The sequence below is a fragment of the Kitasatospora sp. NBC_01287 genome (assembly GCF_026340565.1).
Lineage (GTDB): Bacteria > Actinomycetota > Actinomycetes > Streptomycetales > Streptomycetaceae > Kitasatospora.
Genome location: NZ_JAPEPB010000001.1, coordinates 5,554,764 through 5,612,434, shown reverse-complemented (window position 1 = coordinate 5,612,434; position 57,671 = coordinate 5,554,764). Strand labels below are relative to the sequence as shown.

44 protein-coding genes (1 of these 44 only partly in view) are annotated in these 57,671 nt (G+C 72.8%); 15 read left to right on the top strand and 29 right to left on the bottom strand.

Going from position 1 to position 57,671, the window contains the following annotated elements; all coding sequences use genetic code 11:
• Window positions 1–101 precede the first annotated feature (101 nt).
• Both OG455_RS24285 and OG455_RS24280 read right to left on the bottom strand, forming a co-directional pair.
• On the bottom strand, window positions 102–1,169 hold the full coding sequence (locus OG455_RS24285; RefSeq protein WP_266297013.1) for a BMP family protein: 1,068 nt from the start codon (window positions 1,167–1,169) through the stop codon (window positions 102–104).
• A 236-nt stretch (window positions 1,170–1,405) separates the two neighbouring features.
• Window positions 1,406–2,563 (bottom strand): amidohydrolase, encoded by a 1,158-nt coding sequence (locus OG455_RS24280; RefSeq protein WP_266300934.1) that lies wholly within the window; start codon window positions 2,561–2,563, stop codon window positions 1,406–1,408.
• Window positions 2,564–3,192: 629 nt separating this feature from the next.
• Between OG455_RS24280 and OG455_RS24275 the strand changes: the two genes are divergently transcribed.
• Window positions 3,193–5,250, top strand: a complete 2,058-nt coding sequence (locus OG455_RS24275; RefSeq protein ID WP_266297012.1) for a protease pro-enzyme activation domain-containing protein — start codon at window positions 3,193–3,195, stop codon at window positions 5,248–5,250.
• A 114-nt stretch (window positions 5,251–5,364) separates the two neighbouring features.
• Here OG455_RS24275 and OG455_RS24270 read toward each other — a convergent pair whose 3' ends face one another.
• Window positions 5,365–6,939, bottom strand: a complete 1,575-nt coding sequence (locus OG455_RS24270) for a methylmalonyl-CoA mutase (RefSeq protein WP_266297011.1) — start codon at window positions 6,937–6,939, stop codon at window positions 5,365–5,367.
• A gap of 108 nt (window positions 6,940–7,047) precedes the next feature.
• Here OG455_RS24270 and OG455_RS24265 point away from each other — a divergent pair, with 108 nt between their 5' ends.
• A complete protein-coding gene (locus tag OG455_RS24265; RefSeq protein ID WP_266297009.1) occupies window positions 7,048–7,809 on the top strand; it encodes an SDR family oxidoreductase in 762 nt (253 codons plus the stop codon).
• A 299-nt stretch (window positions 7,810–8,108) separates the two neighbouring features.
• Window positions 8,109–8,585: a 2-oxo-4-hydroxy-4-carboxy-5-ureidoimidazoline decarboxylase gene (locus OG455_RS24260; RefSeq protein WP_266300933.1), complete on the top strand. Its 477-nt coding sequence runs from the start codon at window positions 8,109–8,111 to the stop codon at window positions 8,583–8,585.
• An 82-nt stretch (window positions 8,586–8,667) separates the two neighbouring features.
• Here the strand turns inward: OG455_RS24260 and OG455_RS24255 are convergent, their stop codons facing one another.
• On the bottom strand, window positions 8,668–9,381 hold the full coding sequence (locus OG455_RS24255; RefSeq protein WP_266297007.1) for a hypothetical protein: 714 nt from the start codon (window positions 9,379–9,381) through the stop codon (window positions 8,668–8,670).
• Window positions 9,382–9,633: 252 nt separating this feature from the next.
• Here OG455_RS24255 and sdhC point away from each other — a divergent pair, with 252 nt between their 5' ends.
• From sdhC to OG455_RS24235, 4 genes are read left to right on the top strand one after another with little or no spacing between them, the layout of a single operon-like run.
• Complete coding sequence (gene sdhC, locus OG455_RS24250; RefSeq protein WP_266297005.1) at window positions 9,634–10,014, top strand: succinate dehydrogenase, cytochrome b556 subunit; 381 nt, start codon at window positions 9,634–9,636, stop codon at window positions 10,012–10,014.
• Window positions 10,015–10,020: 6 nt separating this feature from the next.
• Window positions 10,021–10,512 carry a succinate dehydrogenase, hydrophobic membrane anchor protein gene (gene sdhD / locus OG455_RS24245; RefSeq protein ID WP_266297003.1) on the top strand — a complete coding sequence of 164 codons (492 nt, stop codon included), beginning with the start codon at window positions 10,021–10,023 and terminating at the stop codon, window positions 10,510–10,512.
• A 45-nt stretch (window positions 10,513–10,557) separates the two neighbouring features.
• The gene (sdhA, locus tag OG455_RS24240) at window positions 10,558–12,300 is read left to right on the top strand and encodes a succinate dehydrogenase flavoprotein subunit (RefSeq protein WP_266297001.1); all 1,743 of its coding nucleotides are present in this window, start codon (window positions 10,558–10,560) and stop codon (window positions 12,298–12,300) included.
• Window positions 12,300–13,094, top strand: coding sequence for a succinate dehydrogenase iron-sulfur subunit (locus tag OG455_RS24235; protein WP_266296999.1), 795 nt, complete (start codon window positions 12,300–12,302; stop codon window positions 13,092–13,094). Before sdhA ends, OG455_RS24235 begins: the two co-directional genes overlap by 1 nt.
• An 84-nt stretch (window positions 13,095–13,178) precedes the next feature.
• Here the strand turns inward: OG455_RS24235 and OG455_RS24230 are convergent, their stop codons facing one another.
• Together OG455_RS24230 and OG455_RS24225 are read right to left on the bottom strand one after the other, a co-directional pair.
• Complete coding sequence (locus tag OG455_RS24230) at window positions 13,179–14,858, bottom strand: hypothetical protein (RefSeq protein ID WP_266296997.1); 1,680 nt, start codon at window positions 14,856–14,858, stop codon at window positions 13,179–13,181.
• Between the two features lie 68 nt (window positions 14,859–14,926).
• Entirely contained in the window at window positions 14,927–15,175 is a 249-nt protein-coding gene (locus OG455_RS24225; RefSeq protein ID WP_266296995.1) for an SCO4848 family membrane protein, read from the bottom strand.
• Between the two features lie 164 nt (window positions 15,176–15,339).
• On the opposite strand from OG455_RS24225, the gene OG455_RS24220 reads away from it, so the two are divergent.
• The gene (locus OG455_RS24220) at window positions 15,340–16,674 is read left to right on the top strand and encodes a D-alanyl-D-alanine carboxypeptidase family protein (RefSeq protein ID WP_266296993.1); all 1,335 of its coding nucleotides are present in this window, start codon (window positions 15,340–15,342) and stop codon (window positions 16,672–16,674) included.
• Window positions 16,675–16,680: 6 nt separating this feature from the next.
• Here OG455_RS24220 and OG455_RS24215 read toward each other — a convergent pair whose 3' ends face one another.
• A complete protein-coding gene (locus OG455_RS24215) occupies window positions 16,681–17,622 on the bottom strand; it encodes a YihY/virulence factor BrkB family protein (RefSeq protein WP_266296991.1) in 942 nt (313 codons plus the stop codon).
• A gap of 181 nt (window positions 17,623–17,803) precedes the next feature.
• Between OG455_RS24215 and OG455_RS24210 the strand changes: the two genes are divergently transcribed.
• Window positions 17,804–21,367 (top strand): CDP-glycerol glycerophosphotransferase family protein, encoded by a 3,564-nt coding sequence (locus tag OG455_RS24210; protein ID WP_266296989.1) that lies wholly within the window; start codon window positions 17,804–17,806, stop codon window positions 21,365–21,367.
• 79 nt (window positions 21,368–21,446) lie between these two features.
• On the opposite strand, the gene OG455_RS24205 is transcribed toward OG455_RS24210, so the two are convergent.
• The 7 genes from OG455_RS24205 to OG455_RS24175 all read right to left on the bottom strand — a co-directional run bounded on the left by OG455_RS24205 (window position 21,447) and on the right by OG455_RS24175 (window position 29,327).
• On the bottom strand, window positions 21,447–23,417 hold the full coding sequence (locus OG455_RS24205; RefSeq protein ID WP_266296987.1) for a stealth family protein: 1,971 nt from the start codon (window positions 23,415–23,417) through the stop codon (window positions 21,447–21,449).
• A 184-nt stretch (window positions 23,418–23,601) separates the two neighbouring features.
• Window positions 23,602–24,177, bottom strand: a complete 576-nt coding sequence (locus OG455_RS24200; RefSeq protein WP_266296985.1) for a 2'-5' RNA ligase family protein — start codon at window positions 24,175–24,177, stop codon at window positions 23,602–23,604.
• Window positions 24,177–25,217: a tryptophan--tRNA ligase gene (trpS, locus tag OG455_RS24195; protein WP_266296983.1), complete on the bottom strand. Its 1,041-nt coding sequence runs from the start codon at window positions 25,215–25,217 to the stop codon at window positions 24,177–24,179. Before trpS ends, OG455_RS24200 begins: the two co-directional genes overlap by 1 nt.
• Before the next feature lie 30 nt (window positions 25,218–25,247).
• Complete coding sequence (locus OG455_RS24190) at window positions 25,248–26,582, bottom strand: hemolysin family protein (protein ID WP_266296980.1); 1,335 nt, start codon at window positions 26,580–26,582, stop codon at window positions 25,248–25,250.
• Between the two features lie 137 nt (window positions 26,583–26,719).
• Window positions 26,720–27,712: a malate dehydrogenase gene (locus tag OG455_RS24185; RefSeq protein WP_266296978.1), complete on the bottom strand. Its 993-nt coding sequence runs from the start codon at window positions 27,710–27,712 to the stop codon at window positions 26,720–26,722.
• Between the two features lie 261 nt (window positions 27,713–27,973).
• Window positions 27,974–28,276, bottom strand: a complete 303-nt coding sequence (locus OG455_RS24180; protein WP_266296976.1) for a DUF3017 domain-containing protein — start codon at window positions 28,274–28,276, stop codon at window positions 27,974–27,976.
• A gap of 196 nt (window positions 28,277–28,472) precedes the next feature.
• Complete coding sequence (locus OG455_RS24175; RefSeq protein WP_266296974.1) at window positions 28,473–29,327, bottom strand: bifunctional methylenetetrahydrofolate dehydrogenase/methenyltetrahydrofolate cyclohydrolase; 855 nt, start codon at window positions 29,325–29,327, stop codon at window positions 28,473–28,475.
• 801 nt (window positions 29,328–30,128) lie between these two features.
• Between OG455_RS24175 and OG455_RS24170 the strand changes: the two genes are divergently transcribed.
• A complete protein-coding gene (locus OG455_RS24170) occupies window positions 30,129–30,875 on the top strand; it encodes an RDD family protein (protein ID WP_266296972.1) in 747 nt (248 codons plus the stop codon).
• Window positions 30,876–30,963: 88 nt separating this feature from the next.
• On the opposite strand, the gene purH is transcribed toward OG455_RS24170, so the two are convergent.
• A complete protein-coding gene (gene purH / locus OG455_RS24165) occupies window positions 30,964–32,562 on the bottom strand; it encodes a bifunctional phosphoribosylaminoimidazolecarboxamide formyltransferase/IMP cyclohydrolase (protein ID WP_266296970.1) in 1,599 nt (532 codons plus the stop codon).
• Window positions 32,559–33,218, bottom strand: coding sequence for a phosphoribosylglycinamide formyltransferase (gene purN / locus OG455_RS24160; RefSeq protein ID WP_266296968.1), 660 nt, complete (start codon window positions 33,216–33,218; stop codon window positions 32,559–32,561). Before purN ends, purH begins: the two co-directional genes overlap by 4 nt.
• A 371-nt stretch (window positions 33,219–33,589) precedes the next feature.
• Here purN and OG455_RS24155 point away from each other — a divergent pair, with 371 nt between their 5' ends.
• Window positions 33,590–34,312, top strand: coding sequence for a hypothetical protein (locus OG455_RS24155; protein WP_266296967.1), 723 nt, complete (start codon window positions 33,590–33,592; stop codon window positions 34,310–34,312).
• An 85-nt stretch (window positions 34,313–34,397) separates the two neighbouring features.
• Here OG455_RS24155 and OG455_RS24150 read toward each other — a convergent pair whose 3' ends face one another.
• Both OG455_RS24150 and OG455_RS24145 read right to left on the bottom strand, forming a co-directional pair.
• Window positions 34,398–35,378, bottom strand: coding sequence for a glycosyltransferase family 2 protein (locus tag OG455_RS24150; RefSeq protein WP_266296966.1), 981 nt, complete (start codon window positions 35,376–35,378; stop codon window positions 34,398–34,400).
• Between the two features lie 274 nt (window positions 35,379–35,652).
• A complete protein-coding gene (locus OG455_RS24145; RefSeq protein ID WP_266296965.1) occupies window positions 35,653–37,107 on the bottom strand; it encodes a DUF6350 family protein in 1,455 nt (484 codons plus the stop codon).
• A gap of 118 nt (window positions 37,108–37,225) precedes the next feature.
• On the opposite strand from OG455_RS24145, the gene OG455_RS24140 reads away from it, so the two are divergent.
• Window positions 37,226–38,248, top strand: a complete 1,023-nt coding sequence (locus tag OG455_RS24140; RefSeq protein WP_266296964.1) for an RNA polymerase sigma factor — start codon at window positions 37,226–37,228, stop codon at window positions 38,246–38,248.
• Here OG455_RS24140 and sucD read toward each other — a convergent pair.
• From sucD to OG455_RS24115, 5 genes are all read right to left on the bottom strand, one after another.
• Complete coding sequence (sucD, locus tag OG455_RS24135; protein WP_266296963.1) at window positions 38,152–39,036, bottom strand: succinate--CoA ligase subunit alpha; 885 nt, start codon at window positions 39,034–39,036, stop codon at window positions 38,152–38,154. The two genes, OG455_RS24140 and sucD, sit on opposite strands and share 97 nt — an antisense overlap.
• 17 nt (window positions 39,037–39,053) lie before the next feature.
• Window positions 39,054–40,229: an ADP-forming succinate--CoA ligase subunit beta gene (sucC, locus tag OG455_RS24130; RefSeq protein ID WP_266296962.1), complete on the bottom strand. Its 1,176-nt coding sequence runs from the start codon at window positions 40,227–40,229 to the stop codon at window positions 39,054–39,056.
• Between the two features lie 268 nt (window positions 40,230–40,497).
• Window positions 40,498–41,802: a VWA domain-containing protein gene (locus OG455_RS24125; RefSeq protein ID WP_266296961.1), complete on the bottom strand. Its 1,305-nt coding sequence runs from the start codon at window positions 41,800–41,802 to the stop codon at window positions 40,498–40,500.
• On the bottom strand, window positions 41,799–44,270 hold the full coding sequence (locus tag OG455_RS24120) for a DUF5682 family protein (RefSeq protein ID WP_266296959.1): 2,472 nt from the start codon (window positions 44,268–44,270) through the stop codon (window positions 41,799–41,801). Before OG455_RS24120 ends, OG455_RS24125 begins: the two co-directional genes overlap by 4 nt.
• A 91-nt stretch (window positions 44,271–44,361) precedes the next feature.
• A complete protein-coding gene (locus tag OG455_RS24115; RefSeq protein ID WP_266296957.1) occupies window positions 44,362–45,528 on the bottom strand; it encodes an AAA family ATPase in 1,167 nt (388 codons plus the stop codon).
• 200 nt (window positions 45,529–45,728) lie between these two features.
• On the opposite strand from OG455_RS24115, the gene OG455_RS24110 reads away from it, so the two are divergent.
• Genes OG455_RS24110 through OG455_RS24100 form a run of 3 tightly spaced genes read left to right on the top strand, consistent with a single transcriptional unit; the run spans window position 45,729 to window position 48,998 of the window.
• A complete protein-coding gene (locus OG455_RS24110) occupies window positions 45,729–46,289 on the top strand; it encodes a Uma2 family endonuclease (RefSeq protein WP_266296955.1) in 561 nt (186 codons plus the stop codon).
• 40 nt (window positions 46,290–46,329) lie between these two features.
• Complete coding sequence (locus tag OG455_RS24105; RefSeq protein ID WP_266296953.1) at window positions 46,330–47,352, top strand: SWIM zinc finger family protein; 1,023 nt, start codon at window positions 46,330–46,332, stop codon at window positions 47,350–47,352.
• Window positions 47,349–48,998: a DUF5691 domain-containing protein gene (locus OG455_RS24100; RefSeq protein ID WP_266296951.1), complete on the top strand. Its 1,650-nt coding sequence runs from the start codon at window positions 47,349–47,351 to the stop codon at window positions 48,996–48,998. The genes OG455_RS24105 and OG455_RS24100 overlap by 4 nt, the downstream gene beginning before the upstream one ends.
• A gap of 10 nt (window positions 48,999–49,008) precedes the next feature.
• On the opposite strand, the gene OG455_RS24095 is transcribed toward OG455_RS24100, so the two are convergent.
• The 6 genes from OG455_RS24095 to OG455_RS24070 form a co-directional block, all read right to left on the bottom strand.
• Complete coding sequence (locus tag OG455_RS24095) at window positions 49,009–49,416, bottom strand: cobalamin B12-binding domain-containing protein (protein WP_266296949.1); 408 nt, start codon at window positions 49,414–49,416, stop codon at window positions 49,009–49,011.
• Window positions 49,417–49,526: 110 nt separating this feature from the next.
• The gene (gene pcrA, locus OG455_RS24090; RefSeq protein WP_266296947.1) at window positions 49,527–52,151 is read right to left on the bottom strand and encodes a DNA helicase PcrA; all 2,625 of its coding nucleotides are present in this window, start codon (window positions 52,149–52,151) and stop codon (window positions 49,527–49,529) included.
• Window positions 52,152–52,232: 81 nt separating this feature from the next.
• Complete coding sequence (locus OG455_RS24085) at window positions 52,233–53,480, bottom strand: hypothetical protein (RefSeq protein WP_266296945.1); 1,248 nt, start codon at window positions 53,478–53,480, stop codon at window positions 52,233–52,235.
• Window positions 53,477–54,805 (bottom strand): acyltransferase, encoded by a 1,329-nt coding sequence (locus OG455_RS24080; protein ID WP_266296943.1) that lies wholly within the window; start codon window positions 54,803–54,805, stop codon window positions 53,477–53,479. The genes OG455_RS24085 and OG455_RS24080 overlap by 4 nt, the downstream gene beginning before the upstream one ends.
• 77 nt (window positions 54,806–54,882) lie before the next feature.
• The gene (locus tag OG455_RS24075; protein ID WP_266296941.1) at window positions 54,883–56,514 is read right to left on the bottom strand and encodes a hypothetical protein; all 1,632 of its coding nucleotides are present in this window, start codon (window positions 56,512–56,514) and stop codon (window positions 54,883–54,885) included.
• Window positions 56,515–56,543: 29 nt separating this feature from the next.
• Window positions 56,544–57,671, bottom strand: the 3' portion of a protein-coding gene (locus OG455_RS24070) for a glycosyltransferase family 87 protein (protein WP_266296939.1). Its footprint extends 219 nt past the window's final position; only the last 1,128 of its 1,347 coding nucleotides appear in the window; the start codon falls outside the window, past its right edge — the gene reads right to left on this strand; the stop codon is at window positions 56,544–56,546.

The following is a 57,671-nucleotide window of genomic DNA, read 5'->3' as shown; positions in this document are numbered from 1 at the left end:
AGGGGCCCGGCGGAGTGCGCTCTCGCGCGACCCACCGGGCCCCTCCCTGTCTCAGACGTACTGGATGACGTACTGCGGCACTACCTGGCGGTGCTGGCGGTTCAGCCGGCCGGCGGCGCGGTCGGCGGGGTGACCGCACCCGAGATGATGTCCTGGGTCGCCTGCTTGATCTTCGGCGCGATGTCGTCGATGTGGCCACCGGTGGTGGCGAGGCCGACACCGCCCGACTTCAGGTCGAAGCGCTGGACACCGGTCAGCGGCTGACCGTTCTTGACGCTCTGGATGTAGTTGTAGACCGCGGTGTTCACGTTCTTCAGCGCCGAGGTCAGGATGTGGTCCTTGTACTGCGCCAGCGCGCTCTGGGCGGCCTGGTCACTGTCCACGCCGATGGCCCAGAGCTGGCCCTTGCCGGTGGTGGTGGCGACGGCCTGGATCGCACCGGTGCCGGAGGCGCCGGCGGCGGCGTAGATGACGTCGTCACCCTTGTCGATCATGCCCTGCGCGGCGGCCTTGCCCTTGGCCGGGTCGCTGAAGCCGCTGAAGTCCGGCGGGGTGGTCAGGTAGGTCACGTCGACCTTGATGTTCGGGTTGACCGAGGCGACGCCAGCGCGGTAACCGGCCTCGAACTTCTTGATCAGCTCGGACTGCACGCCACCGATGAAGCCGACCTCGTTGGACCGGGTCTTGCTCGCGGCGGCGATACCGGCCAGGTAGGAGCTCTGCTGCTCGGTGAACTCCAGCGAGGTGACGTTGCTGGGCTGGGTCGCCGAGTCGGAGTCGATGATCGCGAACTTGACGTTCGGGTGCTCCTTGGCGACCTTCTCGACGGTCGCCTGGTACACGAAGCCGACCGCGATGATCGGGTTGTAACCGGCCGAGACCAGGTTCTCCAGGCGGGTCTGCTTGTCGGAGTCCGCCTCACCGGTCTTGGCCTCGGCCTCGGTGGCCTGGATGCCGAAGTCGGCCTTGGCCTTGTCCAGACCCGCGGCGGCCATGTCGTTGAAGCCCTGGTCACCACGGCCGCCGACGTCGTAGGCCATGCCGACCTTGAGACCCGAGCCGCCGGAGGAGGACGAGGTGGTGGTGCTCTTTGCGCCGCAAGCGGCGAGCGAGGCGATGCCCAGGGAACCCGAGAGCACAACCGCGGCGAGCTTTACTGAACGGCGCAAGGGAGTATCTCCTTCTCACACACCCGTTTGGCGTGGTCGAGCGCCACCGTAACGCGCGTAGAACACGGTTGTGTTACGGGTCGCCCGGCCATTCGGGTTGTTATCAAACCGTGGCACTGAGGCACATCGGGTCATTTAAACCTCGATGAGTACCCCAGTGTCCCATGGTCGCGCCGAAGGACCGCAACCATGTTCGATCTTGGTCGATCCGGCGCGGTCCCTGCTCCCGGCGGCCCTCAGACCCGGCCGTGCTCCAGCGCCAGCGAGCTGAAGAGCTCGACGCCGACCGCGATCGCCCGCTCGTCCACGTCGAACCGGCCCTGGTGCAGGTCCCGCACCGCGGTCTCGTGCGGCGCGCGCACACCGAGTCGGGCCAGCGCCCCCGGCGCGTGCTCCAGGTACCAGGAGAAGTCCTCGCCTCCCAGGGACTGTTCCGTCGGCTCCACGACCTCTTCACCTTCGGCACCGAAGAAGCTCGTCATCGCCATCTCGAACTGGGCGATCGACTCCGCCTCGTTCACCACCGGCGGGACCCCCCGCTTGTAGTCCAGGCTCCACTTGGCCCGATGAGTCTCGGCCATCGAGTCGATCAGCTCGTGCAGCGCGTCCGGCGCCTCGCGCCAGCCGGCCAGCTCCAGGCAGCGGACGGTGCCCTCCAGCTCGGCGTGCTGCGGGATCACGTTCGGTGCCGAGCCCGCCTCGATCCGGCCCCAGACCAGGCTGACGCCCCAGCGCGGGTCCATCCGCCGGGCGAGCGCCCCCGGCAGGTCGGCCGCCAGCCGCCCGATCGCGGTGACCAGATCCGTGGTCAGGTGCGGGCGGGCGGTGTGCCCGCCGGGGCCGTCCAGACTGAGCGTCAGGGCGTCGCAGGCCGAGGTGATCGCGCCGGTGCGCAGGCCGATCCGGCCCACCACCACCTTGGGATCGCAGTGCACCGCGAAGATCCGGCCCACCCCGTCCATCCCGCCGGCCGCGATCACGTCCAGCGCACCACCGGGCATCACCTCCTCGGCGGGCTGGAAGAGCAGCCGGACCGGCTGCCGCAGCCGCCCCTCGCGCAGCGCGTCGGCCAGCACCAGCGCGGTGCCGAGCACGACCGAGGTGTGCACGTCGTGGCCGCAGGCGTGGGCGCAGCCGGGCACCGTGGAGCGGTACGGCGCCTCGGTCTTGGCATCCGCGATGGGCAGCGCGTCGATGTCCGCGCGGAACGCGAGCAGCGGGGTGCCGGACTTGGTGCCGGACGGGACCAGGTCGACGATCAGGCCGGTGCCGCCGGGCAGCACCCGCGGCGCCAGGCCCGCCGCGGTGAGCCGCTCGCGCAGCAGCGAGGTGGTGCGGAACTCCTGGCGGCCCAGCTCGGGGTGACGGTGCAGATCGCGGCGGAAGGCGATCAGCTCGGCCTCGTACCGCCGGACCTCCGCGCGCGGCGGCCGCGGCCCCCTTCCGGCGGCGGAGGGCTGCTGGGCGGCGGCGGGCGCCGTGACCTGCGGGCTTGGCTGCTTGGCGGTCTGAGGACGGTTCACCCCAACAAGAATATCGGGGCGGGCGGAGTTTGGCTTGACTTCGGCCGAATAACTCCCCGGTTTGGCGCATGCACGGCCCGCGGGTGGGTATGACATCTCGTTTCAGCCGCCTTCCCCGGTGGCACCGCCCTGAGCGATGAACCTGTGCAACGACCAGGCACCCCAGGGGGTCACGACCGGACGTGACGTTCTGTCGGCCGCTGCGACCAGCGCGGACAGGCGAAGACGGGCGAAGAGCGGGGCCGACCCCGTCCGATCACAGCTGGATGGCCGCCGCGTATCAGGATCCGGACGTTCTGGTCATGCGCTGGCAAAAAATTCAGACGAAGTCTTGAAGATCGGCCATCTGAGCGAATAGACAACGACCGCACAGTCAAACTTCCGCTCCACCGATCCTCCGTCAGGAGCCCGGTCCGGTGGCGCGGTCCGTCACGCCCGCGTCCCGGAGCACGCCCACAAGGCGGGCCCGAGACGCACTCACCAGAGAGTGGGGAACCCTCGTGCCCGCAGCCAAGCGCAGCCGGCTCACCCGGATAGCAGTGGTGGCCCCGGCCGCCGCCCTCGTCCTGGGAACGCTCGCGATCGCCAACCCGGCGCTCGCTGACACCCCGTCGGGCACCGCGGCCAACGCCGCGAAGGACCTGGCCGGCAGCCACCCCGACTGGGCGACCCCCGAGGCCGACGCCGGTGCGGTGCCGAACGGCACCCCGGGCACCGCGCGCGTCTACCTGGCCGGCAAGGACCCCCAGGGCCTGGCCGCCTACGCGCAGGCCGTCTCCACCAAGGGCTCCCCGGTGTACGGGCAGTTCCTCTCCACCGACCAGGCCAAGGCCCGGTTCGGCGCCACCCCCGAGCAGGTCAAGGCGGTCACCGACTGGCTGACCGGCGCCGGGCTCAAGGTGGACTCCGTCACCAACCACTACGTCCAGGTGTCCGGGGACACCGGCGCACTGGCCAAGGCGTTCAGCGTCCAGGTGCACAACTTCCGTACGACGGACGGCACTCACAAGGCGCCGACCTCCGACGCCATCGTGCCGGCCTCGGTCGCCAACGCGGTGCTGGACGTGACGGGCCTGAACGACACCGTCGCCAAGTCCTCCTCGAACGCGGTCTCGGCCGCCACCGCCGAGGCCACGGCCGACGCCCAGGCGCCGACCGCCGGCACCGACAAGAAGCAGGCCACCCTGCCCACCGTCGCGACCTGCTCGGCCGACGGCTACGACTCGGACGTCGCCAAGGGCGCCCCGCAGGGCTACGAGAAGAACGACCCGTTCGCTCCCTGCTCGTACGTCCCCTCGCAGCTGCGCCAGGCCTACGGCGTCACCAAGTCCAAGGTGACCGGCAAGGGCGCCACCGTCGCGATCGTCGACGCGTACGGCCTGGGCACCATGCAGCAGGACGCCAACACCTTCTCCCTCGCGCACGGTGACAAGCCGTTCGCCCCGGGGCAGTACAAGGAGGTCCTCACCCCCGCCAAGTGGAACAGCCAGGCCGCCTGCGGCGACTGGTCGGGCGAGGAGGCGCTGGACGTCGAGATGGTGCACGGCCTCGCGCCGGACGCCAACGTCGTCTACGTCGGTGCCAACTCCTGCATGGACGCCGACCTCGGCGACGCGCTGGCGAACATCGTCGACAACCACCTGGCCGACATCGTCTCCAACTCCTGGGGCGAGATCACCCACGCCTCGGACGGCGACCTGGACCCGGCCGTGATCGCGGCCGACAACCAGATCTTCGAGCTGGGCACGGCCGAGGGCATCGGCTTCACCGTCTCCGCCGGCGACTGCGGCGACAACTCCCCGGCCGCCGCGGCGAGCGGTGCGAACTGCCAGGCCGACACCGACCAGGCGCAGACCCAGTGGCCGTCCTCCTCGCCGTGGGTGACCTCGGTCGGCGGCACCGCCCTGGAGCTGAACAACAAGAAGGGCGACTACGCCGACGAGGTCAGCATGGGCGACCTGCGCTCGGTGCTGTCGACCGACGGCAAGTCCTGGAGCCCGATGCCGGGCAAGTTCTACTTCGGCGGTGGCGGCGGCGTCTCCAAGGACACCCCGCAGCCGTGGTACCAGAAGGACGTCGTCCCGGACTCCATCGCCAAGACGGCCGCGGACGGCACCAAGTCGGCGACCCCGCTGCGCGCCACCCCGGACATCGCGATGAGCGGTGACCTGGTGGCCGCCACCCTGGTCGGCTACACCCCGACCGGCGGCGCCTACAGCGAGGGCGGCTACGGCGGCACCTCGGTCTCCTCCCCGGAGGTCGCGGGCATGCTGGCCGACGCCATCCAGGAGCGCGGCGGCCGTCCGATCGGCTTCGCCAACCCGGAGCTGTACGACCGCGCCAACAACGACAGCATCTTCAACGACGTCGACGACGCCCCCGACCACGGCAAGCTCGGCAACGTGGTGGACCTGGGCATGGTCGGCGGCGCGCTGAAGGTCCGCCTGTACAAGATCGGCTCGGACTTCGGCCTGAAGGCGACCGAGGGCTACGACACCGCCACCGGTCTCGGCAGCCCGGGCAAGGACTTCCTGAAGTCCTTCGCCACCAAGAACTGACGTAGTCCGCTGCCGGCCGGCAGCTGAGCGGGGCCCCGGAGTCGCACCGACCCCGGGCCCCGCTTCGTCGCGCTCCGGCCACTGGGCCGCCGGACCACTGGGCCACTGGGCCACTCAGAACCGCTCGGCCGGGGTGTAGGTCCCCCACACCTCGCGCAGCGCGTCACTCACCTCGCCGACCGTGGCCCGGGCCGCCAGCGCCTCCTTCATCGGGTACAGCACGTTCGCCTCGCCGGCCGCGGCCCGGCGCAGCCCGTCCAGTGCGCGGCGCACCGCCGAGCCGTCCCGTTCGGCGCGCAGCCCGGCCAGCCGCCGGACCTGCCGCTCCTCGATCGCCGGGTCCACCCGCAGCGGCCGGTACGGCTCCTCGGCCTCCAAGCGGAACCGGTTGACCCCGACCACGGTCCGCTCCCCCGCGTCGGTCTGCTGCTGGATCCGGTAGGCGGTCCGCTCGATCTCGCCCTTCTGGTAGCCCTGCTCGATCGCGGCCACCGCGCCGCCCAGCTCCTCGATCCGCTCCAGCAGCGCCAGTGCCGCCGCCTCCACCTCGTCGGTCATCGCCTCCACCGCGTAGGAGCCGGCGAACGGGTCGACGGTGGCGGTGACGTCGCTCTCGTGGGCGAGCACCTGCTGGGTGCGCAGCGCCAGGCGGGCCGCCTTCTCGGTGGGCAGCGCGATCGCCTCGTCGAAGCTGTTGGTGTGCAGCGACTGGGTCCCGCCCAGCACGGCGGCCAGCGCCTGGACGGTGACCCGGGCCAGGTTGACCTCGGGCTGCTGCGCGGTGAGCTGGACGCCCGCGGTCTGGGTGTGGAAGCGCAGCATCTGCGACCTCGGGTCGCGCGCGCCGAAGGTGTCGCGCATGATCCGGGCCCAGATCCGGCGCGCCGCACGGAACTTGGCCACCTCTTCGAGCAGCGTGGTGCGGGCCACGAAGAAGAAGGAGAGCCGGGGTGCGAAGTCGTCCACCGCCATCCCCGCGGCCAGCGCGGTACGCACGTAGGCGATGCCGTTGGCCAGGGTGAAGGCGATCTCCTGCGCGGGATCGGCCCCGGCCTCGGCCATGTGGTAACCGGAGATCGAGATGGTGTTCCAGCGCGGGATCTCGGCCCGGCAGTACCGGAAGACGTCGGCGACCAGCCGCAGCGAGGGCTCCGGCGGGAAGATGTAGGTGCCGCGCGCGATGTACTCCTTGAGCACGTCGTTCTGCACGGTGCCGGTGAGCTGCCGGGCCGCCGCGCCCTGCGCCTCCGCCACCAGCTGGTAGAGCAGCAGCAGGAGCGCGGCGGGGGCGTTGATGGTCATCGAGGTGGAGACCTCGCCCAGCGGGATGCCGCCGAAGAGCACCGCCATGTCCTCGACGCTGTCGATCGCCACCCCCACCTTGCCGACCTCGCCGGCCGCGAGCGGGGCGTCCGAGTCGTAGCCCATCTGGGTCGGCAGGTCGAAGGCGACCGAGAGCCCGGTGGTGCCGCCCGCGATCAGCTGGCGGTAGCGCGCGTTGGACTCGGCGGCGGTGCCGAACCCCGCGTACTGGCGCATGGTCCACGGGCGGCCGGTGTACATCGAGGGGTGGATGCCCCGGGTGAACGGGAACTCCCCCGGTTCACCCAGCTGCGGCGCCGGCGGCTGCGGTCCGTAGAGCGGCGCGATCGGGAAGCCGGACTCGGCGCGTCGCGGCTCTGCTGCCATGGGGGTCCTCCGCACGGGAACGGGTGCCGGCCGGCGGTTCGCGGCTTGCTGCGATGATGGCACCGCAGGCTGTCAGGCACGACGGGAACGCAGGCAAAGGACACGGCAATGAGTACCGGTCAGCGCAGGGTCGCAGTGGTCACGGGCGCGAGCAGCGGCATCGGCGCCGCGACGGCGCGGCGGCTGGCGGACGAGGGCTTCGAGGTGGTGCTGACCGCGCGTCGCACCGAGCGGATCGAGCAGCTCGCCAAGGAGGTCGAGAGCCGGGGCGGCAGCGCGCGGGCCGTCACGCTGGACGTAACCGACCGGGCCGCGGTGGACGCCTTCGCCGAGGCGGTGGGCCCCATCGACGTCCTGGTCAACAACGCCGGCGGGGCCTTCGGCTCCGAGTCGGTCGAGCGGGGCGACCCGGCCGACTGGCTGGCGATGTACCAGGTGAACGTCCTGGGCGTGCTGCACATGACCCAGGCGCTGCTGCCGCGGCTGCGCGAGAGCGGCGACGGCACCGTGCTGATCCTCTCCTCCACCGCCGCGCTGGCCGCCTACGAGGGCGGCGGCGGGTACGTGGCCGCCAAGCACGCCGCGCACACCATCGCCGCCACGCTCCGCCTGGAGCTGGTCGGCGAGCCGATCCGGGTGATCGAGATCGCGCCGGGCATGGTCAAGTCGGAGGGCTTCGCGGTGACCCGGTTCCGCGGCGACGAGGCCAAGGCGGCCGCCGTCTACCAGGGCGTCTCGCACCCGCTGACCTCCGAGGACATCGCCGACACGGTGGCCTGGGCGGTCACCCGGCCCTCGCACGTCAACATCGACCTGCTGGTGGTCCGGCCGCGGGCCCAGGCCTCCAACTACAAGGTGCACCGGGACTGACCCGGACGGGGCCCATGGATGGTCCGGTAGCGCACGGGTCACAACTTGATAGCTCGTCAGGGTGAATTCCGCGAGCACTCTCCCCAACTGATGAGTGCTCAACTACCGTGGTGCCGCTGCCCGGGAGGACCGCGGCACCGCGTGGGCGACCCCGCTCGCGGTCTGCTGTGATCCATGCTGGTTACGTCCGACCCCACGAGCCCCCTTTCCGCCCTCCCGAGGAGGACCCGCTGGCCAGCGACATCCCGGCCGACATTCCCGCTCCGCGGCCGACACTCCCGCCCAGCCCCGCGGTCGGACTGCACCGGTTCAACGAGGCCGACCCCGGCGCCGCCGAGGAAGCCCTGCTCGCCTGCTGCGGCAGTCACCGCTGGGCCCTGCGGCTGACCGCCCACCGCCCCTATCCCGACCTGGAGTCCCTGCTGGCCGCGGCCAGCGAGGCCTCCTACGACCTGCGGCCGAGCGACCTGGCCGAGGCGCTGGCCGACGAGAGCTGGATGCCGCAGCCGCTGCTGGGCATGCGGGCTCCCGGCAGCCAGGCGGCGCACACCGCGCTGCGCGCCGCGCACGCCGCCTACGAGTCCCGGTTCGGACACGTCTTCGTGGTCTGCCTGGACGGCGTGGAGCCGGAGGAGATGCTCGACACCGTGCTCACCTCGATCCGCACCCGGCTGGCCAACGAGCCGGACGAGGAGCGGCTCATCGCCGCCGAGGAACTGCGCCGGATCGCCCTGAACCGGCTGGAGCACCTGGTCGCCAGCAGCACCACCGGCTGACGACCGGCCCCGCCCAGCCCCGAGTACCCGCCCCGGGTACCCAGCCCCGGGCACTCGGCCTCGGGCAGTCAGCCCTGGGCACTCACCCCTGCGCGGCCCGCAGCTTGCGGGTCTGCGCCAGGACCACCGCCGGGTCCGGCACGGCGGCCGCCTCCTTCGCCGTCCCCACGGTGGAGAAGACGGCCAGCGCCGTGCCGACCCGGACCACCGCGGCCCGCTGGGAGAGCACCGGCCCGCCCGCCTGCGGACCACTCGTCAGAGTGAACGCGGTCGCCCCGTCCGCTCCCCCGGGGGTGGGCGTGTCGGCGCGCACCAACTGGTGCCGGGTGCGCGCCGCCGCCGCGCCACCCGCCACCCCGGAGGTGAAGTCGGCGCACTGCGCGAGCACCGCCTCCAGCGCCGACTGCAGCACCGCCGAGCGGCCCGCCGGATAGCCGAGGAGCGCCGTGTAGAGGGGGACCTTCGCCGTGCCGGGCCCGATGGCGGTCAGGTCGGTCTCGGCCTGCGGCTGGGCGGCCGGGTCGGCGGGGCCGATCGCGTCCAGCACCGGCTGGCAGGCCGGGACATCGGCGAGCTGCCGCTCGGCGCCCTGCGGCTGGACGGCCTGACCGGGGTTCAGCACCGTGACGGTGTAGCCGGCGCCGAGATCCGCCGGCCCGACGGCGGCGGCCCGCAGCTCGGCGGCGGTCAGCACCCGCGCGGGCGGCGCCTGGTCGGCGGCGGTCGGCTTCACCGTCGCGCACCCGCCGGCCGCGAGCACGGGCAGCAGCAACAGGACGGCGGGTCGAACGGTCATCGATGTCCTCAATGGCGATTGACAACGGGCGAAATCGGAAGATCCGTCACCGTACCGCTGCCGCAGGGCGACCCAGGGTCACCGAAAGTCGCCCCATTAGCCCGCCCGTGCCTGATTGATCACACTCAAACCCCCCGGAGGCGGTTCCCGACGAGGCGTCGATAGGATGACCGCGGCCGGTGGACCGTACCCGGCCGGGCTTACCGACACCGACGCCGGCCGAGCCCTTCAACCGCTTCCGGAGGGTTTTCCGTGCCGGCTGGAACGCTGTACCGCGGCCGCGAAGGCATGTGGTCCTGGGTGGCTCATCGAGTCACTGGCGTCCTCATCTTCTTCTTCCTTCTCGTCCACGTCCTTGACACCGCCCTGGTCCGCGTCTCGCCCCAGGCGTACGACTCGGTCATCCAGACGTACAAGACTCCGCTGGTGAACCTGATGGAGTACGGCCTCACCGCCGCCATCCTGTTCCACGCCCTGAACGGCCTGCGGGTCATCGCGGTGGACTTCTGGTCGCAGGGCCCGAAGTACCAGAAGCAGATGCTCTGGAGCGTCGTCGGCCTCTGGGTCGTCCTGATGGCCGGGGCCTTCTACCCGATTCTGCAGCACACCCTGCTCACCTGGTTCGGGAAGTGATCCGGCATGTCGACTGAGACTCCTGACATCGAGCTGGTCTCCTCCTCGCAGGCGCACACCGGCAAGGGCCTGGGCACCGGCAACCCCGCCGACGCCTTCGTGGTCGAGCCGCCGCGCACCCGCACCAAGAAGACCCCGCGGCGCACCCGGACCAACTTCGAGATGCTCGCCTGGCTCTTCATGCGCCTGTCGGGCGTCGTGCTGGTGGTGCTGATCCTGGGTCACCTGCTGATCATGCTGTTCCTGGACCACGGCGTGTCGAAGATCAACTTCGCCTTCGTGGCCGGCCGCTGGGCCTCGCCGTTCTGGCAGGGCTGGGACCTGCTGATGCTCTGGCTCGCCATGCTGCACGGCGCCAACGGCATGCGCACCGTGATCAACGACTACGCCGAGAAGGACTCCACCCGGCTCTGGCTGAAGGGCCTCATGGGCGTCGCCACGGTCTTCACCGTGCTGCTCGGCACCCTGGTCATCTTCACCTTCGACCCGAACATCTAACTCGGCCATCGCAGAGCCAGCAGAGCCAGAGGCGAGCTAACCCCTATGCAGATTCACCAGTACGACACCGTCATCGTCGGCGCCGGCGGCGCCGGCATGCGGGCGGCCATCGAGTCGACCCAGCGCAGCCGCACCGCGGTGCTGACCAAGCTCTACCCGACCCGGTCCCACACCGGCGCGGCCCAGGGCGGCATGTGCGCCGCCCTGGCCAACGTCGAGGAGGACAACTGGGAGTGGCACACCTTCGACACGGTCAAGGGCGGTGACTACCTGGTCGACCAGGACGCCGCCGAGATCATGTGCAAGGAGGCCATCGACGCGGTCCTCGACCTGGAGAAGATGGGCCTGCCCTTCTCCCGCACCGAGGCCGGCCGGATCGACCAGCGCCGCTTCGGCGGCCACACCCGCAACCACGGCGAGGCGGCCGTGCGCCGCTCCTGCTACGCGGCCGACCGCACCGGTCACATGATCCTGCAGACGCTGTTCCAGAACTGCGTCAAGCACGGCGTCGAGTTCTTCAACGAGTTCTACGTCCTCGATCTGCTGATCAACGACGGCAAGACCTCCGGCGTGGTCGCCTACGAGCTGGCCACCGGTGAGATCCACGTCTTCCAGGCGAAGGCGGTCGTCTTCGCCTCCGGCGGCACCGGCAAGTTCTTCAAGGTGACCTCCAACGCCCACACCCTCACCGGTGACGGCCAGGCCCTGGTCTACCGCCGCGGCCTGCCGCTGGAGGACATGGAGTTCTTCCAGTTCCACCCGACCGGCATCTGGCGGATGGGCATCCTGCTCACCGAGGGCGCCCGTGGCGAGGGCGGCATCCTGCGCAACAAGGACGGCGAGCGCTTCATGGAGCGCTACGCCCCGGTCATGAAGGACCTCGCGTCCCGTGACGTCTGCTCGCGCGCGATCTACACCGAGATCCGCGAGGGCCGCGGCTGCGGTCCCGAGGGCGACCACGTCTACCTGGACCTGACGCACCTTCCGCCGGAGCAGCTGGACGCCAAGCTCCCGGACATCACCGAGTTCGCCCGCACCTACCTCGGCATCGAGCCCTACACGGACCCGATCCCGATCCAGCCCACCGCGCACTACGCGATGGGCGGCATCCCGACCAACGTCGAGGGTGAGGTGCTGCGCAACAACACCGACGTCGTCCCGGGCCTGTACGCGGCCGGCGAGGTCGCCTGCGTCTCGGTGCACGGCGCCAACCGACTGGGCACCAACTCGCTGCTGGACATCAACGTCTTCGGCAAGCGGGCCGGCATCGCCGCGGCGAACTACTCCTCGACGGTCGGCTTCACCCCGCTGCCGGCGAACCCGGCCGAGAAGGTGCAGGCGCTGGTCGACGGCCTGCGCGAGTCCACCGGCACCGAGTCCGTGGCGGAGATCCGCAAGGAGCTCCAGGAGACCATGGACGTCAACGCCATGGTCTACCGCACCGGCGCCACCCTGAAGCAGGCCAGCGAGGACATCGCGGCGCTGCGCGAGCGCTACAAGCACGTGGCGATCCAGGACAAGGGCTACCGCTACAACACCGACCTGCTGGAGGCCGTGGAGCTGGGCAACCTGCTCGACCTGGCCGAGGTGCTGGTCGTCTCCGCGCTGGCCCGCGAGGAGTCGCGCGGCGGCCACTTCCGCGAGGACTTCCCGACCCGTGACGACGTGAAGTTCATGCAGCACACCATGGCGTACCAGGAGGTGGCCGAGGACGGCAGCACCTCGATCCGCCTTGACTACAAGCCGGTCGTCACGACCCGCTACCAGCCGATGGAGCGTAAGTACTGATGAGCGCCCCCACGATCGACGCCCCGCACTCCGCGGCGCTGGACGCGGCCGAGGCCGGCGGCGTGCAGATGATCACCTTCACCCTGCGGATCCGCCGGTTCAACCCGGAGGAGCACCCGGACCCGGTGTGGGTGGACTACCAGCTCACCATGGACCCCAAGGAGCGCGTCCTGGACGCCCTCAACAAGGTCAAGTGGGAGCAGGACGGCACCCTGACCTACCGCCGCTCCTGCGCGCACGGCATCTGCGGGTCGGACGCCATGCGGATCAACGGCCGCAACCGGCTGGCCTGCAAGACCCTGCTGAAGGACGTCACCTCGCCCGACGGCAAGGGCGGCGTGCAGCCGATCACCATCGAGGCCATCAAGGGCCTGACGGTCCTCAAGGACCTGGTGGTCGACATGGACCCGTTCTTCCAGGCGTACAAGGACGTCATGCCGTTCCTGATCACCTCGGGGAACGAGCCGACCCGCGAGCGGCTGCAGTCCGCCGAGGACCGCGAGCGCTTCGACGACACCACCAAGTGCATCCTGTGCGCCGCGTGCACCTCGTCCTGCCCGGTCTTCTGGAACGACGGCCAGTACTTCGGCCCGGCCGCCATCGTCAACGCGCACCGCTTCATCTTCGACTCGCGTGACGAGGGCGCCGAGCAGCGGCTCGAGATCCTCAACGACCGCGAGGGTGTGTGGCGTTGCCGCACCACCTTCAACTGCTCGGAGGCCTGCCCCCGCGGCATCGAGGTCACCAAGGCGATCCAGGAAGTCAAGCGCGCCCTGGTGACGCGCCGCTTCTGACGCTCCGCTTCTGACGCTCCGTCGAGCGAGCAACGGCCGAGGGCCCGTCCGGTACGCACCGGGCGGGCCCTCGGCCGTGGTCGGCTACTTCAGCGCACCGATGTCCTCAGGGCTGGTCCAGCCGCTGAAGATGACCAGGTGCCGGTCAGCGGTGACGGTCCACAGGTCGGGGGCGCCGTCGCCGTCCAGGTCACCGGAGCTGCCCAGGGTCGGGTAGGCGGCGGTGGTGAACCCGGACGCCACCACGTGCGCGGTGGGGTCGCCCAGGGCGGAGAAGTCGAAGGTGCCGTCGGCCTTCTTCGGCAGCGGGTAGGCGTGCAGCTCACCGGTGGCCCGGTCGCGGGCCCACAGCGCCAGGTTGCCCTGGGCGTCGGCGCCGGGAGCGATCAGGTCGTAGCCACTCCAGTTGCCCGTGGTGGTCAGCTGCTGGGCGTCCCGGAAGCCGCGGAAGCCGACATTGTCGAAGAGCCACAGGTTGCCACCCTCGACGGTGAGCAGCGACGGGTCGTCCGGCTGGCCCGGGTCCGTCGAGCCGAGCGCGAGGAGCTGGTCCACGCCGGACCAGTCGCTGCCGTAGCCCACCGGGCAGCTGATCGTCGCTCCGGTGGCGTCCTGGCAGGTCGTGGGACGGGAGACCAGGGTGGCGCTCTGCGAGCCGAGCGGCAGCGACCCCTGGTTCTTGTACTCGTAGAGGTTGGCCTTGCCGACCGACGAGTTCAGGTCGCGCGCGAAGACCGTGTCGGAGGTGGCGGTGTTGGGCATCCAACCGCGGTGGCTGACCTCGAAACCGGTCCAGTTGCCCGAACCGTCAGGTGCGTCGACGGCCGGGACGGTCTCACTGGGCAGGACGCTGCCCGTGTTGCCACTGATCACCTGGAGGTTGCCCGCCGAGTCCGGCAGCACGATGTCGGGGGTGCCGTTGTTGTCGACATCGCCCAGCGTTGCCGGCGGGGTCGGGTTGCTCGGCGCGTAGAAGCCGTACGAGAACGACTGCGAGACATTGCCCGCGTTGTCGATCGCCTGGACGAGCAGCGTGTTCGCGCCCCAGTCGGCGGGCGTCAGCTGCACGCTCGCGGTGCCGTCGGCGGCGGGCACCACGGTGTCGGCGCCTCCGCAGCCGGTGAAGACGCCCAGCGAGGCGGGTGCGAGCGCGTACTGGTAGCAGGCCACTCCCGAGGCCGCACCACCGGCGGGCACCGGGTCACTGCCGGTGAAGGTGAAGGTGCCCGACTGGCCGGCGTACTTGGTCGCCGTCTGCCCCGAGCCCAAGGCCGGGAAGTCGGTGGAGTTCACGTTGACCGCCGGCGCCGTCAGGTCGAGGCGGAAGTGACACTCGGGTGTGGAGGCGTCGACCCCGGCGCCCGCCGTGTAGGCGTGCCAGACATAGCTGTGACCGTCCCGCAGGTTCGGCACCTGGACGCTCACGGTGCCGTTCTGGACCGGCAGCTCGGTGGCCCGCAGGACCGAGGTGTGCGGCACGACGGTGGTGTCGGTGACCGCGATGTCCGGCAGGACGGTGGCACCGGCCGGGAGCTGGACATCGGCGCTGAGCGTCGGCAGTGCGGTGCTCAGCCCGACCCAGCCCGGGGTGCCGTTCGGCGCGCAGTCCTCGGTCGCGGTGCCGCCGGGAGCGAGCACCGGGGCCGGTGTGACGCGCGGGTTGCTGAAGGCCGGGCCGGTGGCGGCGACGGCGTTCGGGGCCGCGGCCAGGCCGACGGCCACGGTGAGCACGCCGGTGACGGCGAGCACACGGGATGTACGCAAGAAGAGTCCCCCTCGGGAAAATCCGGTCAGCTGGTGAAGCACCCGGGACTCTTCCAGCTGCCGACCCGTCAGGCCACCGACTTTCCGTTCCGCAGCCCCCGCACCCCCACCAGCCCCACCAGGACGCCCAGGACGAAGGAGGTGATGGCCAGCGCGAGGTGGATCCAGAAGAAGGCGGTGGGGCGGCTGTGATCGCCGTTGGCGAAGGCCTGGTGGGCCGAGTCCTGCCACAAGTTCTTCACAAAGGTGGTCCAGATGATCACGGACCATACGCCGAAGGCGGCGAGGAACCAGGAGGTGCGGCGGCTGAGCTTCATCAGGGCGGTCCTTAGCGGTGCGGGGCGGAGCAGCCTCCCCAGTATGGGCAAAGGGCCGATCGGCCCAGGCGGCGGTCCCCCGTTGGGGCGAGGACCTGCGGCCCGACGGGACGGTGGGGCGTTGGGCTGGGTACGGACACCGAGTGCATTTGGATGCTTACCTGATGTGTCGTACCGCTCGCCGAGCCGCCGCGCTGGCCGCCGCGCTCCTCCTGGCGACCGCCCCCGTCGCCGCCGCCGAACCGCCACCGGTCGCCACCGCGGTCGGCGGCGAGCGGCTCGGGCTACCCGGAGTGCAGGTCGCCCTGGCGCCCGGGGCGCCCCGCCCTCCGGAAGGGCTGACCGGGATGTCCTGGCTGGTGGCGGACGCCGACTCGGGCGCGGTGCTGGCCGCCTTCAACCCGCACCTGCGGCTGCCACCGGCCAGCACCTTGAAGATGCTCTTCGCCGACACCGTGCTGCCCAAGTTCGACCGCAAGGCCGTGCACCGGGTCGCGCCGGAGGAACTTGCCGGGCTGGGGGCCGGCAGCAGCCTGGTCGGGGTCAAGGAGGACCTGGACTACCGGGTCGAGGACCTCTGGCGCGGGGTCTTCCTGAGCTCGGGCAACGACGCGGTGCACGTGCTCGCGCACATGAACGGCGGGGTCGAGCAGACGGTCGGCCAGATGCAGCAGAAGGCCGTCGAGCTGGGCGCCGCCGACACGCACGTGGTCTCGCCGGACGGCTACGACGAGGACGGGCAGCTCACCTCGGCCTACGACCTGACGCTCTTCGCCCGCGAGGGGCTGCGCAACCCGGACTTCCGCTCCTACTGCGGCACCAAGGACGCCCAGTTCCCCGGCGCGGTCGACAGCCGCACCGGGCAGCGCGGCACCTTCGGCATCCAGAACACCGACCGGCTGCTCGGCAAGTACCCGGGCCTGATCGGCGTCAAGAACGGCTACACCACCAACGCGGGCAGCACCTTCGTCGGGGCCGCCCAGCGGGACGGGCGCACCCTGCTGGTGGCGGTGATGCACCCGGAGACCTACATGAAGGTCTACGACGAGACCGCCGCCCTGCTGGACTGGGGCTTCGCGGTGGGCGGCCGGCTGACCCCGGTCGGCCGGCTGGTCTCCGCCACGCCGGCCGCCGGGGCAGCCGCGGCGGCGGCTGCCGCGCCGGCGGCCGGCCCGCAGGGTGCCGCGCCCGCCCCGCTGCCCGGCCTCGCCGTGCCGCGGGCGCCCGCGCCCGCGGCGGCCCACGGACTGCTGGCCGGGCCGCCCCGGCACCGCGCGAAGGTGCTGAGCCCGGAGGGCTGGACGGTGGTCGCGGTGGTCACCCTGTGCGCCACCGCGGCCGGCTGGGTGCTGAACCGGCGCCGCCGCGGACCGCACCCGGCCGCCGCGGCCGCCACCGGGACGGCCGGGCCGGACGGCTCGGGCGGCGCGAGCGCCTCCCGGGTCGGGCGCGGCGCCATCGTGCCGCGCCTGCGCCGCCGCCGGCCGCCGCGCACCTGAGGCGCCTCAGCCTCGCGCCGGCGCCCCGCCCGCGCCGAGCTCCCCGGCTGCCCGGTAGGCGGCCTCGGCGCTCGCGCGGGCGCGTGCCCGGGCACCCTCGGGGTCGGCCAGGGCCGTCCAGGAGGCGCAGTACATCAGCAGCCGGTTGACGAAGTCGATCCAGAGCAGCAGGGCGACCGGGACCCCGAAGGCGCCGTACAGGCTCTTGCCCGCCACCGAGCCCAGGTAGGAGGAGAGCAGCAGTTTGAGCAACTCGAAGCCGACCGCCCCGATCAGCGCGGCGGTCAGCAGGTCGCGCCGGCGCTGGTCGGCGATCCGCGGGAACGGCGCCAGCAGGTAGAGGAAGAGCAGCAGGTCGGCGCCGACCGCGATGACGAAGCCGACCGCCGCCAGCAGGTAGTGCGCCGGGCCGTGGTCGGAGAGGCCGAGCGCGGTGGCCAGCCGCCCGGCCAACCGGGTGGTCACCGCGGAGGCGCCCAGCGAGACCAGCGCGACCGCGCCGAGGCCGACCAGCACCAGGCAGTCCCAGGCCTTGCGCAGCACCACGTTGCCGTCCTCCTCGGGCAGCTGCCAGACGTCCCGGATCGCGCCGCGCATGGTGTCCACCCAGCCCAGTCCCGAGATCAGCAGCAGCAGCCCGCTGAGCGCCCCGACCGTGGCGGCGTTGGCGACCAGCGAGTCCAGGTCGAGCGAGTGGGCCAGCCCCGGGACCTGGTCGGCGATCTTGTTCTTCAGGGTGTCCACCCGGGCCGGGGTGAGGGTCGCCACCGCGATCGCCAGTGCCACCGTGAGCAGCGGGAAGAGCGCCAGGAAGCCGAAGAAGGTGACGGCACCCGCCAGCCGGTTGGCCTTCGCCGCCGTGAAGTGCTCGTAGACCCGGTACGGACGGCTGCGCAGCACGACGGCGGCGAGTGGACCGATCACCGGCAGCCTGGTGAGGAATCCCATGCGGTTCAGCCTGACAGGTCCGCGCCCGGTGGCGGCCGAGCCCCGCCGGACCGGCGCCCCCGGGAGGCCCGCGGTGCCGGACGGTAGGATTCGCCCCGTACCGCCTGTCCGGTGCCCCCCGAAACCGCGGGCCCCGCTCCAGGCCGTTCGTCCCGCCCCTGATGAAAGGCCCGCCTCGAAGATGGCCCCCCGTCTCTCCGTCGTTGTTCCGATCTACAACGTCGAGCGGTACTTGGAGGAGTGCCTGGAATCCATCGCCGCCCAGACCATGAGCGACCTCGAATGCGTCATGGTGGACGACGGCTCCAAGGACGGGAGTGCCGCGCTCGCCGAGGCGTTCGCCGCCAAGGACTCCCGGTTCAGACTGGTCCGCAAGAAGAACGCCGGTCTCGGCGCCGCCCGCAACACCGGTCTGCTGCACCTGACCGAGGGCACCGAGTTCCTCGCCTTCGTGGACAGCGACGACACCCTGCCGCCGAGCGCGTACGAGCTGATGATCTCCACGCTCGACGAGACCGGCTCCGACTTCGCGACCGGCAACGTGCTGCGCTTCCGCGCGGTGGGCCACTACCAGTCGGGCGGCCACAGCAAGCCGTTCCGGCAGACCAAGCTCAAGACCCACATCACCGAGATCCCGGCGCTGGTCACCGACCGCACCGCGTGGAACAAGGTGTACCGGCGCAGCTTCTGGGACGCGGCCGGCCTGCTCTACCCGGAGGGCATCCTCTACGAGGACGCCCCGGTCAGCGTGCCGCACCACTACCTGGCCAAGAGCGTGGACGTGCTCGGCGAGCCGATCTACCACTGGCGCGAGCGCGAGGTCGGCGAGATGTCGATCACCCAGATGCGCACCAACCCCAAGGGCCTGATCGACCGGGTCACCTCGATGGAGCTGGTCCGCTCCTGGCTGCTGAAGCAGACCGCGCCGAAGTACAAGGAGTACCTGCGCGCCTACGACGAGAACAACCTCGTCGAGGAGATCCCGATGTTCTTCTGGTCGGTGGTCGACGGCGAGCAGGACTACCGCGACGCGTACCTGGAGTGCGTGGGCCGCCTGCTGCGCGCGATCGGCCCCGACCTGGTCCGCAAGCAGCGGGCACCGCTGCGGCTGAAGTACCACCTGACCCTGCAGGGCCGGATCGACGAGTTCATCGAGCAGATGCGCTTCGAGGCCGAGAGCAACGGGGCCGCGCCGGCCCGCGGTGTGCTCCGCCCCTACGCCGACTACCCGTTCCTGCGCGGCGGCCGCAAGAGCGTGCCCGCCGACGTGCTGCGGCTGGACAACGCCCTGGTGATGCGCACCCGGGTCTACGAGTCGGCCTGGGAGGACGGCGGGCTGCGACTGACCGGCCACGCCTTCCCCGAGCACGTGGGGGTGGAGAACAAGCACGACCTGGTGCGCAAGGTCGTGCTGCGCGAGGCGAACGGCAAGCGGATCGTCACGTTCTCGGCCAAGGCGCAGTACGCGCCCGAGGCGACCGCCAGTTCCCCGCACGACCTCTACAGCTGCGACTGGGCCGGGTTCACGACCCTCATCGACCCGGTGAAGCTGAAGAAGCGCGGCCAGTGGCAGGAGGGCACCTGGCGGGTGCTGATGGGCGGAATCGGCAAGTCCGGGGTCTACAAGGGCCGGGTGTCCGGCGGCTGGGCCGACACCGCCCAGAGCTACCCGACCCACTGGGTGGACGCCACCACCCGGATCGTCCCGATACTGCGGGACAGCTTCCTGCACATCATCGTCGAGAAGCTGCGAGCCGCGGTCACCGAGCTGCGCTCGGTGGACGGAGCGGTCGAGCTCAGCGGAACGGTGCGCAACACCGCCGACCTGGCGGGTGTGCGGCTGCAGCTGCACCACTCCGAATCCGGTACGAAGATCGACTTCCCGATCGAGTTCGGCGTCCCGGCCGGCCGGCCGGTGCCGTTCACCGCTCGGATCCCGATCGAGCGGCTGACCGAGGTACGCGACAAGTGGAACGCCCTGGACCCGGGCGCCGACTCACGCACCACCGACCACTGGTACGCCAAGCTGCTGCTGACGGACGGGACCACGCTGCAGCTCGTGGTCGACGACCGGGTGGCGCTGCGGCACCTGGTCCAGCCGCTGGACCCCGCGACCCCGGTGGGCACCGCCCGGGTGCTGACCTCCAAGCCGACCGACACCGGGCACCTGCAGTTCACCGACCAGCTGGTCCAGCCGGTGGTGGACAGGATCACCGGCGCCGACGAGGAGGGCTTCACCCTCAGCGGTGACTTCCCGCTGCCCGGCGAGCACCGCTACGACCTGGTGATCCGCCACAGCTGGCGCGAGGAGGACTACCTGCACCCGCTGGTCGTGCGCGACGGCCGGTTCGAGGTCCGGCTGCCCGCCGCGCCGATCGGCTCCTACGCGGGCCAGGTGCCGCTGCACAAGGGCACCTGGGAGGTCTCCTTCCGGCCCGAGGGCGGCGACCCCGAGTTCGCCTGGCCCAAGGTCCAGGTCGCGCTGTCGGCGCACGCCTCGCTGCCCAACGAGATCCGGGTACGCGGCAAGCAGGTGGTGCTGGAGCGCCGCTACTACGACACGCTCTCGCTGGAGGCGCTCTCCGACCTCGGCCCGCACGAGCGCAGCGGCTACCGGCAGCGGCAGCTGCGCAAGGAGGTCTACCCGGCCGCCAAGCTGAAGCCGCTGCGCGAGGCGGTGCTCTACAACGTGGCCCACGGCGGCCAGTACGCCGGCTCGCCGCGCGCCATCCACGAGGAGCTGGTCCGCCGCGGCCTGCCGCTGGAGCACCTGTGGACGGTCGACGACCAGCAGACGGAGCTGCCCCAGAGCACCCGCGGGCTGCGCCAGTGGAGCCCCGAGTGGTACGAGGCGATGGCTACCGCCAAGTACATAGTCACCAGCGCTCACCTGCCCGACTTCGTGGTGCCGCGCCCGGATCAGGTGGTCCTGCAGACCTGGGTCGGCAGCCCGCTCAAGCGGATCGGCCACGACTTCGAGAAGATCTGGTTCATCGACAGCAACTACCTCAAGCACCTCGACCGCGAGGTGCCGCACTGGGGCAAGCTGATCTCCGGGAGCAGCTTCGCCACCCCGGTGCTGCGCCGGGCCTTCAAGTTCCAGGGCGAGATGCTGGAGACCGGTTACCCGCACAACGACATCCTCTTCTCCCCCGAGCGGGAGAAGCGGGCCGCCGAGGTGCGCCGCCGGCTTGGTCTGCCCGAGGACAAGAAGGTGGTGCTGTACGCGCCGACCTTCCGGGAGGACCGCAAGCGCCCGCACGGCGGCTACCAGGTCGACCTGCGGATCGACCTGGAGGCGGCCCGCGCCGCCCTGGGCGATGACCAGGTGCTGCTGGTGCGCCCGCACGCGAACTGCCACGAGCCGATCGCCGAGGCCGGCAACGGCTACGTCTGGGACGTCTCGCTCTACCCGGACATGTCCGACCTGCTGGTGCTCGCCGACGTGCTGGTGACCGACTACTCGGCGTCGATGTTCGACTTCGCCAACACCGGCCGGCCGATCCTCTTCTTCACCCACGACCTGGAGCACTACCGCGACAACCTGTGCGGGTTCACCTTCGACTTCGAGCAGGAAGCTCCCGGCCCGCTGCTGCGGACCTCGGCGGAGCTGGTCGGGGCGCTGAGCGGGCTGGACCAGGTCGCGGCCGAGCACCGGGAGGCCTACGCGGCGTTCCGGTCGACCTACTGCGACCTGGACGACGGCCACGCCGCCGCCCGGGTGGTCGACGGCCTGCTGGGCTGAGCGGGGCCGGAGAGCACGTCGGCCCCGAGACCGGTCGGTCTCGGGGCCGACGTGCTCCTCCCGCCGGTGCGACGCGGCGTCAGCCGTGCTGCTCGGCCAGGCGGGATTCAGCCGGACGGGATTCAGCCGGACGGGATTCAGCCGGACCGGATTCGACAGGCTGGGATTCTGCCGACCGGGGTTCGGCCGCCGGCCTGGTGGCTTCGAGCTGCTCGGGGCCCCACGGGTCCGCACCGCCTTCCGTCGGCCCGGCCGCATCCGTCTCCTGGGCCTGGGCGGGGGCGGTACGGGCGGCCGGCACCGGCGGGGAGTCCTCGAAGGGACCCGCCACCGGGAAGAAGTCCTGCAGGAAGAGCGTGACGAGCCGGTCCTGCTCCTGCCTGGGCACGTGGTCCAGGGCTCCGTCGTTCAGGCAGAAGCTCTCGATGCCGCGGTCCCTGACCAGGCCCGGCAACTGCTCCAGGGCGGCCTGCCGGTCGACATCGACGTAGCGGTGGCCGATCCGCCCCCAGGCGACCCGGCCGGTGAGGTAGCCGCGGCTGACGGCCAGGGTGATGGGCGCAACGTCCGAGCGCGAGCGGAAGACCGAGCGGGCGGTGCTGGACAGCTCGGCGGCGAAGACCTCGGTGCTCTCGGTGAGCAGCGTCCTGGTCAGCGGGTAGGGCACGTGGCTGAGGGTGTGGGTGGTGTCCCGGCCGAACTCGCGCCGGATCAGCGCTCGGGTGTTCTTCTGCCCCGCGACGTACTCGTCCTCGTCCGCCGCGACCGGCCCCGGCGGGATCACCCGGGAGTCCAGGTTGACCAGCGGTGCGCCATTTCCCTGGAAGAACTGCTCGGGGCGGACCGGCCGCCCCAAGAACATGTCGTCGTTGAAATACAGGAAGTGCTCGGCGAGGTTCGGGATGCGGTGCAGCTGGGATTCGATCGCCCGCGAATTGAATACCGGCAGCACACTCGGATCGGCGAAAAGTTCGCGGTGCGGAACCAGCGTCAGGTCAGGGTGCTCGGCCATCAGCCAGTCGGGCTGCTGGCCGTCGGTGACCAGGAAGACGTGCCGGATCCACGGCGCGTACATGGCGATCGAGCGCAGACAATAGCGCAGCTCGTCGCGGTTGTGGAAGCGCTCATCGCCCGTGCCGGTGGCAGGCGGCACCGGCAGACCGGCCAGCACCGCCGCTCGGCGCCCGCGCCAGACCGGATCACCGTCGTCGACCCAGGTGATCACCGCGTCGATCGGAAAGGTGACGTCGTCGAGCAGCGGCCGGGTGAAGGCGGCCGGCGCGGGGTGGTCGCGGCCTCCGATCCGCATGATCGAGTCCGCCTCCAGGGAGGGCACCCACCAGCCGAAGGGCGGTTCGTGGATCGCGGCTATCGCCCCCTCGGAAGGCGCCGCGGAATCCCAGAAATCGAGGTCGCAGCCGTGCTCGGAGCCGTAGGTCAGGGTCCGCCCCGGGGTGACCACCGGACGGTAGATCCGCACGCCCTTGACCCGCACACCGTCGAGCACCTCGGGAGCAGCGTCCGCCCCGGCAGCGTCCGCGCCACCCGCCTCAGCAGTCCCCTCCACTGCCGCCACGGCCTGCGGCAGCTCGTCCGCGAGCACCGTGCGGATCACCACGTCATGGCCGAGCAGGTCCGCGTAGACCGGCTGACCGGCGAAGCCCGCGGCGAACGCGGCCAGCACCTCGGCCCGCTGCCCGGGAGCGATCATCACCCAGTACCGGAACTCCTGGCCCCGGATCGGGGCGAACTCAACGCCACCGCGTGCGAGCAGGTCGGTCACCTCGGTGAAGCTGCGCAGGTAGGCGTCGGCGGAGAGCAGGTCGTCGCGCACCTCGGTCACCAGGCCCTGGTGCCGCACCAGCTCGGATGAGCCCTCCAGCAGCCGGTCCTCGCGCTCGCGGCGGAGCTCCTCCGCGCTGGGCGGGGCCGGTTCGACCTCGGGCTCCGGCTCCACCGTGACCGCCACGCTCTCGGCAGGCTGCTCGGCCACCCGCTGGGCGGGCACCTGACCGGACCTGACGCCGACCCGGCGGGCCCTGCGAGCCACGGCTCGAATGATTCGCCGAACCGTGCGGGGGCAGCGCATCAACTCTCCAGACGGTGAGCGTTCCGGCCCTTCCAAGCCCCCCATGGCCATTGCTCGCCGAGTATAGCGCTCAGCAGATCGTGGGGTGAATGAGAATATAATAAGAGATTACATTCTGCATTCGACGCAACTATTCGCGCGGCTGTTATCGCCCGCCGAGCGCATAACCACGCCAGGGTCGCCAGACCGCGTCCGCGCCGAACCAGGAGAGGGTGAAAGCGGGCACCGCGAAGGCCGCGTGGAAGGCCCGGGCCTGGCCGGCCGCCGCGTCCAGCACCCGTTCGGCCAGGCCGTGCGCGACCGTGACGTGCGGGTGGTAGGGAAAGGCCAGCTCACGGGCGAGCGGCCCGGAGCGGATCGCGGCCTCCAGCTCACGGCACTCCTGCGCGCCCTCCTCGACCCGGACGAAGACCACCGGGGAGACCGGGCGGAAGGTGCCGCTTCCGTGCAGCAGCATCCGGAACGGCCGGTGCCGGGCCGCCACCGCCGCCAGGTGAGCCCGCACCTCGGGCAGCCGCTCGGCCGCGATCTCGGTCGGCGGCAGCAGCGTGACGTGCGTGGGTATCGCCCGGGCCAGCGGATCGCCGAGCGCGGCGCGGGCGTCCTGGATCGCCGAGCCGAACGGCTCCGGCACCGTGACCGCCACGCCGATGGTCAACGACGCGCCGATGGTGGCGACCTCGGTGAGATCGCCACCATCGGCGGGCACGGGCGCGGGCATCAGCGCTTGGCGGCCGCGATGAAGCCGATGCGGTCGTAGACCGTCGCCAGGGTCTCGGCGGCCACCGCGCGGGCCTTCTCGGCCCCCACCGCCAACACCCGGTCGAGCTCCGCCGGGTCCTGGAGGTAGCTCTTGGTCCGCTCCTGGAACGGACCCACCCACTCGCCGAACAGCTCGGCCAGCTCGGTCTTCAGCGCGCCGTACATCTTGCCCTCGAAGTGCGCGACCAGCTGCTCGATGCTCTGCCCGCTCAGCGCGGAGTGGATCCGCAGCAGGTTGGAGACGCCGGCCTTCTTCTCCTCGTCGTAGGAGACCACCGTGTCGGTGTCGGTCACCGCGCTCTTGAACTTCTTCGCGCTGACCTTCGGGTCGTCCAGCAGGCTGACCAGGCCCTTGGCCGAGGAGGCCGACTTGCTCATCTTGGCCGTCGGGTCCTGCAGGTCGAGGATCTTCGCCGTCTCCTTGAGGATGTACGGCTTGGGCACGGTGAAGGTCGGCGCGAAGCGGGTGTTGAAGCGCTCGGCGAGGTCGCGGGTGAGCTCCAGGTGCTGGCGCTGGTCCTCGCCGACCGGCACCGCGTCGGCCTGGTAGAGCAGGACGTCCGCGACCATCAGGACCGGGTAGGTGAAGAGGCCGACCGTGGTGGTGTCGGTGCCCTGCTTGGCCGACTTGTCCTTGAACTGGGTCATCCGGGCGGCCTCGCCGAAGCCGGTCAGGCAGTTCATCACCCAGGCGAGCTGCGCGTGCTCGGGCACCTGGGACTGGACGAAGAGGGTGCAGTGCTCCGGGTCCAGACCGGCACCGAGCAGCTGGGCCACCGAGACGCGGGTGTTCTCCCGCAGCTGCGCCGGGTCCTGCGGGACCGTGATCGCGTGCAGGTCCACCACCATGTAGAAGGCGTCGTTCGCCTCCTGGAGGTCCACCCACTGGCGCACCGCACCGAGGTAGTTCCCGAGGTGGAACGAGCCGGAGGTGGGCTGGATGCCGGAGAGGACCCGGGGGCGTTCCTTCGCCGGACTGGTGACCGCTGCGTTGACCATGACCGCCATTCTTCCAGCTTCGGCGAGCGCTCAGGACCCCGCTTCGTTTGGAGGTTCGGACGATCGTTCCGCCGCCTCGGGCACGGCGGCCGCCCGCACCAGGATCCGGTCGATCCGGCGCCCGTCCAGCGCCGCCACGGTCAGCCCCACCCCGTCCCCGGTCACCACCCGGTCGCCGACCGCGGGCAGCTCGCCCAGTTCGGCCACCACGTAGCCGGCCACCGTCTCGTAGGGCCCCTCGGGCAGCGCCACCCCGGTCTCCTCGGCGAAGTCCGGCAGGTTGAGCAGCCCGTTCACCTCGACCCCGCCGCCGACCAGCCGGCGGGTCGCGGTGGTCTCCTGGGAGTCGTACTCGTCGCGGATCTCGCCGATCACCTCCTCGACCAGGTCCTCCAGCGTGACGATGCCGGCCGTGCCGCCGTACTCGTCCACCACCATCGCCAGGTGGTGGCCCTCGCGACGCATCTCGCTCATCGCCTCCAGCACCTTCTTGGTGGCCGGCAGCAGCTTGACCGGACGGGCGATCTCGCGCACCCGCAGCGCCTGCTCGCCGCGGGCCCGGTAGAGGTCGCGGACGTGCACGAAACCGACCACCGCGTCGTAGGAGCCCTCGACCACCGGGTAGCGCGAGTGCGGCGAGGTGCTGGTCTCCTCGCGCACCTCGGTGAGCGGCTGGTCGGCGTCCAGGAAGGTGACCTCGGTGCGCGGCACCATCACCTCGCGCAACTGGCGCTCGCCGGCCGCGAAGACGTCGGCGATCAGCGCCCGCTCATCGCTGCCCAGCTCGGTGTTGGCGGCCACCAGGCCGCGCAGCTCCTCCGAACTCATCGAGCCGCGACCGGCCTTGGGGTCGCCGCCGAGCAGTCGGACCATCAGGTTGGTGGACCGGCCGAGCAGCCAGATGACCGGGCGCAGCGCCACCGACATCACGTCCACCACCGGCGCGGCCAGCAGGGCGATCGACTCGGCCCGCTGCAGGCCGATCCGCTTGGGCGTCAGCTCGCCCAGCACCAGTGAGAGGTAGGAGATCAGCAGGGTCAGCCCGACCAGGGCGACCGCGTCCGCGACCCCGCTGGAGAGGCCGAGCCGGACGAAGACCGGGGAGAGCTTGCCGGCCAGCGTGTCGGCGCCGAAGGCGGCCGACAGGAAGCCCATGCAGGTGACCCCGACCTGGACCGCGGCCAGGAACCGGTTGGGGTCGGCGGCCAGGTGCGCGGCCCGGGCGGCCCGCTTGGTGCCGCGCTCGGCCAGCGCCCTGATCTGTCCCTCGCGCAGCGAGATCAGCGAGATCTCGGCGATGTTGAACACCCCGCCGAGGATGATGAAGAGCAGGACGAGGGCCGCGTCCTGCAGGGTTTCGTTCACGGTCGGCCAGTGTAAAGGGCATCGGCGGGCCGTTCCTGAACGGACCTGGGCGAGGCCCGGTACGGCGGTCGGAACGGCGCCGGCCGGCCGCCCCCGAGCGGGAGCGGCCGGCCGGCGCCGACGGGGTGGGGCAGGGCTCAGATCAGGCCCAGCTCGGCGACCGCGTCGCGCTCCTCGGCCAGCTCGCCGACCGAGGCGTCGATCCGAGCGCGGTCGAAGTCGGAGATCTCCAGGCCCTGGACGATCTCGAAGGCGCCGTTCGCGGTGGTGACCGGGAACGAGGAGATCAGGCCCGCCGGCACGCCGTAGGAGCCGTCGGAGACGATGCCCATCGAGGTCCAGTCGCCGGCCGGGGTGCCGTTGACCCAGGTGAAGACGTGGTCGATGGCGGCGTTGGCGGCCGAGGCGGCCGAGGAGGCGCCGCGGACCTCGATGATCTCGGCGCCGCGCTTGGCGACCTTCGGGATGAAGAAGTCCTCGACCCACTTCTGGTCGCCGCCGACCGCGTCGAACGCGGCCTTGCCGGAGATCTCGGCGTGGAACAGGTCCGGGTACTGGGTGGCGGAGTGGTTGCCCCAGATGGTGACCTTCTTGACGTCCTCGACGGTGACGCCGGCCTTCTTCGCCAGCTGGGCGGCCGCGCGGTTGTGGTCCAGGCGGGTCATCGCGGTGAAGCGCTCGGCCGGCACGTCGGGGGCGTTGCGCTGGGCGATCAGGGCGTTGGTGTTGGCCGGGTTGCCGACCACCAGGACCTTGATGTCGTCCGCGGCGTTGTCGTTGATGGCCTTGCCCTGCGGGCCGAAGATGCCGCCGTTGGCCGAGAGCAGGTCGCCGCGCTCCATGCCGGCGGTGCGCGGGCGGGCGCCGACCAGCAGGCCCACGTTGGCACCGTCGAAGGCCACGTTCGCCTGGTCGGTGATGGTGATGTCGCGCAGCAGCGGGAAGGCGCAGTCGTCGAGCTCCATCGCGACGCCCTCGGCGGCCTTGAGGCCCTGCGGGATCTCCAGCAGGCGCAGGTTCACCGGCACGTCCGCACCGAGCAGGTGGCCCGAGGCGATGCGGAAGAGGAGGGCGTAGCCGATCTGGCCGGCCGCTCCAGTGACGGTGACGTTGACGGGGGTGCGAGTCATGTTTCCTTCTCCAGCGATCGCCAGCATGCCCCGGGCACGTCGGCGCCCTGGAGCCGAGGATGTTTCTCTCGACATCGAGAGAACCGGCGTCAGGTTATCGCAAGGGCGGCCCCGGGGCGTGCGCACGGGCGTGGCTGGTGCGTCACAGCGTCCACTCGCCCGCCGCGGCCGCGCCCCGGGCGGCACCGCGTCGGTCCGGCGAACGAGGCAGGGGCCGCCCCCGGCGCGGGGGCGGCCCCTGGTACCCGTCGTCGGGGCGGCTCAGTGCCGCTGGCCGATGTAGCTGCCGATGTCCTCCACCGCGGGCAGTCGCAGCCACGGGTCCGGCTGGACGACCAGGGCGAGCAGCACGATCACGGTCGCGAAGAAGAGCAGCACCAGCACGTCGGTGAACCGGCTGCGCACCGCGAGCAGCCCGACCTCGGGCAGCAGCAGCCGCAGCAGCGCGCCCAGGAGCATGCCGCCGCCGATGGTCAGCAGGCCGTAGCGGAAGTCGTCGAGCCAGGCGTCCAGCAGCCCGAGGCCGGCCACCGCCAGGACCACGGTTATCGGCCACTGCCGCACCGGCAGCGCGTGGCCGTGGTCCAGGGCCGCCTTCGAGCCCTCCGGCGGCAGGGTCCCCGGGGCCGGCGCCCCCGTGTTCCGGGTCGATCGGTTCCGCGTCGATCGGTTCTGGGCCGATCGGTTCTGGGCCGCTCGCCCGCGTGCGGACCGACCCGTTCGTACCGCGCTCATTTCCGGTTATCCCCAGGGGTGGCGACTAGAGGGCGGTCTGACGCTCGGCCGCCTCGACGATGTTGTTGAGCAGCATGGCGCGGGTCATCGGGCCGACACCACCCGGGTTCGGTGACAGCCAGCCGGCCACCTCGGCGACGGCCGGGTGCACGTCGCCGACCAGGCCGGCCTCGGTGCGGCTGACGCCGACGTCCAGCACGGCGGCGCCCGGGCGCACGTCCTCCGCCTTGACCAGGTAGGGGACGCCCGCGGCGGCGACGATGATGTCGGCCCGGCGCAGGTGCGCGGAGAGGTCGCGGGTGCCGGTGTGGCAGAGCGTCACGGTCGCGTTCTCGCTCCTGCGGGTGAGCAGCAGGCCGATCGAGCGGCCCACCGTGACTCCGCGGCCGACCACGACCACGTCCGCGCCGTTGATCTCCACGTCGTGGCGGCGCAGCAGTTCGACGATGCCGTAGGGGGTGCAGGGCAGCGGGCCCTCGATGCCGAGCGCCAGGCGGCCCAGCGAGGTGGGGTGCAGGCCGTCGGCGTCCTTGTCCGGGTCCATCAGCTCCAGCACCGGGTTGGCGTCCAGGCCCTTGGGCAGCGGCAGCTGGACGATGTAGCCGGTGCAGGCCGGGTCCTCGTTGAGCTCGCGGACCACGGCCTCGACGTCGGCCTGGGTGGCGGTGGCCGGCAGTTCGCGCTGGATCGAGGCGATGCCGACCTGGGCGCAGTCGCGGTGCTTGCCGCGGACGTAGGAGTGGCTGCCCGGGTCGTCGCCGACCAGGACGGTACCGAGACCGGGCGTGATACCCCGCTCCTTGAGGGCCGCCACGCGGACGGCGAGTTCGGACTTGATCGCGGCCGCGGTGGCCTTGCCATCGAGAATCTGGGCAGTCATGCTCCTATCCTCCCGGATCGCGGGCACTGCTCGGCACGCCGGGCTCCGAACCGGCCCCCGGACCGGCCCACGCACCGGCCCACGCACCGGGCGCGCCTTAACGGAACGTGTGGATCCGATTGCAGTTGCGCCACAGTTGTGGCCACCCGCGGCAACGCGCTGGACAGCTCGGCCCGCCGCCGTCGACCATGGGCCCTGAGTACCAGTCACACAGCCCGTGTCCGCGCGACCGCGGACCACGGGTGATCGGGGGAGAGTTTCCGTGACCACTGCATGCCATCAACCTCCGGGCCATCCTTCGGCGTACGGCCGTCGGTGACCGCCCCGGCCCGGGCCGCCCGGCTGGTCCGGGCGCCCGTCGCGCTGCCCGTCCCGCTGGCCGGCACCACGCCGCGCCTTCGCGGCCGGCGCGGCCTGCCTGGTGGCCGCGCCGCACGACGCGCACGATCCCGGGGCGCTCTGCCCGCCGGGCGCCGCCTCACCTCTGGGCCCTGACCGGTCCGCGGCAGCACCACCGTCCGCGTCGAGGCCGGGCACCGGAACCGGGCGGCCGCCCTGACGGCCGATCCGTCACCGCGCTCGCGGTGCCGGGTCTGCTGACCGCCCCGCTCGACCGCGCGCGCCGGTGGCGGTCACTGACGCCGCGTCGGCAGGCCTCGCTGCTCGGCGGCGCACCGGCCCTCGCCCGGGTCCGGCAGCCCTTCCGCCTGGGTGTCGCACCGTCATAGCGCTCCACTAGTCTCACCCGCTGTCCCACCCGTCCCACCTGCCCGTAGAGCCCGTCCCGCCCGGAGGCCTTCCGTGTCCTACCCGCCCGACCCGAACAACCCCTACGGCCAGCCCGCGCCGCCGCCCGGCTACGGCTACCCCCAGGCCCCGCAGCAGGCCCCCGGCTACGCGTACCCCCAGCAGCAGGCCCCCGGCTACGCCTACCCGCCGCAGCAGCCCGGGTACGGCGTGCCGCCCCAGCAGGGCTACGCCCCGCCCGGCACGCTCCAGGCCAACAGCGGGTACATCAACGTCCCGTACCTGGGCACGGTCAGGGTCGCCTCGATGGGCCAGCGCTTCCTGGCCCGGCTGATCGACGCCGTCGTGGTCAGCCTCATCCTCGGCATCGGGCTCGCGCTCGGCCTGGCGAGCGTGGTGGGCATCGCGAAGACCACCAAGGACTGCAGCAACCTCGACTACGGGTCGAGCGACTACACCGACTGCCTCAACCAGCAGCAGCACGCCGCCACCAGCGCCCTGGTGACGATGCTGATGGTGATGGGCCTGCTGATGGCCTTCAACCTGCTCTACGAGTGGCTGATGGTCGGTCTGGCCGGCGCGACCCTGGGCAAGATGGCGATGGGTCTGCGGGTCGTCAAGGAGAACACCGGCCAGCCCAGCCTGGGTGCCAGCTTCATCCGCTTCATCATCCCGGTGGTCGGCGCCTTCCTCTGCTACATCGGGGCGATCCTGGTCTACGTCTCGCCCTTCTTCGACAACTCCGGGAAGCTGCAGGGCTGGCACGACCGGGCCGCGGGCACCCTGGTCATCAAGAAGTAGCCGCCGGGCGGCCGTTCGCGGCACCCACGGCACGGCACAGCACTGAGGGGCCGCAGGAGGATTCCTGCGGCCCCTCAGCGCATCCGGGTCAGTGGAAGAAGTGCCGGGTCCCGGTGAAGTACATGGTCACCCCGGCGGCCGCGGCGGCCGCCACGACCTCCTCGTCACGCACCGAGCCGCCCGGCTGGACCACGGCCCGCACGCCGGCGTCGAGCAGGATCTGCAGGCCGTCCGCGAACGGGAAGAAGGCGTCGGAGGCCGCGAAGGAGCCGGTGGCGCGCTCGCCCGCGCGGGCCACCGCCAGCTTGGCGGAGTCGACCCGGTTGACCTGGCCCATGCCCACGCCCACCGAGGCGCCGTCCTTGGCCAGCAGGATCGCGTTGGACTTGACGGCGCGGCAGGCCTTCCAGGCGAAGGCGAGGTCGGCCAGCTCGGCCGGGGTGAGCGCCTCACCGGTGGCCAGCGTCCAGTTCGCCGGGTCGTCACCGTCGGCGTGGATCCGGTCGACCTGCTGCAGCAGCAGGCCGCCGCTGATCCGGCGGGCCTCCAGCGGCTCGGCCGGAGCTTCGGGGGCCCGGAGCACCCGGATGTTCTTCTTGCGGGCGAGCACCTCGACGGCACCCTCCTCGTACGCCGGGGCGACGACGACCTCGGTGAAGATCGGCGCGATCTGCTCGGCCAGCTCGACGGTGACCGGGCGGTTGACCGCGATCACACCGCCGAAGGCGGAGAGCGGGTCGCAGGCGTGCGCCTTGCGGTGCGCCTCGGCGACGTCGGCGCCGACCGCGATGCCGCACGGGTTGGCGTGCTTGATGATCGCGACGGCCGGGCCGGCGTGGTCGTAGGCGGCCCGGCGCGCGGCGTCGGTGTCGACGAAGTTGTTGTACGACATCTCCTTGCCGTGCAGCTGCTCGGCGGCCGCCAGGCCTCCTGTGCCGTCGGTGTAGAGCGCGGCCTGCTGGTGCGGGTTCTCGCCGTACCGCAGCACGTTCGAGCGCTCCCAGGTGGCGCCGAGGAAGGCCGGGAACGCGTCCTCGGCGGCCTCGGTGTAGCCCGAGGCCTCGAACCACCGGGCGACCGCGACGTCGTAGGCGGCGGTGTGCGCGAAGGCCGCGCCGGCCAGGCGCTTGCGGGTCAGCAGGTCGAAGCCGCCGGCCTGGACGGCGGCCAGCACGTCGCCGTAGCGGGCCGGGTCGACCACGACCGCGACCGAGGGGTGGTTCTTGGCGGCGGCGCGCACCATCGAGGGGCCGCCGATGTCGATCTGCTCGACGCACTCGTCCGGGGTGGCGCCGGAGGCGACGGTGGCGGCGAACGGGTAGAGGTTCACCACGACCAGGTCGAAGGGCTCGATGCCCAGCTCGGCCAGCTGCGCGCGGTGCGACTCCAGCCGCAGGTCGGCGAGCACACCGGCGTGCACCCGCGGGTGCAGGGTCTTCACCCGGCCGTCCAGGCACTCCGGGAAGCCGGTCAGCGCGGAGACCTCGGTGACCGGGACGCCGGCGGCGGCGATCCGGCCGGCGGTGGAGCCGGTGGAGACCAGCTCGACCCCGGCGGCGTGCAGGCCCTGGGCCAGCTCCTCCAGGCCGGTCTTGTCGTACACGCTGACCAGCGCGCGACGGATCGGGCGGACGTTCTCCGACCGGCTGTTCTCGGGGGCGGCGGGAGAGGTGGAGGCGGAACTCATGCCGGGATCCAAACCTTTCGGTCTTCGATGCGGTGTCCTTCGCGGGCGAGGCGGCCCACGACCTCGACGAGCAGCTGACGCTCGACAGTCTTGATGCGCTCGTGCAGCGCTTCGCCGCCATCGGCATGGTCGGCGTCGGTGACCCGCACGACGCCCTGCTCGATGATCGGACCGGTGTCCACCCCGGCGTCGACCAGGTGGACGGTGCAGCCGGTGACCTTGACCCCGTGCGCGAGCGCGTCGGTGACCCCGTGCGCACCGGGGAAGGCCGGCAGCAGAGCCGGGTGGGTGTTCACGATCCGGCCGGCGAAGGCGTCGATGAAGCCGGCGCCGAGGATCTTCATGAAGCCCGCCGAGACCACCAGGTCGGGCTGCCGCTGCCGGACCGAGCCGGTCAGCGCGGCGTCCCAGGCGGTGCGGTCGGGGTGGTCCTTCACCCGGTGCACGAAGGTGGGGATGCCGGCGCGCTCGGCGCGCTCCAGAGCGGCGATGCCGTCGCGGTCCGCGCCGACCGCGACGATCTCGGCGCCGAAGGCCGGGTCGGCGGCGGCATCGATCAGGGCCTGGAGGTTGGTGCCGGAGCCGGACACCAGGACCACCAACCGCGCCGGGCGGCCGGACGGGGGCGGGAAGGCGAGCGGGTGAGCGGCGGCCACTGCGCGGGTCTCCGTACGTCGGGTGCCCGCCCGCTGGTACGTCCACCGGGCGGTGGGGCCACTACGGACAGGCGGCAGGTCGGCGGTCGATGGGGTGCGCCGGGTGCGCCCGCCGCGCGGCGGGGCCCGGGAACCCGGGAGAGCTGCTGACCGTCACCACGATAACGGCTGGTTGAACGCGAGCCGACCAGGGAATCTCCTTGACGCGCGTAGATGAGAGCGGGATCTCCCGCCCGGTGACGGGTCGGCCGGCGGCGTGCGGTGGCGCCGTTTCGCCGTTTCGCCGTTCAACGGCAGGCCGGAGGCGACTCCTCATCGGCCTGCGGGATCATGGGTCCGGACGCCCGACGACGATGAGGACCTCGACCGACATGAGCAGCGGGAACAGCAGCGACGAGCGCAACCCCTTCGCGCCGCCGCCGGAGGATGCCCCGGACCAGCCGTGGCGGCCGCGCCTCCCGCAGGGGCACTCGGACGCCGGGCACGACGGCGAGGACGGCAGCCGGCCGGCCGGCGAGGGCCGGCCGCCGGCCTCGCCCGCGGGCCGCCCGCCGGTGCCACCGCCGCACCCGTGGAGCCCGAACTGGCAGGGCGGCGGCGGTCCCGGCTGGCCGGACCGCCAGCCCGGCCCGCAGCAGCCGAGATTCGACCCCAACGACCCGCAGCACCGCCGCTCGCGCTACGCCCTGATGAGCGGGATGGCCGCGCTCTTCTGCGGGCTCTGGGGCATCCTCTCGCTCGCCCTGCTGTTCAGCGTCCTCGCCATGTACTGGGGGGTCGGCGCGCTGCGCTCCGGCGGTCGGGACGCCGCGCCCGGCGCGGAGCGGGGCCCCGAGCAGGCCGCCGACCAGCAGCCCGGCGCCCCGACCGGCTGGCCGTACACCCAGCGGAGCCGCCCGCAGCTGCCGGCCGCGCTGGGCGGCCTGCTCACCGGCGGGGTGGCGCTGGCCCTGGTGCTCGGCTCCTTCGCGCTCGACGTCGCCTACCGTCCGTACTTCACCTGCGTGAACGACGCGCTGACCTCGGCGGGCGAGCAGAGCTGCGCCGACCTGGCCCCGCACTGGCTGGTCAGCTACTCCGACCCGCAGAACTGAGAGCCGCGGTCCGATCCCGCGTCGGATCGGACCGCGGCGTCCGGTGCGGGGCGTCGCGAGGCGGCGGGGCGCCCTCGTGGCAGAGCTACTCGGGCGCCGCGTCCGCCGTCGGTCGGCTCTCCTGGGACGAGTCGTAGCCGATGAAGTAGGTGGGACGACGCTGCACCGCGGTGTATATCCGCCCGATGTACTCACCCAGCAGACCCACGCAGATCAACTGGATGCCGCCGAGGAAGAGCATCGCGACGAAGAGCGAGGTCCACCCGGGCACCGTGTGGCCCGTCACGTAGATCGTCAGGGTCGCGGCCACCATCGCGAAGCAGCCGAAGAAGCTCGCCACCCCCAGCCAGGTCGCGATCCGCAGCGGGGCCGCGGAGAAATTGGTGATGCTGTCCACCGCGAGCCGGATCATCTTGCTCAGCGGGTACTTGGTCCGGCCCGCCACCCGCTCGTCGCGGTGGTAGGCGACCTGGCCGCTGGGGAAGCCCAGCCACGGCACCAGCAGGCGGTAGACCTGCTGCTGGTCCGGCAGGGCCTTGAGCGCCTCGACCGCCTCGCGGCTCAGCAGCCGGAAGTCGCCCGCCTGGGAGGGCACCCGCTCGCCGACCATCCGACGGATCAGCCAGTAGTAGAGGCCCGCGGTGCGGCGCTTGAAGCCGGTGTCGGTGCTGCGGTCCGCGCGCACGCCGTAGACGATGTCGAGCTTGTCGCGCTCGGCGAGTTCGAGCATCTCGGCGATCTTCTCCGGCGGGTCCTGCAGGTCCGCGTCGATGCTCGCCACGTACGCGCCGACGGCGCTGTGCAGACCCGCCGTCAGTGCGGCCTGGTGACCCGAGTTGCGGCGCAGCTCGACCACCCGCAGCTCGCGCCAGTCCGCGAGCAGCTCGTGCAGCAGGGCCGAGGTACGGTCGGTGCTGCCGTCGTTCACCGCGACGACCTCGTAGGGGACGCCGGTCGCGGCCAAGGCCGGGCGGAGCCGCGCGACCAGCGCCGGGAGGACTTCCTCCTCGTTGTACATCGGTATGACCACGGACAACTCGGTCCGGCTGCCCGGCGAAGGAGCCATCAGATCCCGTTCCCACCCTGAGGAGATCGTTCAACGGCCGACGGTGCCCTCGGTGCGCCCGACGGGCCGGGCCCTCTCCACCGGCGACACATGATGTACACACCGCTGCCCCACCCCGTCAGGTGCCGGCGCCGCATCTTAACAACAGCGGGGCCCTGATCCCTCAATCCCGCCGCCCCGCCACCTCGGACGTCCCGTGGTCCGGGGCGGTCCGACCGGGCGCCACACCGCGCCGCGCGCACGGTCCCCGGCCGCCGCCCGACCGTCCTCCTGGCTAACCACCCGCCCCGTCGAGCCCACTGCCGGCCGCCGCACCGGTGTCGCCACGGGATGCCCGGGTCCGGCGGAGCAGCCACCAGCGCAGCGCCGGTGCCCCGGGTACCGCGACCGCCGCGACCCAGGCCGCCGCCACCGGCCCGCAGAGCGCCGAGGGCCCCAGCTCGGCCATCCGCCCGGCGCCGACCGCTCCCCCGGCCAACCGGGCACCGACCGCCACCGCCGCACCGACCAGCAGTGCGCTGGCGCCGGCGGCGAGCGCCGTGCCGACCGTCCGCAGGCGCGGCCGGTCGGCCCGAGGCTCCCCGGCCCCGGCCGGCGCGGTCCCGACCGCCCCGGCCCCGGGCCGCTCATCAGCAGGCGCCGCCGCGAACCGGGCGAGCAGCCCGGCTGCGGCCAGGCCCGCCAGCAGCGGAACCGCCAGCACCAGCCGCTGCCAGCCCGAGGCAGTGGTCGGGGCCAGTGCCAGCAGCGGGAAGTCGAGACTGGGGCCTGCCGTCAGCCGGCCGGGCGTCACCACCGCGCCCGCGCCCAGCAGGAACCCCGGGCCGAGCGCGTAACCGGCGCTCCAGAGCACCGCGTTGGGCACCAGCAGCAGGCAGCAGAGCAGCAGGCCGAGGGCGCCCGGCACGCTGCCGCCGACCAGTGCGCGCAGCGTCGGCGCGGTGCTGCCGGTGCGCAGCGCCAGCACCGCGCCGAGCAGCAGCGCGCCGCCTGCCAGCAGGGTCAGCAGCGCGGCGGCCGCGGCCCGGCAGATCGCCGCGGCGGCGGCCCCCGGCGGCGCGGACCGGCCGGGCCGGTCGAGCGGGTCGAGCGGGTCGAGCGGGTCGAGCGGGTCGAGCGAAGCGGACAGGGCGGACGGGGCGAGCCCGGCCGGCAGCCACCGCGGCGGCCAGGCGCGCGAGCGCGGCGCGATCCAGCTCCCCGCCCTGGTCCGTAGCGCCGACCACCAGGCCGGGGCGGAGCGCGCGCCCAGCAGCGCGGACGGGTAGGCCACGGCGAGGACCGCCAGCAGGTCGGGCAGCGGCCTGGCGCGCAGCGCGCCCGCCCCGGCGCAGGCGAGCGCCACCGGTAGCGCCACCGCCAGGTACCCGGCACAGAGCGCGGCGGGCACGGAGCGCGCCGGGGTGCCGGCCCTGGCCGCGACCCGGGCGGCGGTGCGCCGCAGCAGCAGCACGGCGAGCAGCGTGAGCAGCAGCGGGGTGAGCGCGAGCGGGATCCCGCCGCCCCGGGTCAGCGGCCCGCCGTGGCCCAGCAGCCAGAGCGCGCCTACCAGCCGGGCGGCGTCGGCGGCGCTGTCCTGCGGTGCGGCCGTCAGCACCCAGAGGACCAGTACCGGGGCGCCGACCGCGGCGAGCCCGAGCAGCGCGGCGGCGGCACCGGCGAGGACCGGCCCGGACGCGAGCGAGCCGTACCCGCGCGGGAGCGGACGGCCCATCAGGTGGTGCGTCATGTGCCTCATGGTGCCGCCGTCACTCGTCCTGCCCCGTGCAGGAGCGAGCCGTCGCCGTGTCCCTGATCATCTGATCATGCGTCAAGAAGCTTCGGCCGCGACGGAGTCACCCTCTCCCGTGGCAGGTTACCAAGCGTTATACGAACGTTCATACGACGAGCTGCTCCAGCAGACCTTCCTGCTCACGGCCGGCCACCGCCGCAGCGCCGAGCGCGCCACCCGGCGGGCGCTGGGCTCCGCCTGGAACCGGTGGGCCGAGCTGGCCGAGGAGCCCGATCCCGCGACCTGGCTGCGGTTGCGCGCCTTCGAGGCCGCACTCGCACCCTGGCGCCCGGTCGGACCGCGGCCTCACCGGACGGCCACCGGCGCGGCGCCCGACACGGCCGCCGACACGGCCACCACCGCCGCCGACACAGCCACCGGCCCGGCGCCCGGCCAGGGCGCCGAAGCCGACCTGGCCCTGCTCACCGCGCTGCGGGGGCTGAGCCGGGCGCGCCGCCGGGTGGTGGTGCTACACGACGCGCTGGGCCTGGCGCCCACCGCGATCGCCGTCGAGGCCGAGGCCAGCACCGCCGCCGTCAGCCGCCGGCTGCACGCCGCGCACGTCGAACTGGCCCGTGCGCTGCCGACCGTCCTCGGGTCCGACCCGGCCGTGCCCGGCTTCTCGGAGCGGCTCGGCGGGCTGCTCTACCGGGCCGCGGTGCGCGCCTGCCCCGCCGATCCGGCGGCGCCCCCACGGGCCGACCGGCGGCGCCGGGCCGGCGCCCGGTTGCAGGCGGCCGCGCTGCCCGCGGCCTGCGGCCTGCTGGTGCTGGGCACGGCGGCCTCGATCACCGGCACGCTGGCCGGCCACGGCCCGTCGGCCTACTTCGATCCCCGGCCGGTTCCCGCGCCGCTCTGCAGCACCGTCGCCAACGGCAGCGCGGGACCGGCCCGGCCGGGCGCCGCACCCGGTATCCGCAGCCTCTGGTGCGGGGCCGGAAAAACGCCGCACCCCGCACCGGTGAACCGGTCCGGGGTGCGGCGGGCGCTGCCGGGCGAGCGTCAGCCCTTGATCAGCTCACGCGCCAGGCGGGCGGTCTCGGACGGCGTCTTGCCGACCTTGACACCGGCGGCCTCCAGGGCCTCCTTCTTCGCCTGAGCGGTGCCCGAGGAGCCCGAGACGATGGCGCCGGCGTGGCCCATGGTCTTGCCCTCCGGGGCGGTGAAGCCCGCGACGTAGCCGACGACCGGCTTGGTCACGTTCTCCTTGATGAAGGCCGCGGCGCGCTCCTCGGCGTCGCCACCGATCTCACCGATCATCACGATGATCTCGGTCTCCGGGTCGGCCTCGAACGCGCGCAGCGCGTCGATGTGGGTGGTGCCGATGACCGGGTCGCCACCGATGCCGACGGCCGAGGAGAAGCCGAGGTCGCGCAGCTCGTACATGAGCTGGTAGGTCAGCGTGCCGGACTTGGAGACCAGGCCGATCTTGCCCGCCTTGGTGATGTCCGCCGGGATGATGCCCGCGTTGGACTTCCCGGGGGAGATCAGGCCGGGGCAGTTCGGGCCGATGATCTGGGTCTTGTTGCCCTTCTCGCCGGCGTAGGCCCAGAACGAGGCGCTGTCGTGCACCGGGACGCCCTCGGTGATGACGACCGCGAGCGGGATCTCGGCGTCGATCGCCTCGACGACGGCGCTCTTGGTGAAGGCCGGCGGCACGAAGATGACGGAGACGTCGGCGCCGGTCTTCTCGATGGCCTCGGCCACCGAGCCGAAGACGGGCACGTCGACGCCGTCGACGTCAACGCTGGTGCCGGCCTTGCGCGGGTTCACGCCGCCGACGATCTTGGTGCCGGAGGCGAGCATCCGACGGGTGTGCTTCATGCCCTCGGAGCCGGTCATGCCCTGAACGATGACCTTGCTGTCCTCGGTAAGGAAGATAGCCATGGTGAGAGTCCCCTTCCTTACTTCGCGTTGGCCAGCTCGGCGGCGCGGTCAGCGGCGCCGTCCATGGTGTCCACCTGCTCGACCAGCGGGTGGTTGCGGTCGGTCAGGATCTTGCGACCCAGCTCCGCGTTGTTGCCGTCCAGACGGACGACCAGCGGCTTGGTGACCGCCTCGCCCTTGCTCTCAAGGAGCTCCAGGGCCTGGACGATGCCGTTGGCGACCGCGTCGCACGCGGTGATGCCGCCGAAGACGTTGACGAAGACCGACTTGACGTCGGTGTCGCCCAGGATGATCTCCAGGCCGTTCGCCATCACCTCGGCGGAGGCGCCGCCGCCGATGTCGAGGAAGTTGGCGGGCTTGACGCCACCGTGGTTCTCACCGGCGTAGGCGACGACATCCAGGGTGCTCATCACGAGACCCGCGCCGTTGCCGATGATGCCGACCTCACCGTCGAGCTTGACGTAGTTGAGGTTCTTGGCCTTGGCGGCGGCCTCCAGCGGGTTGGCCGCGGCGTGGTCGACCAGCGCCTCGTGCTCCGCCTGGCGGAAGTCGGCGTTCTCGTCCAGCGAGACCTTGCCGTCGAGCGCGATGATCTTGCCGTCACCGGTCTTGACCAGCGGGTTGACCTCGACCAGCAGGGCGTCTTCCTTGATGAAGACGACCCAGAGCTTCTGCAGGACCTCGACGACCTGGTCGGCGATCTCGGCCGGGAACTTCGCGGCGGCGACGATCTCGGCGGCCTTCTCCGCGGTGCAGCCCTCGTTGGCGTCGACGGCGACCTTGGCCAGCGCCTCGGGGTTCTCCTCGGCGACGACCTCGATCTCCACGCCGCCCTCCTTGCTGGCCATCGCCAGGAAGGTGCGGTTGGCGCGGTCCAGCAGGAAGGAGACGTAGTACTCCTCCTTGATGTCCGCGGTCTCGGCCAGCATCACCTTGTGCACGGTGTGGCCCTTGATGTCCATGCCGAGGATCGCGTCGGCCTTGGCGACAGCGTCGGCCGGGTCGGCGGCCAGCTTGACGCCGCCGGCCTTGCCTCGGCCACCGACCTTCACCTGAGCCTTGACGACGGCGCGTCCGCCGAAGCGCTCGGCGATCGCGCGAGCGTCCTCAGCGTTCTCGATGACCTCGCCATCGAGCACGGGTACACCGTGCTTGGCGAAGAGGTCCCTCGCCTGGTACTCGAACAGGTCCACGTGTGTTCGTCCTTGTTCGTGGTCGCGGATTGTGTCTCTACGAGCGTGCCACGGCAGGATCTTCGCTGCGGGTCGTCGGGGCCGTGCGGGTACGCAGAGTTGTGGCCTTGCGGCCCACACAGCCACGGGCGCACACGTCAATCAACACGCGCGTCACGTCCGTCTGGCAGGGTATCCCCGCAGGGCGGGCCCCATTCGCCGGTCGGCCGCCCGGACCGGGTGAGAACCGTCACAACCGGTGCGTCACGCCCTGCCGCGCGCCCGCTGTTCACCCCGTGGTCCAGCCGCCTTCCGGCAGCGGCAGCGGGCGGTTCGCCAGGGCAGCCGCCATCACCTCGGGGAAGGCGTCCGGGGTGCAGGCGAAGGCCGGGCAGCCGAGCGCGGCCAGCGCCGCGGCGTGCGCGTGGTCGTGGTCGGGAGCGCCGTCGTCGCTGAGCGCGAGCAGCGCGACGAAGCGCACCCCGGCCGCCGTCAGCGCGGCCACCCGGCGCAGCATCCCGCCCCGGATCCCGCCCTCGTGGAGATCACTGATCAGGACGACCACGGTGTCGGCCGGACGGGTGATCCGCGACTGGCAGTAGGCCAGCGCGCGATCGATGTCGGTGCCGCCGCCCAGCCGGGCGGCGAACAGCACGTCCACCGGGTCGGCCAGTTGCCCCGTCAGGTCGACGACGGAGGTGTCGAAGAGCACCAGTCGGGTGGCCAGGGTGCGGATCGAGGCGAGCGCCGCGCCGAGGACGGCCGCGTGCACCACCGAGGACGCCATCGAGCCGGACTGGTCGACGCAGAGGACCACCTCGCGCGCCACCGCGCGGCGGGCCCGGGCGTGGCCGACCAGGCGCTCGGGGACCACCGTGCCGCGCCCGGCCGGGCCGGTGCCGGGCAGGTAGTTCCTCAGGTTGGCCCGCACCGTGCGGTCCCAGTCGATGTCGCGGTGGCGCGGCCGGCCGGCCCGGGCGCCGCGGTCCAGCGCCCCGGTCAGGGTGGCCCTGGTCCGCGTCGCCAACCGGCGCTCCAGGTCCGCCACCACCTTGCCGACCACCAGGCGGGCCGTGGCGCGGGTGGTCTCGGGCAGCGCGTCCCCCAGCGCGAGCAGGGTGCCCACCAGGTGCACGTCCGGCTCGACGGCGGCCAGCATCTCCGGTTCGAGCAGCAGCCGGGCCAGGCCGAGCCGGGTGATCGCGTCCTGCTGCAGCAGCTGGACCACCGGGGTCGGGAAGTAGCCCCGGATGTCGCCCAGCCAGCGGGCCACCTGCGGGGCGCCGGCACCCAGGCCCGCGGCGCGGCTCCGGCCGCGGGCGGCGTCGGCGGGCGCCGGCTCGCTGCGGTAGAGGGCGGCCAGCGCGCGGTCGATGCCCGCGTCCCGGCCGGTCAGCCGGTGGCCGGCGCCTGCCGCGGACCCCGTCAGGGGGGACTCCCCCGCCTCGCCGCCCAGCACCAGGCGCCAGCGGCGCAGCCGCTCCTGGTCGGGGGCGTCTGGAGCGGCGGGGGCGGCGGGGGCGTCAAGGTCAGGGGCGACGGCGGCGGAGCCGGGCGGCGTGCGGTCGGGGCCGGTGAGGTCACTGCTCGTCATGCGGCGCTCCGGTGCGTCGACTGACGGAGGATTTGGCCGATCGTGGGCGCGAGCGGTGGCGGCGGGCCGGCCCGGCCGAGCAGCCGCAGCACGGTGGGCAGCGCGGCGTCGGCGCGCTCCTGGTCCAGCTCCTCGGCGGCGTCGGCGGCGTCGGCGGGCCGACCCATCAGCACCGGCCGACCGGCCGCCACCTTGGCGCCCACGCCGCGGCGCACCCCCGCCTCCAGCGCCGCGAAGGTGCGCCGCAGCAGCGGCAGCAGGTCGATGAAGGTCTGCTCCGGCACCTCGGTCAGCCAGCTGTCGAGCAGCGCGAGCAGTCGCGGGTCGTGCAGCAGCAGGGCGCCGCCGCCCGCGAGGAAGCCCTCGATCCAGCCGGCCGCGTCGGCGGGCGCGGCCGCCCTGGAGAGCACCAGGCCCAGTCGGCGCCCGGCCTCGGCCGCCTCGATCCAGCCCTCGTCCAGCAGCAGCCGCACCGCCCGGCCGCGCAGCAGTCCGGGCACCCCGGTGGCCGCGCCGCCGGTCGGCCCGCGCCTGGCCAGCTCGTGCAGGGCGGCGGCCCAGCGGTCGGCGAGGCCGGCCCCGGGCGGGCCGCCCGGCTCCCGCTCCGCTCGACGGAGCAGGCCGATCGCGCCGTGCACCGCCTCCAGTCGGGACCGCATCGCGGTGGCGCGCTCGGCGTCCAGCCCGGCGCAGGCGGTCGGCAGGGCGACGCAGAGCCGGCCGGCCAGGCCGTGCGCGACCTCCGCCAGCGCGCCGCTGTCGGTGCCGCGGACATCCCCGTAACGCAGCGCGCGGACCAGGGCGGGCAGCGCGTCGGCGAGCTCGGCGGCGTCGGTGTGCAGCGTGGCCCGGTCGGCCAGCGCGCGCAGCACCGCGGGCAGCGCGCCCGGCAGCCGGGCGACCAGGCAGGTTTCGGCCAGCCCGGTGAGCTCGGCGAGTTCGCCGGCCCGGGCGGCCGAGGCCGCCGCCTTGGCCGCGGCGGCCCGCTCGACGGTGGTGCCCCACGGCGCCGCCGCCACCACCCGGACGGCGAACTCCGGGTCCCAGCGCAGCCGCCAGCGCTCCTTGAAGGTGCCGGTGGCGCCGCCGGGGGTGCCGGCCTCGGTGCCCCAGTCGATGCCGAGCAGGCGCAGCCGGTGCAGCAGCACCGAGCGGCCCGCGTCCAGCTCGCCGCGCAGGTCCAGCGTCAGCTCCTGGCCGGCGGCGCCGGTGGGCGGCGCCTCGGGGCGCAGCCGCAGGGTGCGCTGCAGCCGGGTCAGGTCGCGCTGCAGCGGCACGGCCGGGGCGGCGGCCGGCACCCGGCCCAGCGCGTCACCGATCACCAGGCGCTCGCGGACCAGCGCGAGCGCGACCTCCGAGCCCTCGCAGTACACCGAACGCACCGCGTCCAGCGCCTCGGCCAGCCCGGGGGCCGGCCGCCCGCGCACGGCGGCCAGCGTCTCGGCGAGCCGGACCGCCTCGATGACGTGCGCGGCGGAGACCGGGCGGTCCGCGCCGCGCAGCAGCTCGGCGGCCCGGGTCAGGAACCGGGCCAGGCCGGTGCCGCCCTCCCCCGGGGCGGCGCCGGCCGGACGCTCGAACAGGTGCTGGTACCAGCCGGGCGACTCGATACCGGCCCCGTAGCCGGTCCGCTGGGCGAGCCGGCGGTGGGTCCAGGGCACCCAGGTGATCTCGGTCCGCGCTCTGCGCGGCAGTCCGGTGAGCAGCGCGCGGTCGGCGCCCGCCGCCGTGCGGGCGGCGAGCGCCGGTACGTGCCAGGCACCGCAGACCACGGCGATCCGGCGGTGGCCGGCCCGCCGGGCGGCGCGGATCTGCTGGCGCATGTACGCCTCGCGCAGCTCCTCGCGCCGCCCGGCGGCGGGCGCCGGGGAGGCCGTGGCCTCCCCGGCGCCCGCCGGTCCCACCGGTGCCGCGCTCGGCGAGCCCGGGGTGCCCACCGGATCGTCGCGCAGCACGGCCATCGCCTCGGCCACGGCCGCGAACGGCGCGAGCGGGTCGTCACCGGGCAGCCGGTGCTCGACCACGTCCTCCCACCAGGCCTCCGGGTCCGCCTGACCGGCGGCCGCGGCGAGCCGGGCGATCGGGTCGAGCGCCGGGCCCTCCTCCTGACCGCCCTCCTGACCGCCGGCCTCCGCCGCCGCCGACAGCGCGAAGGCCGTGCCGGCCGGCAGGTCGATGAACCGCACCGGCACGCCGGCCGCCAGCCCGTGCCGGATCGCCACCCACTCGGGTGAGAACGCGGCGAACGGCCAGAAGGCCGCCCGGGCCGGGTCGTCCACCACGTGCGCGAGCAGGGCGACGGGCGGCACCATCTCCTGGTCCGCCGCCAGGCCGATGATCGGGTCCGCCTCCGGCGGGCCCTCGATCAGCACCGCGTCCGGTCGCAGCTGGGCCAGTGCGGCCCCCACCGCGCGCGCCGAGCCCGGTCCGTGGTGTCGTACGCCCAACAGGGCCACCTCACCAGTCATGTCCTCCCCCTTGTCCTTCCTGGTGTCACTTGCCGGTCCCGCGGATTGCTCAGTTCCTTCAACTCCTTTTCACCACAAGCTGTTCAGCTGCTCAGGAGAGCTCCCGGGCAGCCCGGTAGAAGTCCTTCCACCCGTCCCGCCCGCGCAGCACGCCCTCCACGTACTCGCACCACACCGCCTGGTCGGCCACGGGATCGCGGACCACCGCCCCGAGCACCCCGCCCGCCAGGTCCCCCGCGCGCAGCACACCGTCGCCGAAGTGCGCGGCGAGCGCGAGACCATGGGTGAGGACCGAGATCGCCTCGGCGGTGGAGAGCGTGCCGGTCGGGCTCTTGACCTTGGTCCGACCGTCAGCGGTGACGCCGTCGCGCAGCTCGCGGAAGATCGTGACCACTCGTCGGATCTCCTGCGTGCCGCTCGGCGGCTCGGGCAGTTCCAGCGCGCGGCCCAGTTGGGCGACCCGACGCGCGACGATCTCGACCTCCTCGTCGAGGGTCGCCGGCAGCGGCAGGACGACCGTGTTGAAACGGCGGCGCAGCGCACTGGAGAGTTCGTTGACCCCGCGGTCGCGATCGTTGGCGGTGGCGATCAGGTTGAACCCGCGGACAGCTTGATTTTCCCAGCCCAACTCCGGTACCGGCAACGTCTTTTCCGAGAGCACGGTGATCAGGGCGTCCTGCACGTCGGCCGGGATCCGGGTCAGCTCCTCGACCCGGACGATCTTGCCGTCGGCCATCGCCCGCAGCACCGGCGAGGGCACCAGGGCCGCCAGGCTCGGCCCGTTGGCGAGCAGTTCGGCGTAGTTCCAGCCGTACCGCACGGCCTCCTCCGCCGTGCCCGCGGTGCCCTGCACCAGCAGCGTGGAGTCGCCGCTGACCGCCGCCGCCAGGTGCTCCGACACCCAGGTCTTGGCCGTACCCGGCACCCCGAGCAGCAGCAGCGCCCGGTCGGTGGCCAGCGTGCTGACCGCCACCTCGACGATCCGCCGCGGCCCCACGTACTTGGGCGTGACCACCGTGCCGTCCGGCAGTTCGCCGCCGAGCAGGTAGGTCGCAACCGCCCACGGCGACAGCCGCCACCGGGCCGGCCGCGGCCGGTCGTCGCACCGGGCCAGCGCCGCCAGCTCCTCGGCGAAGGCGTCCTCGGCGTGCGCCCGCAGCACCTCGGCGGCGGGCGCGGCGGGCGCGGTGGGCACGACGGGTGCAGTGGGTGCGGTGGACGCAGTGGGTGCGGTGGACGCAGTGGGTGCGGTGGTCATCGGGGGCTCCCTGCTGATCGGCCGTCGGTGGGCACAGCGATGCCCGGGAGGCTGGGGTGATCGGGAAGAACCGGCACGGTCGGCAGGCCCGGAAGCTCTGCCCGTCCGGCCCGCACAGACCACTCTGCACCCCGCCACTGACAACTCGGCGGCGACCGGACGGCCACGGTGGCTAGCATGGGAAGGAGGAGGTGCTGACGATGACCGCGACCGTGCCCGAGACCGCACACGACCTGGTGCGCCTGCTCGAACAGCTCCCTGAGCTCGACGCCTACCGGATCGAGCTCATCGACGGAAAGATCGTGATGCTCCCGTCCGCCGCGCCGTTCCACAACTTCATCCAGACCGCCATCACGTCACAGTTCTTCCAGCAGGGCTGGTGGTCGATGGTCGAGCAGGCCCTGGTCTCCCCGGAGCGAGCCTTCGAACCCAAGCCCGACGTCGTGGTCACCAGTCACGATGAGGCCGCCGACAACGCCAACCCCTTCCCCGCCCACCGGGTGGCCATAACGGTCGAGATCGTCTCCACCGACCGGGACAGCGACTACGCGAAGAAGCGCGCCTGGTACGCCCTGAGCGGCATCCCGCTCTACCTCATCGTTGACCCGAACGAGGGAATCTGGGAGCTGCACTCCGACCCCCGCGACGGTGGCTACCGGGTGGTCGCGCACGGCAGGTTCGGCGAGGACGTCGAGCTCCCCGAGCCCTTCTCCTTCGCGGTCGGCACCGAGACGTTCAAGGTCTACCCGCCCAGGAGGTGACTCCTGAGGGTCTGTCAGTGCGCCGCTCTACGTTCGGGGCATGGCCGAACGCTGGAGCACCGAGCACGCCCCCTCCCTCGCGCCGCACGCCGCCCCGACCGCGGCGGCGGGCGGCCCGGCCGATCCGGCGGCCGCGCGCCGGCGGGCCGAGCGGCGGGCGGCGCGGGTCGCGCAGGGGGCCACGGAGCTGCGGCTGCGGCTGGCCGACCGGGTGCGCGCCGGGCTGGCCGAGCAGGCCGGCGCGGCGGCCGACCGGGCACAGCTGGCGGCCCGGATGGTGGACGCCCAGGCGCCAGGACTCGCCGCGCGGGTCAGGGAGTTGGCCACCCTGCCGGCCGAGGAGCAGCTTGCCGCCTGCGGCCTGCTCGACCTGCTCGCGGCCGCCTACCTGCGGGTCGGCGAGCTGCCGGCGCCGCTGGCCGCCACCGTGCGGGCCAGGGTCGGCTTCAGCATCGACAGCGCCGAGCTGCTGGCCGGCCCGACCGTGCGGGACAGTTGGCTGGTGCTCGGCTGCCGGGACAGCGCCGAGGAGCCACTGACCACCCGCCGGGTCTGGCTGCGCGGCGCCGGGAGCGGGCGCGACGCCCTGCTGCTCGCCTACGGCCGCCCCGGCCGGGCGATCGAGCTCGCGCTGCCCCTGGGCCACCGGCTGGAGGCCGAGTTGGCCTTCCACCCCGGCGTCCGCCCGCTGCGCGCCGCGCTCGCCCCCCACCACGGCCCGCCGGCCCCGGCCCCGGCCCCGGCGGCCGGGCTGAGCGTCGCGGCGGCGGCGGCCGCCTACGGCGAGGCGGTCGCCGACGACCCGTGGACGGAGTCCTGGCCCGTCCTACTGGCCGCGGTGGCCCTGGTGCGCGGGCCCGGTGGCTGGCTGCTGACGGACGATCAGGGCGCGCTGCCGGTGCACGGTGCCGCCGGCGGCGCGCTCTGGCGGCTGGCCGCCGTCGCCCGGGGCCGACCGGTGGCGGTCTTCGGCGAGTGCGGGCACCGCGGGTTCGCCCCGGTCGCGGTCTGGGACGAAACCGGCCGGGCCATCACGCTGACCGGTACAGGAGCGGCCCGATGAACGACTACTGGTCCGAGCTGACCACCACCGCCCTGCTCGGCACCGACCGGCGCGCGCTGCCCCCGCCGAGCGGCTCACCCGCCGCGGTGGCGGCGGCCACCGCCGTCGACCGCGCCGATCCGGCGGTGGCGCTGCTGGAGCTGGCCGCGCTGGCCACCGCCACGCACCGGGCCGGGCTGCTGCCGCTGCCCGCCGTACCGCCCGAGGAACCGCCGCCGGCCGATCACCGCCCCGAGCTGCCCGCGGCCGCCGCGCGGCGACTCACCGTGCTGCTGGCCGGACGCGGCGGCGGCGCGGCGGCGAACCTCACCGAGCTGCTCCCGCAGTGGCTGGCGGCCGCCCACCGGCACGGCTACCGCCCGCCCGCCGCGCAGGTCCCGGCCCTGCTGGAGGCCGCTCGGGCCCGCGGCGAGCTGCGCGGGGAGGTGGCGGCCCTGGTCGGCCCGCTCGGGCGGTGGCTGGCCGAGCGGAACCCGGAGTGGCGCTACCTGCTGCGCACGGTGAACGCCGACGCGCCGACCGATGAGGGCCTCATCTGGCAGGAGGGGCTCTTCGCCGAGCGGGTCACCCACCTGACCCGGCTGCGCCGACGTGACCCGGCCGCCGCCCTGGCACTGCTGGCCGGCAGCTGGCCGAGCGAACGGGCCGAGGACCGCCTGCTCTTCCTGGACGCCCTTCAGGAGGGGCTCGGCCCGGCCGACGAACCGTTCCTGGAGGCCGCCCTCGGCGACCGGGGCAGGAACGTCAGGGCCACCGCCGCCGAACTGCTCTCCGCCCTGCCCGGCTCGGCGCTCGGCCGGCGGATGGCCGGGCGGGCACTGGCCGCGGTCCGCCTCGGCACCACCGGCGCGCTGCTGGTGACGCCACCCGCCGCCTGCGATCCGGGGATGCGGCGGGACGGGATACCGCTCGTCTCGCCCACCGGGCGCGACGAGCGGGCCTGGTGGCTGGGCGAGGTGCTGGCCGCCACCCCACTGGCCACCTGGACCGCGGCCTTCGGGCTGACCCCCGCCCAACTGCTCGCGCTGCCGGTGCTCGATGCCGTCGACGCCGCCGGCACTGCCGACAGCACTGCCGACAGCACTGACGCCGCTGACCTCACCGGCGCCACCGAGGCGCCCGCGGCGCCCGGCCCCTGGCGGGAGGAGCTGCACGAGGCCTGGGCCCGGGCCGCCGTGCGCCAGCGCGATGCCGCGTGGGCCCGGGTCCTGCTCGGTCCGCCCCCGCGCCGGGCGGGGGCGGCCGGCCGCGCCGGGGCGCCGGCCAAGCTGCTGGCGGTGCTGCCGCCGGCCGAGCGGGCCGCCTGGACGGCCGCCTTCCTGCGGGTCAACGGCCCCGGCGAGGCCTTCCAACTGCTCGGCGCCTGCGCCACACCATGGACCCCGCCGCTCAGCACCGCCGTGGTGGCCGCCCTGGAGCGGGCGGCCTCGGCCGGGTCCTACCCGTGGAACCACAGCGGTGTCCTGGGGCTGACGGAGCGCTCGCTGGCACCCGCCACCGCCCCGGCGGTCGAGGCGCTGGCGGCCGACGCCACGCCGGACACCGCCTGGGCCGAGACCTTCGGCCGGCTGGCCGGCACCCTGCGCTTCCGCGCGGCGATGCTGGCCGAGCTCGCCCCCGAGGGCCTCGGCGAGACGGCCTGCTGACCGAGCGCGCTCAGCTCGCCGTGCGCAGGTTGGCCTCGACCCAGGCCACCACGTCCCGGGTGGAGGTACCCGGGGTGAAGATGTCGGCCACCCCCATCGCCTTCAGCTCGGTGATGTCCTCGTCCGGGATGATGCCGCCGCAGAACACCTTGATGTCCGCCGCGTCCCGCTCCTTGAGCAGCTCCATCACCCGGGCGCAGAGCGTCATGTGCGCGCCGGAGAGGATCGACAGGCCGATGCCGTCCGCGTCCTCCTGGATCGCGGTGTCCACGACCTGCTCGGGGGTCTGGTGCAGGCCGGTGTAGATCACCTCCATGCCGGCGTCGCGCAGCGCACGCGCGATCACCTTGGCGCCGCGGTCGTGGCCGTCGAGCCCCGGCTTGGCGACCACCACCCGGATCGGGCCTGACACACCCATCACTGCCTCCACGTTAACCAGCACTAACTGCCTGAGGGGAGGTTAGCGCGACAGCCGTTCGACCGGCTACAGCTTCCGGCCGCCGCGCCACCACCACCGCAGGTGCGGGGCTACAGCTTCTCCACCGGCGCGTATCGCAGCAGCAGCTGCTTGCGGCCCGCGGTGCCGAAGTCGATGGTCGCCTTCGCCCGGTCGCCCACGCCCTCGGTGCCGGCCACGGTGCCGAGGCCGAACTTGTCGTGGCTGACCCGGTCGCCCACCGCGAGCGCGACCACCTCGCGCTCGGCCACCGTCCGCGCCGACTTGCCCCAGCCGGCCTTGGGCCCCTGCGAGCTGAGCCCGCCGCCACCGCCACCGCGCGAGCCGCTGGTCGACAACCCGCGGGAGGGCGGCGCGGCGATGGCGCCGGTCCGCTTCCACTCGACCAGTTCGCCCGGGATCTCCTCCAGGAATCGGGAGGCCGGGTTGTAGGAGGGCTGCCCCCACGCGCTGCGCAGCGTGCTGCGGGTCAGGTAGAGCCGCTGCCGGGCCCGGGTGAGGCCGACGTAGGCGAGGCGGCGCTCCTCCTCCAGCTCCTTGACCTGGCCGAGCGCCCGCATGTGCGGGAAGATCCCGTCCTCCATGCCGGTCAGGAAGACCACCGGGAACTCCAGGCCCTTGGCGGTGTGCAGGGTCATCATGGTGATGACGCCGCCGCCGTCCTCCTCGTCCGGACTTCCTCCTTCTGTCCCGGACTGATTCGCATCCGGGATCTGATCCGAGTCGGCGACCAGCGCGACCCGCTCCAGGAAGTCGGCCAGCGAGCCGACCGGCGGCGTGCCCTCGCCGTCTCCGTCCGGCCGCTCGCCCGGATCCTGCTCGTACTCCAGCGCGACCGAGGCGAGCTCCTGGAGGTTCTCCACCCGGGTCTCGTCCTGCGGATCGGTGGAGGACTGCAGCTCGGCCAGGTAGCCGGTCTCCTCCAGCACGGCCTCCAGCACGGCGGCCGGGCCGGCCCCGGACTCGACGACCTGCCGCAGCCCGGCCAGCAGTTCGTTGAACTTGCGCACCGCGTTGGCCGAGCGCGCCGCCATCCCGTAGGCCTCGTCGACGCGCAGCAACGCCTGGGCGAAGGAGATCCGCTCGCGGGCGGCCAGCGCCTCGATCATCGCCTCGGCGCGGTCGCCGATGCCGCGCTTGGGCACGTTGAGGATCCGGCGCAGCGGCACGGTGTCCTCGGGGTTGGAGAGCACCCGCAGGTAGGCCAGCACGTCGCGGACCTCCTTGCGCTCGTAGAAGCGCACCCCGCCGACCACCTTGTAGGGCAGGCCGACCCGGATGAACACCTCCTCGAAGACGCGGGACTGCGCGTTGGTCCGGTAGAAGATCGCCACGTCGCCGGGGCGGGCGTCGCCCGCGTCGGTGAGCCGGTCGATCTCCTCGGCGATGAACTGCGCCTCGCCGTGCTCGTCGTCGGCGACGTAGCCGACCACCTTCTCGCCATGCTCGCCGGCCGTCCAGAGCTTCTTCTCGCGGCGGTTGGCGTTGCGCTCGATCACCGCGTTCGCCGCGCTCAGGATGGTCTGGGTGGAGCGGTAGTTCTGCTCCAGCAGGATCGTGGTGGCGCTCGGGTAGTCCTCCTCGAACTGGAGGATGTTGCGGATGGTGGCGCCGCGGAAGGCGTAGATCGACTGGTCGGCGTCACCGACCACGCAGAGCTCGGCGGCCGGCAGGTCGGCGAGGCCGGCGGCTGCCGGGTTGACCAGGTCGCCGTCCACCGTCCGCTTGGGCGCCGCGCCCGCGGCCCCGCCGGTCAGCTCGCGCACCAGCGTGTACTGGGCGTGGTTGGTGTCCTGGTACTCGTCCACCAGGATGTGGCGGAACCGCCGCCGGTAGTGCTCGGCCGCGTCCGGGAAGGCCTGCAGCAGGTTGACCGTGGTCATGATGATGTCGTCGAAGTCCAGTGCGTTGGCCTCGCGCAGCCGGGCCTGGTAGAGCGCGTAGGCCTCGGCGAGCTTGCGCTCCATCGGGTTGGCGGCCTGCGCGGCGTAGGTCTCCTCGTCGATCAGCTCGTTCTTGAGGTTGGAGACCTTGGCGGTGAAGGACTTCGGCGGGAACTGCTTGGGATCCAGGTCCAGGTCCCGGCAGACCAGGGCCATCAGGCGCTGCGAGTCCGCCGAGTCGTAGATCGAGAAGCTGGAGGTGAAGCCGAGCCGCTTGCTCTCCCGGCGCAGGATCCGCACGCAGGCGCTGTGGAAGGTGGAGACCCACATGGCCCGCGCGCGCGGGCCGACCAGCTGCTCGACGCGCTCGCGCATCTCGCCGGCCGCCTTGTTGGTGAAGGTGATGGCCAGGATCTCGCCGGGCTGCACGCCGCGGGCGCCGAGCAGGTAGGCGATCCGGTGGGTCAGCACCCGGGTCTTGCCGGAGCCGGCGCCGGCCACGATCAGCAGCGGCGAGCCGGCGTGCAGCACGGCCTCGCGCTGCGGGTCGTTCATGCCCTCCAGCAGCTGGACCGGGTCGATCACCGGCCGGTGCGCGCCGTTGCGGTAGTGGGCGTCGCGCTCGGCCTGCGCGGCGTAGTCGGTGGCGAAGAGGTCGCCCGGGATCTCGTCGTCCGGGATGCCGCCCTCGTGGCCGTAGTAGTCCTCCGGCGGAGGCTCCTCGGCGAAGGCGACGGGCGGCGCGTCGGCGGCGGGCTTGGCCTCGAAGGGCTCGAAGCCGGGCAGCGGGAGGTCGTCAAAGAGGCTACTCATGGCCCTCCGAGTCTATGACCCGGCACCGACAGTCCCGGCGGGTCCGGGAGAACCCGGCGGCCCCGATCGGGAACGACCTGGTCAGGGCGAGTAGATGTTCCCGAAGACCAGGAAGACCCCGTAGGCACCCGAGCAGAGCGCGGCCGAGCCGATCACCAACCAGCGCGAGGCCGTCGAGCGCAGCCGGGCCAGGCCCGCGGCCGGCGGCACCAGCAGGACGAAGGCCGGCAGCAGGAACCGGGCCCGGGCCGCGTCGGTGGCGCTGCTGCCCAGCGCGACGGCGAGCATCGTCGCGCTGTGGACCAGCCAGGGCAGCGGCTGCCGCTGGACGACCGTGATCAGGAAGAGCGTCACGAACGCCACCACCACGGCGGCGATCACCACCTGGTTCAGCGTGGTCCGGGAGCCGCCGCCGCGCAGGAACATCGCCTCCAGCCAGTGCCAGGTGCCGGCCCCGGCGTCGAACTGGGTGCCCCAGGCGGACTGGACGTCCGAATAGCCGCTGAGCGTGCCTCGGGCGTGGTCCACGTAGCCGATGTAGCCCAGGAACCCCAGCGGGGACAGCAGCGCGCCCAGCACCACCCGCCACCACCCGGGCCGGTCCACGGGCGCCGGCGCCCGCCGGCCACGGAACCGCCCGACCAGCTCGACCAACGCCGCGGCACCCACGGCGGCGGCCACGGCCGCGGCCGTGGGCCGCACCAGGCCCGCCAGCAGGCTCAGCGTGCCGGCCCGGAGCCAGTGGCGGCGCAGCAGCGCGAACAGTGTCCAGGCCGCCAACGCGGTGAACAGCGACTCGGAGTAGGCCATGCTCTGCACGGCCGCGTGCGGCAGCACGCCCCAGAGCACCGCGGTGAGCGTGCCGACCCGGCGCCCGTAGCGCTCGGCGACGACCGCGAAGATCCCGGCGGCGGCGACCAGCGAGGCCGTCCACGCGACGAGCAGCGACGCGCTGCCCACGGTGACCGGCAGGACCGCGTGCACGGCTCCGATCAGCATCGGGTAGAGCGGGAAGAAGGCCCTGGTCGAGTACGGCGTGCCGTTCGCGCCGGACCAGCCGAGGTCGTCCGTGTAGCCGCGCGTCGCGATGTCGGCGTACCAGCGCGCGTCCCAGAGCGAGCCGAGGCGGCCCAGGACCGCCTGCGGGTGCGGACTGAGCACCATCATCAGCAGGCCCACGGCCCGCACCACCGCGTAGCCCAGCAGCGCCGGTCCCGCGTACCGCAGGTCACGGAGCACCCGCTCCAGCAGCTCGCGGGGCCGACCGGCGGGTCCGGCGCCCGAGCGGCGGGCGCCGGCCGTCGGGGCGGCCGTGATCTGGGCGGTCACCGCAGGCCCCCTTCGGCCTGCTCCGGGCTCGCGGCGGCCGACGCGCGCTCCGCGCCGGCCTGCGCCCCGCTCTGCGCGCCCGCCTGGACCCCGCTCTGCGCGCCCGCTTGGACCCCGGTCTGTGTGCTCGCCCGCACTCCCGCCTGTGTGCCCGCCTGCGCGTCGGCCGTGCTCAGCGTGGCGAAGGCCAGGTCGAGGCGCTTCTTCATGGCGCCCGAGAGCGGCCGCTCCACCAGGCGGTGAACCAGCCAGGCCAGCAGCAGCAACCCGACCACCACCACCACGAGCGTGGGCAGCGGGGCCAGCCACCGGCGCAACAGGTGGATGCCGGTGGTGCCGATCTCCTGGTGCAGCAGGTAGAGCGGGTAGGTGAGCGCGCCGGCGACCGTGAGCCGGCGCCACCTGATCCGGTTCAGGAGGCCCAGGGCCGCCGCGAGCACCAGCAGGAAGCACAGGGTGACCAGGGTGGCCGCGACGCTCCAGGAGATGGAGTGGGCCGGCAGGTACATCTGGTACATCTGCACCGTGCCCTCCAGCCGCCACAGCGCGATCATCCAGGAGAGGCCGAGCATCCCCCAGAGCAGCAGGTTGGGGCCGAAGCGGTACATCAGGTACATGGTGATGCCGGCCGTGAAGAACGGGGCGTAGTCCGGGAGGGTCAGCGTGGTCAGCAGCGGGAGGTTCACCGAGGGCGCGATCGCGGCGGCGAAGGTCCAGCCGCCGCAGAAGGCCACCACCCGGCGGTAGGTCGGGCCGCCCGCCATGACCGCGCCGAAGACCACGTAGAAGACCAGCTCGGTCCAGAGCGTCCAGTAGCTAGGGTCGACCAGCGGTGCCCCGACCGGCGTCTGGAGCATCGTCAGATTGACGATCACGGTCCGCGGGGTGATGTCCTTGACGGTGCTGAAGTCGTAGCGGAACGTCAGTACCACCGCGCTGGTCAGCAGGACCGAGATCCAGTACGCCGGGTAGAGCCGGACCACCCGGGAGACGAAGAAGTCCTGGGACCGCTTGCCCCAGCAGGACATGCAGATCACGAAGCCGCTGATCAGGAAGAACAGCTCGACGCCGGTCCAGCCGTAGAGCGCCATCCGGTGCAGAGTCGGCAGCGCCTGGGCCGGGGTCTCGCGCCAGGTGTCGTCGTAGCCGACGGGCTTGCCGATGAAGTGGAAGGACATGACGGCCAGGGCCGCCATCAGCCGCATGCCGTCGAGCACGTGGAGCCGGGGGCGCTTGGCCCGGGATCCCGCGGGGCCGCCCTCGTCGGGCAGGCCCCTGGCGGCGGGCGCGGGTCGCAGGCGGCCTGGGAGCACGGAGAGTGGCATGGCGGCGCTTTCCGGACGGGCGCCGCCCGACCTGGCGGACGGGCGGCGCGGACGAGGGCTGGGACGCCGGGGGCTGGTCAGGGCGCCGTGACCTTGATCAGGTACTCGCCCTGCGGACTCTTCGCGACCACCTGGAAGCCCGGCCCGCGGGGCACCACGCCGTCCTCCGGCCGGATCAGCACCCAGCCGGCGTGGTACTCCCTCAGCAGTTGGAACTTCTCCCCGTTCGTCGCCTCCTTCGAGAAGAAGACCCAGGTGTCGTGGGCGCGCTGATCGAGCACCGACTGCGCGATGGCCGGGTCCGGGTAGCCGGCCGCCACGGTGTAGTAGCCGTACGCCGGCAGCATGTCCAGCGGCCGGGTCCCGGTGGTCATCACCACATCGCCGTAGCCGAGGTACTCGGTGGTCCACTGGAAGCCGGGCCACGGCTCCCAGGCCTGGACGTTGTCGGTGACGCCCCGGGGGAAGTCCGACTTGGGGAAGAGGTAGAACATCGCGCCCGCCTGGACCCAGATGCCGAAGGCCAGCGAGAGGGTCAGGAGGAGCGAGAACTCCCGCTTGAACCACTGCGACCAGGGGATCCGCGCCGCCTCCAGCGCCACCGCCAGCTGCAGCATCAGGATCAGCCCCGGGTAGGCCCGGCCCCAGCTGAAGTCACCACTGAACCATCCGTAGCCCACGGCCGGCGCCACCAGCAGGAACGTCCACACCAGCGGGTCCCGCCGGTCCCGCCGGACGCGCGCCACCAGCGCGGGTACGCCGAGCAGCAGCGCGAAGCCGAACCAGTCCAGCGGGTGGTGGAAGAGGTTCTGGTGCACGCTGTCCAGCGCGGCCGAGTCGCCGAGGTGCCACACGCTCCAGTACGGCCAGGCGAGCACGCCGGCCAGCAGGACGGCGGCGGACCCGCCCCAGAGCAGCCAGTCGCGCCGGGTGAGGTCGCGCAGCGAGCCGAGCATGATCGCGGCCAGGCCGAGGCAGACCACGATGCCGGTGAACGGGTGCGACAGCACGATCGCGAAGAGCACCACGCCGAGGGTCAGGTGCGCCGGGATCCGGAAGGCGAGCGAGCGCGGCAGCGGCCCGCGCTCGGGCACCCGGCCCAGCAGGTTCAGCACCCCCGCCCAGAGCAGGAGCATCAGCCCGGCCGCGAAGGCGCTCGGGTAGGAGAGCCCCAGGGAGAACGAGAGGAAGGACTCGTACCCGCTCCACACCTCGACCGTGGTGCCCCAGAGGAAGAAGTAGGAGAGCACCGCGAACACCGGCGCCCACGGGCGGCTGGACAGCGCCCGGACGAAGACGCCGATCCCGACCAGGATGAGCAGCACGTTGCCCACCGCGAGGAGGTGCAGCGTGCGCAGCGGCGTCCAGCCGATGGCGAGCGAGACCAGCGCGCCGATCAGCTGGTAGGGCGAGAAGTACGGACTCCCGCGCCCCGGCAGGTCGATCATCGGACTGGTCGGGTGCGCCAGGTTGGTCCGCAACCGCCAGATCGTGGAGGCGTGTTGACCGATGTCGCCCGACCAGGGTAACTGGGCCGCTATCGGCACGAGGATCAGCAGCAGCACCAGGCAGGCCACCCGGTAGGGCGTCAGGCGCACCGCCCGTCGCAGTGACGAGAGCGGCGAGCGGGCGCCGCGCCGGGCCGTCGGCTCCCGGTCGGCCTCCGGCGGCGTCCCCTGCGGGGCGTCATCGGCAAGGGTCGTGTCCACGGCGGCACCTGTCGAACCGAGTCTGTCGGTCATTGTTCGTCACCACATCGGCTGTTTGTCGGGGTCTTTCGCGGCAGACGCCCGTTCGATCCCGGCACCGTCGATCGCCACAACCTGACGCAGGAGAGGACCATCGCCACCAGCAGGAGGACGTTGCGCAGCACGAGGACGAGGGTGAAGCCGACCGACCCCTGCATCACGTTGTCGAAGAAGAGCGGATACTCCACGCTGGTCAGCGCGGTGGCACCGACCAGCAGGGCCACGACCCCGCGCTGGGTCGTGGCGCGAAAGCTCAGGCAGATCGCGCCCAGCCCGATCAGCCAGATGAAGTACTGCGGGCTGATGACCCGGCTGGTGGTGACGAAGACCAGCACCGCGGCCAGGGCCGCGTCGGCCGTGGTGGCGGCGGTCCAGATCCGGGCCCGGGCCCGCCACAGCAGCAGCCAGCAGAAGCCCAGCAGGCTCAGCGCCAGCAGTCCGTCGGAGACCTCGGGGACGTACGGGCCGAGGAACTCCATCGAACCGAAGTGGTACTCGATGGTGCCGCTGTAGCCGAGGAACCGGGAGACCAGCAGGACGGTCCCGCCGAGGGACTCGAACTCCACCCCGCGGCCACCCTGCGCGTTCAGGAAGTCGAAGGGGCCGTGGAAGAAGCCGACCGCGATCAGCGTGAGCGCGAGGGCCGAGGCCGCGAAGCCGAGCCAGATCGACCACAGGCCACGACCGCGCGGGGCGCCGAAGACCGCGAAGGCCGGCCACACCTTGACCATCGCGCCCGCCGCCGCGAACGCCCCGCCCAGCCGGCCGCTGCGTCGCACCGTGAGCAGCGCCAGCACCGCCAGGGCGGTGACGATCATGTCGTACCGCGCGTAGGGCAGGTAGAGCATCAGCGGCAGCCCGAGCACCCAGGCCCAGGCACCCGTCAGGCTGCGCCCGGCCCGCCGGCCGACCCGCAGCAGGCCCGCCAGGACAACGGCGTCGGCAGCGAAGGAGACGACGACGAAGCCCTGGACGAAGTTCACCCACGGGACCAGCCGGGGGGCGAGCATCACGAAGGCGGCGCCCGGCGGGTACTGCCAGGTCGGATCGCCGATCGGATAGCTGCCCGACGCGAGTTGGCGGCTCCACTTCTCGTAGAGCGTGTGCATCTCACCGTT

What these genes read in the sequence shown, in the direction of transcription:
- sdhA (WP_266297001.1), top strand. Translation starts at nt 10,558, where the DNA reads ATGCAGATTCACCAGTACGACACCGTCATCGTCGGCGCCGGCGGCGCC.
- OG455_RS24155 (WP_266296967.1), top strand. Translation starts at nt 33,590, where the DNA reads ATGAGCAGCGGGAACAGCAGCGACGAGCGCAACCCCTTCGCGCCGCCG.
- OG455_RS24100 (WP_266296951.1), top strand. Translation starts at nt 47,349, where the DNA reads ATGAACGACTACTGGTCCGAGCTGACCACCACCGCCCTGCTCGGCACC.
- OG455_RS24110 (WP_266296955.1), top strand. Translation starts at nt 45,729, where the DNA reads ATGACCGCGACCGTGCCCGAGACCGCACACGACCTGGTGCGCCTGCTC.
- sucD (WP_266296963.1), bottom strand. Translation starts at nt 39,036, where the DNA reads ATGGCTATCTTCCTTACCGAGGACAGCAAGGTCATCGTTCAGGGCATG.
- OG455_RS24225 (WP_266296995.1), bottom strand. Translation starts at nt 15,175, where the DNA reads ATGAAGCTCAGCCGCCGCACCTCCTGGTTCCTCGCCGCCTTCGGCGTA.
- OG455_RS24200 (WP_266296985.1), bottom strand. Translation starts at nt 24,177, where the DNA reads ATGCCCGCGCCCGTGCCCGCCGATGGTGGCGATCTCACCGAGGTCGCC.
- OG455_RS24210 (WP_266296989.1), top strand. Translation starts at nt 17,804, where the DNA reads ATGGCCCCCCGTCTCTCCGTCGTTGTTCCGATCTACAACGTCGAGCGG.
- OG455_RS24175 (WP_266296974.1), bottom strand. Translation starts at nt 29,327, where the DNA reads ATGACTGCCCAGATTCTCGATGGCAAGGCCACCGCGGCCGCGATCAAG.
- OG455_RS24080 (WP_266296943.1), bottom strand. Translation starts at nt 54,805, where the DNA reads ATGCCACTCTCCGTGCTCCCAGGCCGCCTGCGACCCGCGCCCGCCGCC.
- OG455_RS24120 (WP_266296959.1), bottom strand. Translation starts at nt 44,270, where the DNA reads ATGACTGGTGAGGTGGCCCTGTTGGGCGTACGACACCACGGACCGGGC.
- purH (WP_266296970.1), bottom strand. Translation starts at nt 32,562, where the DNA reads ATGAGTTCCGCCTCCACCTCTCCCGCCGCCCCCGAGAACAGCCGGTCG.
- OG455_RS24125 (WP_266296961.1), bottom strand. Translation starts at nt 41,802, where the DNA reads ATGACGAGCAGTGACCTCACCGGCCCCGACCGCACGCCGCCCGGCTCC.
- pcrA (WP_266296947.1), bottom strand. Translation starts at nt 52,151, where the DNA reads ATGAGTAGCCTCTTTGACGACCTCCCGCTGCCCGGCTTCGAGCCCTTC.
- OG455_RS24255 (WP_266297007.1), bottom strand. Translation starts at nt 9,381, where the DNA reads ATGACCGTTCGACCCGCCGTCCTGTTGCTGCTGCCCGTGCTCGCGGCC.
- OG455_RS24220 (WP_266296993.1), top strand. Translation starts at nt 15,340, where the DNA reads ATGTGTCGTACCGCTCGCCGAGCCGCCGCGCTGGCCGCCGCGCTCCTC.
- OG455_RS24145 (WP_266296965.1), bottom strand. Translation starts at nt 37,107, where the DNA reads ATGACGCACCACCTGATGGGCCGTCCGCTCCCGCGCGGGTACGGCTCG.
- OG455_RS24215 (WP_266296991.1), bottom strand. Translation starts at nt 17,622, where the DNA reads ATGGGATTCCTCACCAGGCTGCCGGTGATCGGTCCACTCGCCGCCGTC.
- OG455_RS24115 (WP_266296957.1), bottom strand. Translation starts at nt 45,528, where the DNA reads ATGACCACCGCACCCACTGCGTCCACCGCACCCACTGCGTCCACCGCA.
- OG455_RS24150 (WP_266296966.1), bottom strand. Translation starts at nt 35,378, where the DNA reads ATGGCTCCTTCGCCGGGCAGCCGGACCGAGTTGTCCGTGGTCATACCG.
- OG455_RS24095 (WP_266296949.1), bottom strand. Translation starts at nt 49,416, where the DNA reads ATGGGTGTGTCAGGCCCGATCCGGGTGGTGGTCGCCAAGCCGGGGCTC.
- OG455_RS24270 (WP_266297011.1), bottom strand. Translation starts at nt 6,939, where the DNA reads ATGGCAGCAGAGCCGCGACGCGCCGAGTCCGGCTTCCCGATCGCGCCG.
- sdhD (WP_266297003.1), top strand. Translation starts at nt 10,021, where the DNA reads ATGTCGACTGAGACTCCTGACATCGAGCTGGTCTCCTCCTCGCAGGCG.
- trpS (WP_266296983.1), bottom strand. Translation starts at nt 25,217, where the DNA reads ATGGTCAACGCAGCGGTCACCAGTCCGGCGAAGGAACGCCCCCGGGTC.
- OG455_RS24185 (WP_266296978.1), bottom strand. Translation starts at nt 27,712, where the DNA reads ATGACTCGCACCCCCGTCAACGTCACCGTCACTGGAGCGGCCGGCCAG.
- OG455_RS24265 (WP_266297009.1), top strand. Translation starts at nt 7,048, where the DNA reads ATGAGTACCGGTCAGCGCAGGGTCGCAGTGGTCACGGGCGCGAGCAGC.
- OG455_RS24105 (WP_266296953.1), top strand. Translation starts at nt 46,330, where the DNA reads ATGGCCGAACGCTGGAGCACCGAGCACGCCCCCTCCCTCGCGCCGCAC.
- OG455_RS24235 (WP_266296999.1), top strand. Translation starts at nt 12,300, where the DNA reads ATGAGCGCCCCCACGATCGACGCCCCGCACTCCGCGGCGCTGGACGCG.